This window comes from Bacteroides faecis MAJ27 (genome assembly GCF_900106755.1).
GTDB lineage: Bacteria > Bacteroidota > Bacteroidia > Bacteroidales > Bacteroidaceae > Bacteroides > Bacteroides faecis.
On sequence record NZ_FNNN01000010.1, the window covers coordinates 1 to 57,671 of the forward strand.

A 57,671-nucleotide genomic window follows, 5' to 3' on the forward strand; every position below is an offset into this window, starting at 1 on the left:
GATACAAAAACTTTGGGTAATAACAAAGCCCGGGCTTGTGAAAGTCTGGGCTTTGTGCATAAAAAAAGGTTGTGCCAGCGTTTTGACACAACCTCATTCCTATAAATAGAATTTGTATAAAGTCACTCCCTCTGAAAGTTCTTTTTATTTGAAAATAAAATATCTTTTGTCAGAGTTATATTATGGTAGCTTGTATAAAATGATATCGAAGTATGCAAGCAGATATCCTAAGTTTCCTGCGCTTGACGGAGTAGGTGTACTGAATGCCTCCAACCCAACACCATTAATTTCTTTTCCTACCCAACTGCCGTCATTATAAAATTTAATAGTAAAGGCACCATCAGTAGTTACGTCTGCAGAACCGGAATAAGTGTAGTCAGTACTCCATGAAACACCATTATCTGTAGTAAACATTGCTGTGTAGAGATAATAAGAACCATATCTTCCTTGATCTGTAGCATTTTGAATTTTCATAATTCCATCTGTGTATGTACAATGAAATATCGGATTTAGACCGGGTGCAGGAGAACTGAAATTCAGGTCCAGCATCCCTTCTTCCGGTTTTGTTATTTCAATGATTTCTTGGTAATAGTCTTTACCGTCGGAGTATATTGCCTTCCAAGCACCTATAAGATCGTTTATCTCATATTGAGCAATTGTTATGCTTACATCTTTTGCTCCACTTGTCACAGTTACACAAGCACCACGAAGAGTGCCGGTAGTATTGGCTGTGAAATTAAAAGTCACTTTGCCTTCATCATCTTTAGTGTAGCTTAGCCAAGAGGTTGCATCTTCCGGTATCGTGACTGTAAAAGGTGACGAGCTATCTACATTAATGAATGTTGAGCCTGCACTATTATCGTTTGCAGACTTCAAATGAGATGTATCAATAATGCAAACTAGTCCTTCTTGATAAACTGCTACCAAAGAAGTCAATACGCCGTCACTAACAGTAATGGTGCCTGCACGGCTCTCTATAGCCGGATTTTCAGTAGCTTTGGCGGTAACTACACCTCCGGAAACACTCACTGTACACCAATCGACAGACGATGTCGCCTGTAACTCGCGATTAGTCGTTATCTCAATGCTTCCTGTGCCACCCGGTGATTTAAAGTACAAATCAGCTTTTGTAACATCCAATGTTTCGGGTGCTGTATACGCATAGTCGTCATCACCACACGAAGTGAAGCAAATCAGGCCTATCAACAGCAAGAATAAACTATATAACTTCTTCATAATTTGTTTACTTTTTCATGTTTCTATTAATCTTGTTTTACTAGCACTGGTTTAATAATTCGTTGCAAAGCGGCATACCCGTTTGAACTTGTAGGAGGCTGACCTTCGAAGGCAAATGCAAGGAATGAATCAATCGAGTTATCGCCCCATATTCCATTATCGGTAAATGAAATGGTTAACGGCTCGTCTTTACTATTTACACCATTCATCCCGGTTCCTTCCATCCATGTATAATAACCGGCAACTGTATCCCATCCGCATAAATAAATAAAATATCCTGAATAAGTACCTAAATACTGAAATTTGATAGAAAGTGTTCCCAGTGACCGCATATATTCTGCCTGAATCGTTCCTTGACTATAAAAGCCTGTAATTGTATAAGTTTTATTATCCGGATTATTGATGACCTTAACAGTTGTATTACCCAGCTTATATGTACCAATCAACTGATCGTAAAAACGATATCCTTCTGGATAGAAAGCCTCGAATTTAGCATCTACATTTGCATCTGTACATACGTATGAGACATCTTCTGTATCCGCCTTAAATCTAGACATTGTCACACCGCCTATTGTCAATGGTTCATATAATTCAATGCCGTCTGAAGTATATACGAACGGGATTTCTTTCTTAGCATCCAGTTCACCTGCTCCTGCATAAGTAAGAGTAAATACATTTTTATCTTGCATAACCGAACCTATCTCCTTTCCGTTTACTTTTAAGTGGAATGTTCCCAAGAAAATATCTTCTTGTGTTTTAATGACAGCCTTCAGATAGTCAGACCATGCTTGTTCTTTCGGCATTGGCACAAGTACAATTGTATTTCTTGTCTTTGTACCACTCAATATTACTTTATCGGGGGCAGCACTCATAATGGTAAATTGGAATTCACCTGCATATCCTTTCAAAGGTTCGCTAAAGAGGTGCATGATTTCATTATAACTATCAAATGTTAAGACTGGTCCTGCACTCTGTATGAGCGAATAGAGGCTTGTTACAGATTTATCCGGATCAGCAGATTCACCTGCTATCTTTGCATTTCCGCTCTCATCGAATGATATCAGCAAGTTATATCCACCGAAAGATAGATCATCGGACGGATAATATTTCATGATCCAGCCATTTTCTGGGGCGATAAGTATCTCTTTATATTTTTTCAGTGCTTCACTCATGCGGTTAGCCGAAGAATCATTGAAAAAATCTTCTTCTTCGTGCAACGAGCAGGCGCTTACAATCAAAAGTGCCAGCATGCTTATTACGGTATATATTTTCTGTTTTCTCATAATCATTTTATTAAATGCGTTATACTTAATCAAGTGATTCCAAATCTAATTCTGAAATATCTCCCATTCGTCGCTGAACAATCTTTTCAAGCTCATCAATATCGATAGACCACTTTGTGCTCAAATATTCTTTTACTAAAGCAAATTTTTTAAGTAATTTTGGTGAGCCGGAATCTCCTGCAAGTTCTAGCATCTTTTCCCAATATGGTTTACCATAAACTACATAGAAAGATAGAATTTCAACGAAGTCTTCACCCGGTTCGGAAGATGCGTATGCGCTGATATAACCCATTTTAAGAGCTTCACTACTACCCATGGTTTCATAGTCACCTACGTTTACCCAACTAGGACCTTGATAGTCTGTCGAGATTGTCTTGAAATCTGTTGAATAATCCTTAGTTTGTTGGAGGATATGTCCGAACTCGTGAAACATGGTTTTGATAAAATAATACTTGATGAGACCCAAATCCGGATTTTCTATATCCAGCAGGTTTACCTTATTCAAGAATATTTTCATTCCCCCTTCAGCGGTTCCCAGTACTTCGGACATGTCTTCTTTATACTCTGACGAACCTATAAGTTGAATCATACGTGGCGAATACTGACGAAGGAAATCGCGCCCCAGCAGTTCATTGTATGCGTCCACCCATAAATGTTTCACCAATTTAGCCACTGCAATCGACTTATCATATTCTGCCGGTACTACGTTGTATTCAACATGTGCTTCTTTGTCAGAGTAGCGGTATTCAAACTGTATGTTGTACGGGTAAGTATAATTGTTCAATACCCATCGGTCGAAATCATTTTGCGTAGAAGTATCCACGCCATCAGGAAATATACTTTTAGAATCGAGCTCTCCATCGTTGCCGCAAGAAACGAACGAAACGAGAGTCGTAAAAGCCATTATTAAATAATATATCTTGTTCATATTCATGCTTTTTTAAAATAGTTCGTATTAGTTGCGTGGATTTGCAGGTACTCCTGCAGAAGTAACATCTTGTGGAAGTTGCCATGCGCGGCGTAAGTCGTCCTTAGCTAGCACGATAGGGGTTTCGCCATCGCGATTATGAGAAAACTCTATTCCATAGCGTCTTATATCGAGCCACCGTAAGCCTTCATGTACTGTTTCCACACGGCGAAGATGCAGTACACATTGAATCAGGTTTTCCTGATCGCCATCGGCTACTGTTATACCTACAGGATTCAATTTCTTTTTGATGGTGCGTTGCCCAGTACTCTCAGGTACAGTAGGCATATAGGCTATGTTTGAATAAAAATTTACCAGTTCTGTCCTACTCATTGCTTTATAATTTATAGAGTGTGTTTTCAGCCAGTAGTTGATATCTTGTACGGCGGCATCCAGATTCCCACTTAGTATATAAGCCTCAGCTCGGCAAAGTAACGTTTCATCTGTAGTGAACATCGGAACAACCAAATGTAAGGAACCGATGCCAGCAGCTTTGTCTGAATATTCAAAATAAGCATTCATTTTCGGTACAAAAGCCTTCTGTGTCAATCCGAATAACTTATTTATTGTTCGCAAATTAGTGTAGCTTCCCCAGGGACCGGCTGCTTGTGGTCCTTCTGCTGCAAAAAGTGTATTGGCGTTGCCATATCGATTATTACGACCTGCATAAGGACCATGGGCATATCCCCAAACTGATAGAATGGGACTTAGCATTAAATTAGCACGATCGGATATTGAGATATAAGTGTCGCCGATATATTCCAGATCTGATGGAAGAGAGTTCAAACTTGCCCAGTCGCGCAATACATCCGTCGGGTCATCCGTTCCAAGTACTACATTGGCATATTCAATAGCTTTTGTATAGTTTGACTTGTCGCTATGCGTGTAGTACAAATAGAAGCGAGTTGCAAAAGCATAAGCTGCTTTGCGGTTGAAATGGTATTTAGGCACAGAATAAATATCCTCATCGATTAGTGGGAGTCCTTTCTCAAGGTCTTTGGCTATCTGAGCATAGACTTCTGCTATTGTACCGCGTGAAGGCAATTCCATTGGTTTTGTCTCGGGAACAAGTATATAAGGGATTCCCATATCCGTATCTGCTGTCTGTGCGTTGTAGGGCATACAGAACGTATTGGCCAATACAAAATGCCAATAAGCACGACAAAGTAGCGCTTCACCTTTTTGTGGGTTCAAGCTGACCGGGTCCCCCATTTCTTCAATAGCTTGCAAAGCCATATTGGCTGAGGAAATTGCACTATAACAACCTTGCCAGATGCCATTCGGATCATCGTCATCTACTTCGCTGACGTCTTGCCAAAGATAATATTGAGTAATTGACTTCCAGTAAGGATTATATTTTGCTCCACTATCCATTGTGTTGTCCGAAGATAGCTCGTAGAACATGATTGGATAGGTTTGCGAATAGGCAGATACTAGTATATCTGTTATCTTTTTCTCGTTGTTTACTTCTGTGCGACTGTCTGGCATTGTGTCCAAAAAGTCGTTGCAAGAAGAAAACATAATTGATGCTCCTAAGGCAGCAACATATATTAAATTTCTTTTTTTCATAATCTTCTAATTACTTTAAAGTCCAACACGTAATGTTAAGGTAAATTGTTTAGGCACTGGAGACGCTACACCACCGGTATTAAAGAACTCAGGATCCTGTCCGTTCAGTTTCTTGTCTGCATAGATCAGGAAGAGGTTGGTCGCTTGCAACTTCAATGAAAGGTTGTTAAGTTTCCATGGTTGTATCCACTTTTTAGGAAAATCATATCCGAAAGAGATCTCTTTCATCCGGATAAAATCACCTTTTGCTACACGAGCTGTAGAATAATTATATGCATTATAAGCATAATTGAGCTGTGAATCTTGTTGATTCATAAGCTTATCTGCGATTACAGGAATAGTAGTTACTTGTTCGTCACCCGGCAATGTCCATCTATTCTTAAATTCACGAGGCATTGAGGTCAAGTCAGAATATTTATTCTTGAATACCGGGTCAAGACGTACTACATTCCCAAATGAATAAGTGATGAATAGGTTTAGATTAAAGCCTTTATAACGGAATGTATTGCCAAAACTTCCTGTAATTGTAGGATCTGTAGGACCTTCATAAACCAGATGTTCTTTTTTTATTGTTTCCTGAAAGTTCAGATCGCTGACTGTTAGGTTTCCACTTTCGTTGATGAATGTTGGTTGACCATATTGATTCAATCCTTGGAAATCGATAGAAAAGAGAGAACGGACAGGATAGCCTGCCATTGTGAATCCGGTACCACTGATCATCTCAATGATGCGTGAGTTAGAATGCAGATCAGTTACTTCATTTTTGGCATGTGAGAAAATAAAGTCTGAATTCCAGTCGAAATCTTTTGTCTTTATATTCTTAGTTGATAAAGTGAATTCCACACCATGACTTTTCATGCTTGCCACGTTTGCATATTTGGTGATTTTAACGCCTGTACCTGCTGAGTTGACCAAACCGATCAAATCGAAGTTGTTACGTTTATACCAGTCAAAAGCCAAGTTAATGCGATTCTCTATGAATCCTACTTCGGCACCGATATTCAGCTCATGCTTTTTTTCGTATGTTAAATCACTGTTTTCTGCTTCGATAATTTGCAGTCCACTCTCCTTAACGTTCGTAAAAGGACGCCATGGGTTATAGCTCTGGACAATGGCCAGCGAGTTTGTTACGTTGGCAGGACCACGATCGGCAGTCAGTGAATAAGAAGCTTTTAGTGTGAAATTAGATACGGCAGGCTCCATATATTTCCAGAACTTCTCTTCATGTGCATTCCATGCACCAGAAACGTTCCATGTGGGTAACCATCGTGCAGAACGGCTCTTACCTAATTTATTGGTTCCTTCATAACGTGCTGTACCACTTATAGTATATCGTCCTTGGTAAGAATAGGTAGCTGTGCCGAAAAAAGCAACTGATCGTGAAGCAGTAGGCTGCACTGTATAATATTGTGCGTTTTCTTCACTGCCCTGCTTAAAGTATAAGTAATTGTAAGCACCAAGCATTCCATTGTCATACTGCATCCCGGCTCCGTTGAACCATGTTTGAACACGATCTACCGAATTGGCTTCCATACCACCGAAGAAATTGAATATATGGCTTTCATTATATACATCGTTGTAGCTGGCCGTAGCACGGAAGTCCCAACTATTCATAGAGTATTTGGTTTCTTTATAAAATCCTCCGATTGGTAGTACGCTTACCGGTAATGAGTTTGGTTTGTCGGGATCAGTATAAAGCCACGGATTAGCATCGCGCATGGTGGCGTCATCCATAGCGCGATAAGCCCATGCTTGGTTAGAATAATCTTTGATATAATGCGATTGAGTAGTTGTAGAATATTTGTAAGCTCCTAATACAGCTAATTCCACTCTTGAAATAGGACGATATTTTAACTCTGCCTGGAATTTACTATCAAGAACGTTTAAGTCCATATAGTTGTTTTCCAACTCATTAATAATGTTGAATGGAGCGTAGTTTCTGACATAATATTCATTAGGGTCAAGCGTACGTGAGGTATTTAATGCATAAGAGTAGGGGTTGATGTCGAAATCACGTTTTACTTCTCCACTTACTACGTCAATACTTGATCCCAGTGTTCCAGGCGCCTTTTGCTTGCGATATGCAGCATTCCCAATCAGATTTAAATCTACCTTCTTACCCAAGTGGTACAATGCATTTATGTTAGCTGTGTAACGTTGTACAGAACTTTTTTCAGTCCATCCTGGATCATCCATAAAGCTAAGTGAAGTATAGTAGGATGCTTTTTCAGTTCCAGTGGAAAGGCTTATAGCATGATTGTGCATTACGTTTGTATTGAACAGTTCGTCAAACCAGTCCGTGTTGCGGAATTCTGCTTCACGTAGATAAGCATTTCGTGCAGCTTCAGTATTCAGTAGTCCAAAACCACCTGTTGCTGGGTTATAATCATTAATTAAGTGATACATTTTACCGTATACACCGCTATTATTTGCGCGATAAGTTCCTGCAAGCGTCAAATAACCATTGGCTTCCAATTCTTTATACACACCCATCTGTTCTTGTGAGTTCATTATATTAAAGTCCTTGTATTTGGGCTTCATACGCATAGTAAATTCACCTGTGTAGTTGATACGGCTTGTTCCTGCTTTACCTTTCTTAGTGGTTACTACAATCACACCTGCCATAGCCCGCGCGCCATAAATAGAGGTTGCTGAACCATCTTTCAAAATCTGAAAAGTCTCAATGTCGTCAGAGTTAAGACCTGCGATGGCTGAACTGATTAGTGTTTCTGCATTACCGGATGAGAGATCGTCCGCGCTTACTTCTGTTACATCTTCCATGATAACGCCATCTACTACCCAAAGTGGTTTTGAACTACCATAAATAGAAGTGGCGCCACGAACGCGGATTTTAGGAGCTGTACCAAACGTGCCGGATACATTTTGAACTGATACACCCGCAGAGCGGCCTTCCAATGCACGGCTGATTTCCGGCATGCCGTCAATCTTAACATTAGCTGCTGATAATTGATCCGCAGCTCCTGTAAACAGACGTTTATCCATCTTCTGCATACCAGTTACAACGACTTCTTCTAAGACTTCTGCATCTGGTTGTAATACAACTTTTATCGTTCCTGCTTTGATAGGAACTTCCTGAGTTTTCATTCCGATGTAGCTAATCTTCAAAGTTCTAGAAGAACTTGGTGTTTTATCCTTCTTGATGCAATAAACAAAAATGTACATCTTCGTCAATAAACGATTTTTATACAAATTACCTATAGCTAAGATATTTTTTCTATTATTGACTGTCTTAAACAATCGTAATGCAATGACAATACTGACATAAAGACAATTTATGCAATCCAAAAATTGATAAAATATGATATTTGCTTTCTAAATGATAAAATATAGCAAACAAAGAGCAATTCCTGCTATTAATATGAATATACAAGTATTTTCAAATAAATTTTCATATTTTGTTTTGTATTTATAAATATGTGCTTATATTTGTGAAATCACACTTATAAAATAAGCGGATTATTAATTATTAATAATAAAGCGTGTTTATGAAAAGAAAATTAATGCTGTTATTGGCCTGCCTGCTGGCAAGCATAGGTCTAGTGATTGCCCAAACACCTAAGAAGGTGACAGGTGTCGTCATTTCTGAAGAAGATGATCAACCTGTTGTGGGCGCATCCGTGTTAGTGAAAGGTACAACAATGGGAACAGTCACCGATATCGATGGCAAGTTTACCATAAGCGACGTACCAAGTTCTTCTAGAACTTTGAAGATATCGTTTATCGGTATGCAAACACAAGAGATTGCAATTAAATCCGGTCTGATGAAAATAGTAATGAAAACAGATTCGGAAGTACTTGACGAAGTTGTAGTAACCGGTATGACGAAGGTGGATAAACGACTTTTTACGGGTGCTGCGGCCAGTTTAACCGCCGACAATGTAAAATTGGACGGTCTTCCAGAAATAAGCCGTGGACTTGAAGGACGTGCGGCAGGCGTATCAGTCCAAAATGTATCCGGTACATTTGGTACAGCTCCCAAAATTCGTGTCCGTGGTGCCACATCCATTTACGGTAGCTCTAAACCACTCTGGGTAGTAGATGGCGTTATTATGGAAGACGTAGTAGACGTCAGTGCCGACCAGCTTTCTTCTGGAGATGCTACCACACTGATCAGTTCAGCTATTGCAGGATTAAATTCAGACGACATTGAAAGCTTTCAAATATTGAAAGACGGTTCCGCCACCTCTATCTATGGAGCACGGGCAATGGCAGGAGTTATCGTTGTTACAACTAAAAAGGGTAAAGCCGGAATGAATAAGATTAGCTATACTGGAGAATTCTCTTACCGCATGAAGCCTCATTATACAGAATTCAATATTATGAATTCACAGGACCAAATGGCTGTCTATCAGGAAATGCAACAGAAAGGATGGCTTACTTATGCCGATTTGGCCAATGCTAGTGAAAGTGGCGTATATGGAAAGATGTATCAGAAGATTTCTAACAGTACATTACTAAACACAGAAGCAGCCCGTAACTCTTACCTCCGTGATGCGGAATACCGTAACACAAACTGGTTCGACGAGCTATTTCAGAGTAACGTAATGCAAACACATTCCGTCAGTATTACTTCCGGTAACGAAAAGGCTAGCTATTATGCCTCTCTTAGTGCGTTGATCGATCCGGGATGGTCACGTCAGAGCGAAGTAAATCGTTATACTGCCAATCTGAATACTACTTACAACATTCTTAAAAATCTCTCTATGAACCTTATTTCCAGTGCCTCTTATCGCAAGCAACGGGCACCAGGAACATTATCGTCAGAGATTGACGCTGTGAATGGAGAAGTAAAACGCGACTTCGATATCAATCCGTATTCTTATGCATTGAACACCTCACGTGCGTTGGACCCCACAGAAATTTACACACGTAACTATGCTGATTTCAACATTTTCAACGAATTGGAAAACAACTATCTCGACATCAACGTAGTTGACCTGAAATTTCAAGGTGAAATGAAGTGGAAACCCGTTAGAGGACTAGAACTTACAGCTTTGGGAGCAGTAAAATATCAGGTTACCTCACAGGAGCATACCATTACAGACTATTCCAATCAAGCAATGGCATACCGTTCAATGCCTACCACACATATACGTGATAATAATCCTTTCTTATATACAGACCCGGATAATCCCTATGCAGTACCTATCACCGTACTACCACAAGGAGGTATTTATGAACGCACAGACTATCGTATGCTAGCTTATGATTTCCGTGCATCGGCTGCTTACAATACGGTTTTCAACGAGATTCACATCATGAATCTCTATGGAGGTATGGAAGTCAATTCTATCGACCGCCGCAAAACATGGAATCGTGGTTGGGGTATGCAGTATACTATGGGAGAGATCCCTTTCTATGCTTACGAAGTGTTCAAAAAGAGCAAAGAAGAAAACTCCGATTATTTTACAATGGCTAATACGCATGCACGTGATGTCGCATTCTTTGCAAACGGTACCTACTCTTATAAAGGACGTTATACATTTAATGGAACAGTCCGTTACGAAGGTTCCAACAAATTGGGACGAAGCACATCTTCCCGTTGGCTGCCTACATGGAACGTGTCCGGCGCATGGAATGCTCATGAAGAAAGTTTCTTCAAATCATTACAACCAGCCATGTCACACCTTACATTAAAAGCATCATACAGCCTTACAGCGGACCGTGGACCAAGTAATGTTACTAACTCACGCGTAGTTATCAGCTCACGAAACCCTTGGCGTCCGTCAAGTAGTGTCACTGAATCTGCTCTTTACATCAAGAACCTTGAAAACAGTGCATTGACCTACGAAAAGAAACACGAGCTTAACATCGGTGCCGATCTCGGCTTCCTGGACAATCGCATCAACGTAACAGCTGACTGGTACAAACGCAACAACTACGATCTGATAGGAATCATCACAACACAAGGACTAGGTGGAGAAATTGAAAAGTACGGTAATGTAGCTTCTATGAAGTCTAGCGGATTTGAACTCTCCATCTCTACCCGAAACATTGTGACCAAAGACTTTACATGGTCTACGGATTTCATCTATTCGCATAACAAAAATGAAGTAACTGAATTGCAAGGTGGAAAGAAACGCGTTATCGACCTCGTTTCTGGTAACGGATTTGCTGTCGAAGGCTATCCAGTACGCTCTATCTTCTCCATACCTTTCATGGGATTGAACGAAGAAGGTCTGCCGACTTTCCGCGACCAAGACGGTAACATCAGTGTATCCGACGTATACTTTCAAGAACGTGATCATACAGATTTTCTTGAATATTCCGGTTCAGCCGATCCTACGGATATTGGTAGTTTAGGTAATACCTTCAGCTATAAAAACTTCCGTCTGAATTTGTTTGTTACTTACTCATTCGGTAACGTAATCCGCCTGGACCCGGTATTCAAGAAAAAATATACTGATCTCAGCGCTATGCCAAAAGAATACCGCAATCGCTGGGTAGTACCAGGCGATGAAAAGTATACAGATATACCAGTAATAGCCAGTGTACGTCAAGAGAAAAATGACCGCAATCTGTCTGTGGCATACAACTCTTACAATTATTCTACAGCCCGTATCGCAAAAGGCGACTTTATCCGCATGAAGGAAATCTCACTGACATATGACTTCCCGAAAGATATGATAAGCAAATGGAACTTAGCCAACCTTTCATTGAAATTACAGGCTACCAATCTCTTCCTGCTCTATGCCGATAAAAAGCTGAATGGACAAGATCCGGAATTCTTCAATACCGGTGGTGTGGCCGCTCCTGTACCTAAACAGTTCACACTGACTCTGAGAATTGGACTTTAATAAATGGATTGAAAACAAAGAAAGTTATGAAAAAAAGAAATATATTATTGACATTGCTGGCTGTGGCGGGTATGCTGACTGCTACTTCGTGCAAAGATTATTTGGACGAAATGCCCGACAACCGCGCCGAACTGGACAGCGAATCAAAGATCATTAGCTTACTGGTATCTGCCTATCCGGAAAACGACTATATCTTCTGTACAGAACTGGGAACAGACAACGTAGATGATTTCGGAGAATCAAATCCGTATGGCGACCGCTTTATGGAACAGATTTATAATTGGCAGGTGATTTCTGAAGCCGACAATGAAGATCCTTCTCGCATCTGGGAAGCCTGTTATAATGCCATTGCTGTAGCTAATCAGGCTTTGGCATCTATTGCCGAGATGGAAGAAACTTCAGCCATGAAAGCAGCTAAAGGTGAAGCATTAGTCTGTCGTGCCTATTCACACTTCATTCTTGTTAATGTTTTTGCTCAACATTACACCAAAGCAAATGCCGGAACAGATTTAGGAATCACCTATATGGAAGTATCCGAGACAGAACTTGACCCGAAATATGAGCGCAACACAGTGGCCGAAGTGTATGAGAAAATAGAAAAAGACCTGAAAGAAGGATTACCGCTTATCAGTGATGAAATCTACACAGTACCTAAGTATCATTTCAATATGAAAGCCGCCTACGCTTTCGCTGCCCGTTTCTATCTTTACTATCAGAAGTGGCAAGAAGCAATAGATTGTGCAACAAAAGCACTCGGCTCCTCACCTGCCGGACAGCTCCGTGACTATGCCGCATTGGATGCACTTCCCAAAGACCCATTCAGCAAAGTATGCGAACAATACGTAAGCGCTACCGTAAAAGCTAACTATTTGCTGCAAACCGCATATTCAAGACTGGGTTTGGTATTCACTTCTTATTACGAAGGTTCTCGTTATGCGCATGGTGCATATCTGGCACAAACTGAAACCCTGATGAGCCGTGCCCCATGGGGAACATATGCCAACAAAGTGTATAAATTCAATCTATGGGCATCTACCGGAACCAACTTTGACAAAACGCTGGTGCCTCGTTTTCCATATCTAATAGAATATACCGATCCTGTAGCACAAACCGGATATGCGAGAACTGTCTATGCAGCTCTTACCGCTGAAGAAACTTTACTGATACGTGCTGAAGCATATATCCTGCAGAAAGAATATGACAAAGCACTGGCAGATCTCCAAGTGTGGGTAAACAATACAATCAATGGTCCCTACACGCTTACAAAAGAAGCGATAGAGAACTGGGTAGACAGCTATCAGTATTACACGCCCAATGCACCTACCCCAAAGAAAAAGCTAAATCCGGAATTTGCCATTGAAGAGGGGCAACAAGAGGCATATCTACAATTCCTGCTATATGCACGCCGATATGAAACAATGTTCTCCGGATTACGCTGGTTTGACATCAAACGCTACGGCATCGAAATCTATCGCCGAACTATGCAAAGCGGACAACCTGTCTCTATTGGAGACATGTTGAAAGTACGCGACAACCGTTGCGCTCTACAGATTCCGCCTGACGTTATCTCTGCCGGTATCACTCCGAACCCAAGATAAAATACTGAGTATAGAAATGATGTATTACATTAAAAAAGAAGTAAAGACAATGAAGAAGAATAAAATTTATATTTTTATAGCTGTGTTGTTTGCTGCATTCTTTTCGGCTTGTTCGGAAGATGATTTGAGCAGTGAAAGCGTCATAACCGAGGCACAGCGTGTAGAAAACGACTTCGATCGTTGGATTGTGAAAAACTATGTGACGCCTTATAATATCGATTTCAAATATCGTATGGAGGATATTGAGTCCGATCGTAACTATAACTTAATTCCTGCTGATTATACAAAGTCCGTACAACTAGCCAAACTAGTCGAATTTCTTTGTCTTCAAGTATATGATGAAGTTACGGGAGGAAAACAGTTTATCCGTGACTATTTTCCCAAAATGATACATTTGGTTGGTTCGCCGGCCTATGAAAACAATGGAACAATGGTATTAGGTACAGCCGAAGGCGGACTAAAAATTACACTTTACAATGTGAATAATGTAGATGTACTCAACGTATCCGCCTTGAACTATTTCTATTTTAAGACAATTCACCATGAGTTTGCGCATATTCTCCATCAGACTCGTCCATATCCTACCGCTTTCAAAGAAATCAGCGGAAGTGAATATGTAAAAGACAGTTGGAGTTCTGCATGGGGAAGTGGTACCGCCGCCGAGACCGCAGCTTTGAAAGCCGGATTTATCACTCCATATGCTTCAAGTGCCGTGGATGAAGATTTTGTGGAATTGATTGCCGTGTACGTGACAAATACGGAAGCATACTGGCAGTCTCGCATCAAAACGGCAGGAACAACCGGGGCACCTATTATCAACTCCAAATTCGAAATTGTATATAACTACATGCTTGATACATGGAACATTGATCTTGATATACTGCGCAATACAGTGCTCGACCATCAAAATAGAATAGGAGAATTGGACTTAGACGAACTTTAATCCGAACAAATTATGAAGAAAATATACTATCTTTTATTACTTGCGTTGCCCTTGGTACTTCAATCTTGCTTTAAGGACGACGATGATATCTTTGATAAGTCGGCTTCCCAACGTATGGAAGAACGACTAGTACACGATCAACAGGTGTTGATGGGAGCAACCAATGGCTGGATAATGGAATATTTCCCAGAGAAGAAACAATCGTATGGAGGATATACGATGTTTGTGAAATTCGGTGATAACAATGCTGTTACAGTTGCTTCGGAAAAGGGCAAAGCTGACCAGACTGAAACGAGTATGTATGAGCTGATTGCCGATAGTGGCCCAGTACTGACCTTCAACACACACAACTCTTTGTTCCACTATTTCTCCGATCCTAATAATCCGGATGAAATCGGCCCGATTGATAGTGGTATGGGAGGCGACTATGAATTTATGGTTATAGAAGCTACCCCCGAAAAGGTACATCTGAAAGGAAAAAAGACTGGCAACACAATTATCATGACTCCAATTGCCACAGATACAAGCTGGCCTGATCTGATGCAAAAGTATATTGATATGGCAGACATCATGAATTCTGCAGCAAGTTCTTTCAATTTTACAATGGGGGATCTCAAAGCAACCGCTACAATGAATTATCGTACGCTGTTGTTTTCTTACCCAGGTACGGAGGGTTATGAATCTGCTACAGCTTCATTCCGTGTGACGACAGATGGAATCGTATTCTATACCCCTTTGCACATCGGAGGAAAAGAGATCACAGGCATGAAGTATATAGGCGAGGATGAAAATATGGTTATCACTTTGGCTGACGAAACTACAGGTGCAACAATGCAAGACACATGGCCTGCATTAAGTGAAATATTCTTCAGTGGCAAGTGGTACTTTGCAAAAAGCCTGATGAGTAGCTACGGTCAGAACCTGTGGACGTCGGCCATCAAAAAACTTTATGCAGATCCTAGTGGTTATTATGATATTTACTGGGCTCATATGGGAGTTTACTCTGGCTTGTACGGATTCTGTTTCGCACCGCTTGATACTCCTTCCACATTTGCAAGATCCATTATTTCTTATAAATATGGTACTGTAGACGACAATCAGATTTGGCTACAATTGGAAGGTAGAACAGATCAGATTGGAATTACTTATGTTAATGCCGGCGTAAGCGAAATCTTAAAAATGATTGGTTCATTAGGTGGAGAAAAGAAAACATTCACACTGACAGCGGATAATCCGAAGAACCCAACTGTAATACAATTGCAGGATAATGATATATCTGCAAATAGTTTTATGCTGGTTCCATTCGAGGTTCGTTGGCCATACGAGCAATAATTTTATAGAAAGCAAGCGAGCTTGTTCTTTTACTAAATTCTGATATTCCTCTATTATAATAGAAATCAGGATTTACTTTACATTAATTATTTTTAAACGAGGATGCGTCAATTGACACACCCTCGTTTTTTATTAGTAAAAACTGTCTTATGGTTATTGCTCATGGTGTTGTATGCTAGAAACTTATCATACTTATTTTTCTATTTATTTCGGGATATCTCTCATTATATTTGATCTATCTTTCACTATTGTCACCTTATATTAAACACTTGAATTGAGAGCGTAAAGTTCAATTAAGCGTAGATTCGTATCTTAAATTGCTGTAGTTGATATGCTTATCTACCTACATTTGTGTGTTAACCTACTGACATACTCATCGTTCCACCCAGGTGAACAGGCTAGCGCACTTGGGTAAACAGATCGTGCTATCTTTGTGAAACGATCGGTTCGCAAGGGTGGCACGATGAGGATGATAGTAAGATGTGGCATCAATGTGTTATGGATAATGGCTTAAGTTAAGGGACTTAACATGAGAAGTAACGGTAGATAACTTCTGATGTATGGTTCATTAGGATGAAAATGCAAGTGTTCGTGAAAACAATGAGAGATACAAGTGATGGTAGGTATCTCTCATTCACTAAAACGCTGATTATCTATTGCTTGATTCAAAAGAGTGAGACCGTGAGACTAAAATATTTTTTTTCTTTTCTCTGAAGTCTGAGATCTTAAACTTTTAAATTAAGGGTGTAATCTTGCGGAGTCAACAGCGTGAGTTGGGTACGTTAAACCAAGGGCAGTTTTATGAATGGTTTCAATGAGATGAATTAATCTCGAAAAGACTACTAGTAGAAAATGGGTATATCATATATGGCGGATAAATTTAATTCTTTGGTGCTTGGAAAATATGATTAGTACAATTGGATCTTAGCATTAAACGATCAGCAGATAATACTACTTATATTAGTGGATCGGACAGTTAAATTTCGGTAGCAAAAGCGGTTGCTAAAGGCTGTTTGAGGGATCATATTCGGTTATTGATTGGTGTGGTATTCTTGCTAAGTAGCATCTTTCCTATAATCGAGATGACGATATGAATCAGCTGTTATTCCAGGATTTTAGTTTTCGAAAGGAGAAGTATGCTTTGTGAGACTTCTGGAGCATATATAAGCAATGTACTATGATCTCACTGTTGAATTCGCGATACGCTAAGAAAGAAGTAAATGTTGATAAAAATTTGCTTTTACTTATTAGTTCTTGCAGAACTTGGTACATTGTTTATCGTGAACTTTCCGTCGATGTCGGTGACCGTTCCCATTGTTGTACCCTTCACTAATACAGATGCTCCCACAACAGGCTCATTGTCTTCTTCCGAAGTAACAATACCCGTTACCTTTCTAGGTGTTTGAGCAATCACTAAGCCTATTCCTGTTAACAGGCAGACTAATAACAGCGCTAGTTTTCTTTTCATAAATATGCTCTCATTCTAAAATTAAACGACCAAAGAATAGTTGTTTTTTTTCTATAACATTTTGCAAAATTAAGCATATATTTATGAAATCAAAATAAAATCAGAAAATAATTGAAAAAAGTATTGTTTTAATAAAAATATTATTTCTTCCTGTTTTATTGTATTATATTGATGCTAAAATGCTATGATAAGCTTTTGATAGGATGGTTTAGATCGGCTTTGTGTAAAATGATGTCTCTGCTTGTGACTAGATTAAAGCTAATAATATGTTAAATACATATTCACAATGAGAAACACTTTTGCTCGTTCTGTTTTACCGTTTCACTAGCGGTTGTCAAGTCACTTTTCGAGAATGATAAACAACTGAAATCTGTTTTTTATTCCTTTTATGTATGAAATATCTTCATTTGTGTATACTCAACTTCCATTCGGGTATCATTTACTTCCGTTTATGTATATATATTTATACTTTTTAATTTTGATATTTTTATTCATTTCGCAGTATGAGAGTAGTAGGGAAGAATTTCGTAATACCAAGTTCTGCAAGAACTCTGCAAATCAGCTATATTGGTATGCGGACGCAAGAGGTTACTATTAAAACGACTCTTTTGAAAGTGGTCTTGAAACCGGATGCGGAAGTTCTACAGGAAGTTGTTGTAACAGGTATGCAGAGAATGGACAAACGTCTGTTTACGGGAGCGGCCAGTAAACTTACTGCCGAGAGTGTGAAGCTTGATGGTTTAGCTGATATTAGTCGTGGTTTGGAAGGGCGTGCGGCCGGTGTCTCGGTTCAGAATGTATCCGGTACATTTGGTACAGCTCCTAAAATTCGTGTTCGTGGTGCTACTTCTATTTATGGTAGTTCCAAGCCTTTATGGGTGGTAGACGGGGTAATTATGGAAGATGCTGTAGAGGTTAGTGCAGACCAGTTATCTTCCGGTGATGCTGAAACCTTGATCAGCTCTGCAATTGCAGGATTGAATGCTGACGATATCGAGAGTTTTCAAATACTGAAGGACGGTTCGGCTACTTCTATTTATGGTGCACGTGCTATGGCAGGTGTAATTGTTGTTACTACCAAAAAGGGTAGGGCAGGTGTTAGCAAGATTAGCTATACTGGCGAATTTACGACCCGATTAATTCCTAGTTATAATGATTTTAATATCATGAACTCGCAGGAACAGATGGGCGCCTATAAAGAAATGATGGAAAAGGGATGGCTCAATTTTTCTGAGACATCGCGTAATGCCGAGAGCGGTGTATATGGAAAGATGTATCAATTGCTTAATACATATGATCCGCTTACCGGACGTTATATGCTGGACAATACGGATGCGGCTAAAAACGGTTATTTGCGCGCTGCTGAGATGAGAAATACAAATTGGTTCTCGCAACTTTTCTCTAACTCTCTTAGTCAGAACCATTCGGTTAGTATTAGTACCGGTACAGATAAATCTTCATTTTATGCTTCTTTGAGTGCAATGCACGATCCGGGGTGGTATAAACAAAGTTCTGTAGATCGTTATACTGCTAATCTGAATACAACGTATAATATACTGAAAAATCTGAATATCAACTTAATTTCCAGTGCTTCTTATCGTAAACAGAAAGCTCCGGGGACATTGGGACAGGATATAGACGTTGTAAGCGGGCAGGTGAAACGTGATTTTGATATCAACCCGTATTCATATGCTCTTAATACTTCGCGCACATTGGACCCTAATGAATATTATACAAGTAATTATTCTCCTTTCAACATCTTGAATGAATTGGAGAATAACTATATGGACTTGAATATCGCAGACGTGAAGTTCCAGGGAGAGTTGAAGTGGAAAGTGATTCCAAGTCTGGAGCTGAGTGTATTAGGAGCTGTGAAATATCAGGGAACATCGCAAGAACATAATATTAAGGACGATTCTAATCAGGCAGGAGCTTATCGTGCAGGTCTGGATGATAAAACAATCATGGATCGGAATCCTTTCCTGTATACTAATCCTGATAATCCGTATGCATTGCCTGTTTCTATTCTACCCGAAGGTGGTATTTATCAACACCGGGATTATAAGATGCTGGGATATGACTTCCGGGCTACCGCAAGTTGGAATCATGTATTTAAAGAGACTCATATCACGAACTTCTTTGCCGGTATGGAAACTAATTCTACCGATCGTTCCAGAAGTTATTTCCAAGGTTGGGGAATGCAGTATAGCATGGGTGAAATACCTTACTATGTTTATGAATTCTTTAAAAAAGGGATCGAAGACGGTAGTAATTACTATTCTCTGAATCGTACGCGTAGCCGGAGTGCAGCTTTCTTTGCCAATGCAACTTATTCTTATAAGGGAAAATATACGCTGAATGCTACTGGACGTTATGAGGGTACCAACCGTATGGGTAGAAGTCGTTCTTCCCGATGGTTGCCTACATGGAATGTATCCGGGGCTTGGAATGCACACGAAGAGGCTTTCTTGGAATCATTAAAGCCTGCGCTTTCTCACTTCACGTTGAAAGCTTCTTATTCGTTGACTGCCGACCGTGGTCCGGCAGATGTGACCAATTCACAGGCAATCATCACAAGTTATTCTCCCTATCGTCCGTTTACTGATATTCAAGAAGCAGGATTGTATCTGAAGGAGTTGGAAAATAGTGAGTTGACTTATGAGAAGAAGCATGAATTGAATATCGGCGCTGATATGGGATTCCTTGATAACCGAATAAATTTTGCTGTTGACTGGTATACGCGTAACAACTACGACCTGATCGGTATTGTCAATACTCAAGGCGTAGGCGGACAGATTCTGAAGTTTGCCAATATTGCTACGATGAAATCTCATGGTATTGAATTCACTGTTTCCAGCCGGAATATCCAGAATAAGGACTTCCGTTGGAATACTGACTTTATTTTCTCGTACACAAAGAATGAAGTGACTGATTTGCAGCAAAATTCTAACGTGATGGATCTTATTTCCGGTAATGGTTTTGCCAAACAGGGATATCCGGTACGCGGTCTGTTCTCCATACCTTTCAAAGGACTGGACGAGAATGGTGTTCCTATGGTACTCAATGAGAAGGGAGTGGTAACAAGCACGGACATCAACTTCCAGGAACGCCAAAATACAGATTACCTGGTATATGAGGGACCTACTGATCCTACTTTTACGGGCAGTTTGGGTAATATGTTTACTTACAAGGGTTTCCGTCTGAATGTATTCGTAACTTATTCATTCGGCAATGTAATTCGCTTGAATCCGGTGTTCAGTGCAAGATATTCGGATTTGTCCTCTATGACTCGTGAGTTTAAGAATCGTTGGACTTTACCTGGTGATGAGAATAAAACCAATATCCCGGCTATCCTGAATAAACGCGATTATGACAGCAATACCAATTTGCGTTATGCTTATAATGCATATAATTATTCAACAGAGCGCATTGCTAAAGGTGATTTTATCCGTATGAAAGAGATTTCGCTTTCTTATGACTTCCCGAAATCGTGGATCTCGAACCTGAAACTCTCGGATTTGTCCCTTAAGCTACAGGCTACCAATCTGTTCTTGATTTATGCAGATAAAAAGCTGAATGGTCAGGACCCTGAGTTCTTTAATGCCGGTGGTGTAGCTTCTCCGGTTCCCCGTCAGTTTACATTGACTTTGAGATTAGGACTTTAACTAAAAAACAAGAATGAAAATGAAGAAATATATTATATTGGCAAGTATAGCCACAGCATTCATATTCGGTCTGTCATCTTGTTCGGACTTTCTGGATGAACTACCTGATAACCGTACGGAGCTGACACCGGACAATGTAAGTAAGATATTGTTGGCAGCATATCCGACTACAGCGATTTGTGAGATGGCCGAAATGGCATCTGATAATACGGATGCTTATCCGAATAACTTTTCTGCATTCAACCGCTTGCAGGAAGATCTTTATAAGTGGGAAGATTCTTCCGAACGGGAAGATGACTCTCCAAGTGCATTGTGGGAGTCGTGTTACATTGCGATAGCGGCGTGTAATCAAGCTTTGAAAGTAGTGGAAGATGCAGGGAGTCCGGCTTCTTTGGACCCTGTGAAAGGAGAGGCACTGGTATGCCGGGCTTATGCTCATTTCCAGTTGGCGAATATCTTCTGTAAAGCATATAGTAGTGCTACAGCAAAAACAGATTTGGGTATCCCTTACATGAAAGACGTTGAAACTACGGTGCTTCCGAGCTATGACCGTGGCACTTTGGAAGATGTCTATAAAAATATTGAAGCGGATTTATTGGCTGGCATGGATTTGATCAGGGATGATGTATATTCAGTGCCTAAATATCACTTTACCAGAAAAGCTGCTTATGCATTTGCTGCCCGTTTTTATCTGTATTATGTTCAGCCGGATCTTTCAAATTATGATGAGGTGATTAGATTTGCTGATAGAGTGCTTGGAAATAACGCTTCAGCCGTGGTACGTGACTGGGAATCGTTGGGAGCACTTGATTTGAATGGAGATGTGGCGCCTAATGCTTATGTGGATGCTAGTAACAGTGCTAATCTGTTGCTTGTAAGCGCACACTCTTATTGGGGATATGTGCATGCTCCTTATGGATTGGGCGAACGTTATGCGCATGGCCCGTTGGCTGCTATGGAAACTTGCCGCTCCAGCGGTCTTTGGGGAGATTATTCTTCAAATAAGGCTGCAAGTGTTTATTATCTGTATCCGTGGAGTAACTCCAGTGCATTGCCTACTAAAGTAATATTGCAGAAGGTTGCTCAGTATAAGGAAATGGTGGACCCTGTTGCGGGAACGATTAACGGGCATATTATTAATGCTGCTTTTACTACGGACGAGACGCTGCTTTGCCGTGCGGAAGCGTACATAATGAAAGGTTCCGGATTTTATCAGCAGGCTATTGCTGACCTGAATGTTTGGCAATCAGCTTTTACTCGTAGCACTACTCCCCTTACTGTAGAGGCTATTGATACTTATTATGGGAATATGCCATACTATACCCTTCCAGCGCCGACTGTGAAAAAAGAACTGCACCCTGCTTTCACTATTGCAGACAGAACACAGGAAAATCTCATTCACTGTTTGCTCCATGCACGACGCGTAATGACTTTGCACGAAGGCTTACGGTGGCTGGATATCAAGCGTTTTGGTATTGTTATATACCGTCGCTATATTACTAGCTCAGGTATGTTTGGGGCATCAGATGTGTTGGCGACTGATGATCCGCGGCGTGCCATACAAATTCCGAGTGATGTAATTTCTGCGGGAATGAAACCTAATCCAAGAAACAAATAAAAACGAAAGAAGTTATGAAGAAGTATTTTATTTATGCATGCTTGCTGCTTGTTGCCGGATGCTTCGTTTCGTGCAACAATGATGAAGATATTGATACGAAAAACAGTATTTTCGGCTCTACGGAAGAAGGCGTTACCGGATTTGACGAATGGCTTCTCAGCAATTATATATATCCTTATAATGTCCAGGTGAAGTATCGTCTGGATGATACGGAAACAGAAGTGACGTACGACCTTGTTCCTGCCGATTATGACAGATCGGTAGCGTTGATGAAGATTGTGAAACATGTGTGGATGGAGGCCTATGACGAAATATGGGGGATTGATATGACCAGAACCTATGTTCCGAAGCTTATCCAGCTAATTGGTAACGTTGCATATACGGAGTCCGGAATGATTTTGGGACAAGCCGAAGGCGGATTGAAAGTAACTCTTTTCCGAGTGAATGAAATCAATGTGGGTAGTATCAGTGCTGCCCAGTTGAATGAGTTTTATTTTAAGACGATGCACCACGAGTTTACGCATATCCTGAATCAGAAAAAGGCGTATGATCCCGCTTATGACCGAATCAGTGAGTCGGATTATGTAGGGTCCAGCTGGTATCAGGTGAGGCTGAATGACGCTTTGGCAAAAGGTTGTATTTCCCCTTATGCGATGGATCGCGCTACGGAAGACTTTGCAGAAATGATGTCGATTTATGTGACAAATACGGCTGCCGCCTGGGAGAGCCGGTTGGCTACCGCAGGAGCGACAGGACGCCCTATTCTGGAAAAGAAGTTTGAAATCGTATATAACTATATGCTGGATTCTTGGGGAGTTGATCTGGATAAACTTCGTGAGATAGTTCAACGACGTCAGAATGAGATATCGAAATTAGATTTGAGTACACTTTAAATAATGAAGGTATATGAAGAATATAAAAATATATAGCCTACTGGCATGTTTATGCCTGCTGACGCAATCTTGTTTGTTTAGCGAAGATGATGTGTTTGATGACTCTTCGGCACAGCGGGCAATGGCTTCTGTAGATGAATGCCATGCAGCACTGCAAAGTGCATCCAATGGCTGGCTGATGGAGTATTATCCCGGTGACGGACCGGAGTTCGGGGGATATAATCTGATTGCGAAGTTTGGTGATGATTATGTGGAATTAGCTTCGGAGATGACTACCGATAATTATGCGGCAGGTGAAGTATGTACTACTTTGTATAAAGTGGTATCTTTCCAGGGAACGGAGTTGAGTTTTGACTCCCACAACGAACTGATTCACATGTTTTGTGAGCCTAATGGTTATAATGATCCGGGATATGCGGGTGATTATGAGTTTATTTTCAGAAGTGTGTCAAAAGAAAAAATCGTATTGACGGGAAAGAAGCGGGGTAATACGCTGGTGATGACTCCTTTGTCGGCAGATACTGACTGGAAAGATTTTCTGAATGGCATTAACCGGATTAAGGATGACGCTCCTTACGCTACTTATAAGCTGAAGATTGGCGGGACAGAGGTGGTTAACATGTTCCGTTCGGAGCATGCACTGACTGTGACTAGCGTTGATGATAGAGGGCAGGCAACCACGGTGCGCTATCCGTATATTTACACAGAAGAAGGTATCAAGATGTTTGAACCGATGGAAATAAATGGGACGGTCATGACGCAATTTGTCTGGGATAGTGCGAAGCGTACTTTTGTATGTACGGATGAGGGAGTGAGTGCTTCTGTCGAGTTTTATTGTCCTGCAAACTATCCGAACTATGTGGGCACCTATCGGATGAGATATGGCAGTTCACAATCTACTGTTACTATTTCTCAAAAGATCGAGGGAGTAAGTTATACGCTTCGCGGACTTCCACAGTTCGATATTGAGGTAAGCTTTAATTTTGATACGGAGTGTATTGACCTGCTTTACCAATATCTGGGGAAATATGGTAGTTATCAAGTTTATCTCTGTCCTTGGGATGCCGCTGCAGGATATCTGACTTGGTCGGAGGGAACAGGACTATCCGGATATATCACTTCACAAGGGACTGATCCGATGACTATCGAATTTGAAGATAATGGAGTATATGGGTCGGCCAGTTCGCTTTTATATTATGCCTTTACTGGTTCCCCAAGTAGCGATACCGCTGCTGGAAGTTTATTGCAGATACCTTATCCGACTCTGCAGAAAATAAGTAATTAATAGCTTAAAAAATACGATTATGAAGAAGTTTATAAATATATTTATGCTATTGTTATGTGTATGCATCGTCTCTTGCGACGATTCTAATGACAATGATGCAGGACTTGAAATAGTGAAACGGGATGCAACTGCTACAGCTACCGGAGGAGATTTAACTGTAACTCTGTCTGCAGAAGGAGATAAAGCGGTTTCAGATCAGGCCTGGTGTACTGTCAGCCTCTCCGGAAAGGTAGTAAAAGCAACTCTTGAAGCTAATACGACTTTAGAGGGACGTACCGCACTGATAACAGTGATAAAGGGTGCGAACAGTCTCTCATTTCCTATTACACAGCCGGGAAACCTGATACCGGCTGCCGAGGATAATAATATAGCATTCGATGCTCATGGAGGAACTCAGCGAATCCATGTAAGTAATTCTTTGCCTTTTACTGCTACGCCTGCGAATTCCTGGCTTTCCGCTCAGGTAGACGGGAATACTTTGGTGCTTACGGCTCAGACAAACTATACTAACAATAATCTTACAACGAAGGTTAAACTGGTCAGTGGCAGTCTGGAATCAGAAATAACGGTGACGCAATCGGGGATTCAGCTTATTCCTGAAAAGACTACTCAGGTTATGTATTACACCGGTGATGAGGTCAATATTAAAGTAAACAGTACACTGCCTTTCACGGCTGAGTCTGATGAAGATTGGCTGACGGTGGCATACGATGAAAGTTCTCTCACTCTAACAGCTACGGATAACAGCGGACAGCCCAATCGAACTGCAACTGTTACTCTTACTTCTGAAACCTTGACTGCCACTATAGCCGTCACGCAAAGACTCCCTGTTTACACTGATTATTTGGGAAGCTGGACACTAGCAGGAATGAACAATGGTGCTCAATTTACTTATGATCTTACCATTGAACAGGCTACAGCCAATTCAACTTATAATCTGGCGGGTTGGGGAAAATCTGTTTTGGGTGCTAGTGCTGAATATGCGATACGAGCTAACTTTGATGTGACTAGCGGATTGATTTATATTACTGCCCAAGAGGATATAGCTGTATATATTGATACTGACGACATACCATATAATGTGATGTTCTACGGACAAATAGAAATAGGTGGTAGTGTTTATTACGTTGGTGGTAGCGGATACATTTGTTATATAGGTATGCTTCAGCGCGACGGTAGTGTACAGTGGATGAATGGCCTGGTGACGCTTCAAGGGGGAGCTCAATATGAAGTGGTCGGAGGTAAATACTACATTGAGTCTCAGGAAGATGGTAGTATGCTCAGCTTTAATGCAGATACGCCATTCATGAGAGAGCCTGTTATGACGAAGGTGGGTACTTCTGCCAGAACCAGGAGTTTTATGCAAGTTGGGAAAGGAATGACGATTGAAACAAGTAAATTGCATGCCCGATAATCACAAAAGAATGTAGCTCATCGTTTTACAGGACAAAAGCTGGTGGTTGACTGGCGGCTGTAAGTGGATGAAGTTGAAATAAGGATGGTATAAGTCTATACGGTAAGTTGATTTATACCATCTTGATTTGTTCTAAATGCTTGATTTTAATGTTATATGGCTATTTCGATAATAGTTATTCAAATTTAATAGTTTGGAGAGCATTTCTTTGGAAGTGCAATAGCTAATATGAAAAAGATGAATGAATCGCCTGAATATTACGTATCAGTCCATTATACTTGGCTCTTTTCACCGCACTACCCTTGAAAACGTTTTTATATTGCTCTTCGCTCAGCGAATGCCAATCGTCCTTTCTCATACTCAACAAAGAAGGGGATGGTTGAAATTCCACCGTCCTGCAAGGACGGGCGAAACGATTCCAAGGACAAGCTTTCAGGCACTCGTCGCAGCCATATATCTTATTCCCCATTTTTTTGCCCGTTTCGGGCTTTAAATCCCCGCGGTATTCGATGGTAAGATACGAAAGACATCTTTCGGAATTGAGTCTGAAAGGTCCTTCTAATGCTTTTGTCGGGCAAGCATCCAGACAACGTGTACACGAGCCGCATTGGTTGCGCTGTGGAGAGTCATAGCTGTCAGCTTCCAGATCAATGATAATTTCTCCCAAAAAGAAGAAGGAACCGGAGCGGGGGATGATGAGCTGGGTATTCTTTCCTATCCAGCCTAAGCCGGAGCGCCATGCCCAATAACGTTCCAGTATAGGAGCTGTATCGCAGAATATACGACCTTGAACCGGTGGTGTGGTAATCTCAGCTTCGGAGGATGAAACTTCTTTCTGTATAAACTCGAAAAGTTCCTTCAGTTTAACCTTCATGACATCGTGATAATCTTTTCCATATGCGTACCATGCTATCTGATACTCGCCTTCGGGAATCTTCGTTGCCGGATAATAATTAAGCGCAACGCTGATAACCGTACGTGCCCCTTCCACCAACAAGCGCGGATCGAGCCGTTTATCCTCATAATTCTGCATATACGCCATCTCTGCCTGGCAGCCGTCCGCCAGCCATTGGCGGAAGGCGGTAGCCACAGTTTCATCCACAGCTTCGGCAGGCGCCAGTCCACAGGCGGAAAAGCCGAGACGTAGTGCTTCGGCTTTAATTCGGTCTGAGGAGAGGAGCTTTTTCATAATGGATATGAACGAAAACCTTATCGGTAATTAAAATACTTTGAACGTATACCCTTCCGCTTTCAGAAACTCGATGGCACGGGGGAGGGCATATTGCAGGTTCCCGTTGTTCCATGATTTCAAGGAGTCGTGGAAAGTGATGATAGAGCCGTTGCGTACGTAACGTTTTACGTTGTTCAGTACCTGTTCCGGGCGCATTCGCTTACTGTAATCACGGGTTACGAGATCCCACATGATGATACGGTAATGGTGGCGAAGGGTGTAATATTGCCGGAATCCCATGTGCCCGTGTGGTGGACGGAACAGGTCTGAGTGGATCATTTCGTCTACTTTTCTGGTGTTTGCCAGATAATCCGGATTCGAGTATTCAAAGCCGCGGATGTGGTTGAAGGTATGGTTGCCGATGCGGTGTCCGTGTTCTACCACCATCCGGTATTCGTCCGGGTGTTTGCGGATATTGTCACCTACCATAAAGAAAGTAGCTTTAATATCGTGTTTCTTCAGTAGCTCCAGTACCCAAGGGGTAACTTCCGGTATAGGGCCGTCGTCAAAAGTCAGGTAGACTGCCCGTTCGTTCGGGTCCATCCGGAAGATGGCTTGTGGATACAGCGCTCGGAAGAACCAAGGTGGTTGTTCTATAAACATGCTGTTGATAGATAGTTAATTATAAAAATGTTGAGAACTTTTTAAATACGGATGACGCGGATAACGCGGACTTTTTCTGATGTAGAATCCGTGTTATCCGCGTCATTCGCGATTAAGAGATGGGCATAGACTTCTGATACATGCTTATCCTCAACGTTAGTTATTTCCCTTTCATTCTCGCAACGTACTCGCTGTATAGCTGGTCGAGTTGTTCCGAGTAATGTTTTGCCAGATCTTCTGATTTGTATTTCTCCATCAGGCGTACTTCCGCGTCGAGCAGTCCTGCATTGTACATGAAGTTTTCGCTGGCGATGGAAAGCTGATAATCAGTCAGGCTGAGATACCAGACCATGTATTCGAGAGACTTGTTGGCAAGCTCGTCGATGATCTTGTTCGCTTTCTCGTTTTGTCCTAGCTGGTAGTAGGCTTCCGCCATTTGGAAAGCACCGTTTGCCCAGTCGTATGGTACGTTGTATGACGGAATCATCTTCTCGGCGTAGTCGAGGGCGGCGAGTGCCTTGTCCTTCTTGCCTTCCTTGATGAGTTGTCCTACAAGTTGTGTGAAGATGCGGCGGTGTGTGTAGCACATACGCATCACGTTTTCGTCGATATAGATGCCCGGTTTCTCGATGCCGCCAAACTTGAACTTGTTCATCAGGTTGTCGTACATCTTTTCGCTGTCGATCTTGCTGTTCAGCTTATCCGTATCGAACGGAGTGAAGCGGTATGCCAGTCCTTCCTGCATGAAGTGGTTGTCCATGCCGAGATGGTTTTCGCTGCCTACGGTGATGGCCATGTAGATAGGACGTTCCCAGTTGGCATTGGCAAGCATTTCGAGCATCATCAGTTCGCTCTTGTAGAGGGCGCGTTTCGGGCTGCCGTTGGCGTCTCTCAGCAAGATAGTCATGTATTCGGGGATGGAGTCGCCCAGTGCTTCCGGTATTTTCATGCCGGAACGGCGGACAGCTTCCTTGTCGATCTTCATTACGATGCTGTCGGTAGGGATGACACGCAATCCTTCCTTATCCGAGCGTACCCAGTATTTGAGGATATTCTTCAGTTCGTACGGGTTTTCTCCGAACTGTTCTTTCAGTTCGTTCATTACTTCCGGATTTCCGTTTTCGAGCGCGCTGTCTGCTTGCGCATACATCTGGTCGATGTTCTTTTTTACTTCCGGACGGATGGGGATGTATTCGTTCTGTCCCTCCACGTATTCCACACGATCCCAGGTGATCGGGAGCGAAGGAGAGTCGTAGGCCGGACGTTTCATCTGGTCGATGTACCAGTCGGTCTGCAAGTAACTGAGGTTACAGGTACGTGCGTCGGTACGGAAACCTTCTGTTTCCTGATTGTACCACAACGGGAAAGTATCGTTGTCACCGTTGGTGAAGATGATCGGATTCCCTTCTTCCTGCAATGTCATCAGGTAGTTCTGACCGAAGTCACGGGCTACGAAGCGACCGCTGCGGTCGTGATCGTCCCACGTTTGTCCTGCCATCTGAATGGGAACAAGCAGGCAGAGTACTGATGCGAGTGCGGCAGCCGGAACCTCTTTCATCTTGCAGTAATCCTGCAGAAGACGGATGATACCCGCGACTCCCATACCGACCCAGATGGCGAAGGCATAGAACGAGCCGGCATATGCGTAGTCACGTTCGCGCGGCTGTGCAGGTGTCTGGTTGAGGTAGAGCACGATGGCGATGCCTGTCATAAAGAACAGGAAGAATACGACCCAGAACTGCTGGATACCCCGTTGGCTGTGGTAGGCTTGCCAGAAGAGTCCGATCAAGCCGAGCAGCAGAGGCAGGCAGTAGAATACGTTGTGTCCTTTGTTGTTTTTGAGATCCTGCGGAAGCAGTTCCTGATTGCCCACCAGCAGGTTGTCGATAAACGGGATTCCGGTGATCCAGTTGCCGTGTTCTATTTCTCCGCTGCTCTGGATATCGTTTTGTCGTCCGGCAAAGTTCCACATGAAGTAGCGCCAGTACATGAAGTTGAGCTGGTAGGAGAAGAAGAATTTGATGTTTTCCCATTGGTTTGGTACGTTGACCATTACCATTTCACCGCATTGGTCGTAGGGTACGTCATGCCCTTTGATGTCTACCCACTGCTTGTAGAGGGAAGAGTGTGCCGAGCTGTACATACGTGGGAAAAGCATATTCTGAGCGTATTCGTATTCGATACGTCCCGGAAGTTCGATGTATGAGTCTTTTTCGTCCGGTGAAGTCTTTTCTTTGCGGACGTATTTGCTTCCCGTCTGTGATTGGCGGGGAACGCAGTATCCGTCTTTCACGTCAAGCGCTACCTTCGAAGAGAAAGCGGGACCGTAGAAAAGGGGACGGGTTCCGTATTGTTCACGGCCCAGATATTCGCCCAGCGTGAAGATATCTTCTGGAGAGTTCTGGTCCATCGGAGTATTGGCGGTAGAACGGATCACGATCAGTGCATAAGAAGAGTAACCGATCACGATCATCATCGTACACAGCAGTGCTGTATTCATGGTACGGGCAGAAATGCGCCATTTCTCTTTGATCTTTTCCTGTACCTGCGGTGCAAGGTAAATGCCTAATAAGGCGATAACTACAATACCGATCAGAATACTGCTCACTCCATGACCGTAGAACGGAATACCCAGCAGGGCAATGGTCAGGATGAAGGAGATCGCCATACGGAGTCTGCTCTTTTCGGTGTAGCTTTCGTACACACTCCAGATAAGGATTGCGGCAAGCAGAATGATATATACCACTACGCCTGAGTTGAACGACATACCCAGTCCGTTGACGAATAGCAGTTCGAACCAGCCGCCCACTTTTACGATACCCGGCACGATGCCATAAAGCACGGCAGCAACGAGTACACCCGATCCGAGGAGGGCGAGCAAGGAGCCTTTAGCGGTGGCGTTCGGCGTTTTCTTGTAGTAGTAAACCAGTACGATTGCCGGCAGGCAGAGGAGGTTCAGCAGGTGGACACCGATACTCAATCCGGTCAGATATGCGATCAGAATCAGCCAACGGTCGCTGTGGGGCTGATTGGCTACGTCTTCCCATTTCAGAATCAGCCAGAATACAACGGCTGTGAACAGGGAGGAGAAAGCATATACTTCGCCTTCTACGGCAGAGAACCAGAAGGTATCGCTGAATGTATAGACCAATGCGCCGACCAGTCCGCTACCCATCACTGTGATAAGCTGGCCTGTCGTGATATTGTTTTCGTCGGTGATCACCAGTTTGCGAACCAGATGGGTGATGCTCCAGAAAAGGAACAGGATACAGGCACCGCTCATGAGGGCACTCATGTAGTTTACCATCTTCGCTACGGTGGTTACATCGGAGGCGAATTGAGAAAAGAGATTCGCTACCAACATAAAGAAGGGTGCGCCGGGCGGGTGTCCTACTTCCAGTTTATAACCGGTAGTTATAAACTCGGGACAATCCCAAAAACTGGCAGTAGGTTCTATCGTCAGGCAGTAGACCGTTGCCGCAATAATGAAGGTAATCCAACCTACAAGGTTGTTTATAGTTCTGTACTGTTTCATTAGCACTATCGTCGATTTTTCGTTAAAAACAGATTACGTGGGCGCAAAGATAGTGATTTGTAAGGATAATGAGGCAGAAAGTAAGAAATATTAAGTAACAGAAAGGTGATTTACTTTATCTTATGTCCTTTTAGTGAAATTGGAGAATCAACAAGAGGATGTCCTGCCTATGGGGTATTAAGGGTGACATCCTCTTTGGGAGGTGGGTCGGCAGGGCAACTTTCACAAGCCATCCTGCAGTCTGATGCCTCCATATTTAGTCTGGTTCGGATTATAGAATTGTTCTTTTGATGAAGTGATATTCTTCATTTCTGTACAAATTTGGCTCCAACTAGCATCAGGAATGGCTGTTTGTTGGGGATATCGTTCCAACGTGCAGGACATATAGATCCAGCGTGCAGCATGTATAGATCCAATATGCAGGCCATATATAGCCTGTATATTGGATGTTATACTTCTCTCGGTGACTTATTGTGCATTCATTCCTGATTTGTTTTGATCTTTTTCTTAGCATTATCAGAAAAATCGTAGCTTTGCAATAACTTAAAAAAGAGACTGATATGGAACAACAGGACAGATATATACGTTTTGATTGGGCAGTGAAAGTAATCAGCAGACCATTGATGATAAGTTCAACCGTGTGGACATCAAAGCCAGAAATAGTAAAGATGAAATAATCATTGTAGAGATTCAGAATACCCGTGAGTTATATTATCTGGAACGCATCCTTTACGGAGTGGCGAAAGTGATTATGGAACATATTTCTTTGGGTGAACGCTACTACGAGGTGAAAAAGATTTATTCTATAAGTATCCTCTACTTCGATATCGGCAAAGGGGACGATTATTTGTATCATGGTCAGAATAACTTTACGGGAGTACACACCGGAGATCGGCTCGAAATAACCACTAAAGAAAAGGATGCCCTCGTCCGTAAACTTCCCGCAGAAGTTTTTCCGGAGTATTTCCTGATTCGTGTGAATGAATTCAATAAAGTAGCCGTTACTTCACTGGAAGAATGGATTGAGTACCTGAAGAAATTCAGAGATTGTAAGAAGTCATTATTTTATATGATATTGTTTCGTCCCATTTCTTTTCTGTTTTGGAAGGAAGTGGGACGAAATGTTTGTATATGTTCCCTTTTCAATATAGTACAGTAGTTCCTGGACGTACATTTTACAGTGAATGTTTAGTGATGATGGTGATGTTCACCGAGAACGCGGTGTGGCAACGTGCCGTGTCCTAACAGTTCGATGGGGCAGTTGAAGTTCTTTTCCAGCCATTCTGTAGAGACGCCCGTATCGGGGTGGTAGTCCAGTGTTTCGTTGACGCAGGCGATGGACTTTACTTGTTGCAGTACGGTGCCGATGTCATGGCTGACGAGGATGATGGCGCATTCCTTGTTTATTTCAGCCAACAGTTCGTAGAGGCGGGCTTCAAAACGTTTGTCGATGTACGTGCTGGGTTCGTCGAGAATCAGTACCGAAGGATCGGAGATAATGGCGCGTCCGAGCAGTGCACGCTGTAGTTGTCCGCCGCTAAGCTGGCCGATGGAACGGTGCTCGAGTCCTTCGAGTCCCATGCGGACGATGATTTGTTTGCCTTTCTCCTTCTGTTCGGGAGTGAAGCGGGAAGTCAGTGATTTCTGGATACTTAGTCCGGAGAGAATCACTTCCTCCACCGAAATCGGAAACTTCCGGTCGATGGTGCTGTACTGTGGCAGATAGCCGAGGGAAGTCTGAGCACCGGAAGTGACGGTTTGGGGCGTGCCGGATGGTTCTGTAGGAGTGTGGAAGATGATTTCTCCGGCAGTCGGTTTCAGCAGACCGAGGATGCACTTGATCAGTGTCGTCTTGCCGCCTCCGTTCGGACCGATGATGCCCAGAAAGTCCCGTTCGTAAACGTTCAGGTCTACGTCGTGGAGTACAGTACGACCGTCGTATCCGGCAGCAAGGTTCTTTATTTCGATAATCGGTTTCATATTTGGAGAGTTACTTCGTTTATGTATGATTCGGTCGTTCATTCTATAGAGTCCCGTTTTTATTCGGGGTCCATAGGGGTGAGTGCTTTGGCTACGTTCAGCATTTCTGTCTCCCAGTCATAACTTAACGGGTTGATGGGGACTACCTTTGTGCCGGTTTGCTGCGCGATGGTCTCTGCGTTGCGCTTGTCGAACTCCGGTTGTACGAAGATGACACCTACTTTTTCCGATTTGCACAAGTCTATCAGTTCTTTCAGATGGGCAGGTGAAGGTTCTTTACCGCCTTCCTCGATTGAAATCTGATGCAGTCCGTAGTCGCGGGCGAAGTAGGAGAGAGCCGGATGGTAAATCATAAAGGATTTGGCCGATTTCGGGGCGGAAAGTTGCCGGCGGATGAGGCTGTCGGTATGTTGGATACGACGGCAGAGGGAGTCGTAGCGTGCCAGATAATAGGCCTCGTTGGGCTTGTCGAGCATGCAAAGTGCCTTAAAGGTGTTTCCGGCAAGTATCAGGGCGTTGGTGGTAGAGTTCCATATATGTGGTTCTACGGCATGATTGTGCCCGTCGTGGTCATGATGTCCGGCTGTGTGTTCCTGTTCGTTGTTGTTCAGAATTAGGTCTACACCTTTTGAGGTGTCGAATACTTGGATGTGCGGAGTGTTATTCATCAGCCGGTCCATCCAGGTCTGCTCAAAGCCGATGTAGCCGATGCGGAGGTATGCTTTGCTGTCTCCCAGGGATACCAGTTGTTGAGGAATCGGGTCGTATGTCTCCGGACTGGAACCTTTCGGGACCATGCTCACTACCGTAAACTTGTCACCGGCAATCGCTTCCGTGAAGTAGCGTTGCGGTTCAATGGTGACGGTAATGACCGGTTTTGCTTCTTCGTTGCCGCTTGCTTTGGACGTTCGGCCCGTGCAGGCTGCCAACAGGAGGCAGGAGCCAAGAAGAAGGAGTGTTTTCAGATCTTTTAGTTGTTGTTTCATGACTATTGTATTAATATCGGGGGTTGCTACTTTTTCCTTGTATCTCTGTATTTCTATATTTCAGCTTCTTGCTTTTCTTTCGGCTTCAGGGCACGTAGTATTTCCCGCTTTCCTCCCGGAGGACCGGGAAGGCGCTCTACGGTAAAGCCTGCTGCCTGCAACATGCGCCGGATGACTCCTTTGGCGCAATAAGTGGTGAGGATGCCTCCTTCATTTAATAAAACATATAAACGGTTAAATAGTTCCTGCGACCACATTTCCGGTTGCTTTTCTGGAGCGAAGGCATCGAAATAGATAACGTCAAATGATAATGGAGAATGGATAATGGACAATGGAGAATGGCTGTGCTGTGTAATGGTACGGTTTATTGCCCATTGTTCATTATTCATTATCCATTTATTAACGTCGGCTTGTATTTTACAGAGAGTGAAGTGTGGGGTAAAGGATATTTCTTCTTCCCACGGTGATGTATGAATGCCTCTGAATAGATCGATGGCTGCTTGTTGTCCGCTATTGATCGCTGAATGCTCATCATTCTCTTTCCCTATATATCCCAGTTGCTCCACCATCTGCCATTCCAACGGGTAGAGTTCGAGGCCTGTATAGTGTACGTTGCGTCCGCTTCTTTCTGCTTCTTCAAGGGTAAGCCAGGCATTCAGTCCTGTTCCGAAACCGATCTCCAAGATATGTGGGGAGGGGGAATCGGATGCTTTCAGTCCCATATTGATGAAAATATGCTGCGACTCCGTACGTGCTCCTTTGGTCGAATGATAATGTTCATTCAATTCCGGAACAAATAGGGTAGCACTCCCGTCGTCAGTCTTTTCAATTACTCTTTTCATCCTGCAACAACATTCCATGCGCTTTCCAGCACGTATAAAAGTAAGATGTAGCGTATCAGTTTCCCGGCAAACATGGAAGCGGTGGTAAGCCATACATTGCTTCGCATAAATCCCAGTGCGATGGAGATTACTTCTCCGACAGCTGGCAGGAAGGCGAAAAATGCCATCAATGCTCCCTTTCCTTGCAGGAACTTCATCATTTTGTCTACTTTCTCTTTCTTTACTTTGAAGTATTTTTCAATCCAGCTTATTTTGCCCAGACGCCCCATATAATAACAGGTCATTCCGCCTGCGGTGTTGCCGAGCGCGGCAGCTAATATACAGGCGGTAGGGTTCAGACCGAGTTTCACCAGTGCTACCAGCACCAGTTCGGAACTGAACGGTATGATACTCCCTGCAAGTAGAGCCGAGATAAACAATCCCGGAAGTCCCCATTCGATGAGGAGTTGTATTGTTGAGTCTATAAAAGCGTCCATACGTTAAAACCGAATAAGAGGATGAGGCAGACCACAGAAACAATGAAAAATACATTCGATGTTTTGCTGTTGGTCAGCACGAAAAGGTGTCCGATCAGTATGCTGCTGCTTATCATAAGCAACGGCAGAAGGTTGCTGCATTGCGACGGCTGCAGCGCAATCAGTACGAAGAGGAAGAGCGTCAGGTCTATGAGAAATTGTAAATAGGCACGTGTACGTATCTTGTCTTCGAATCCGGCAACGACGCAATGGGCGGCGCTGACGATGAATAGCACAAACAGGTAACCGAGTGTTGCCAGTTCCCAAGACTGGAGTACCTGCAGGTTGAGTAAATCTCCAAAAGTAGCCAGTTCCCTGAATGGGTGATAGAACAGCTCCATCTGATCGTAGAAGAAAGCATGTCCGAACAGCATCCAGTAGGGCATCGTCCATCCTATTAATGCGCCGCAGAAACTGCGGAACGTAAGCGACTGGAAACGGTATGCTTCAAACAGCCAGAGCACCGAAAAGAAGGTGAGCTGGGGAAAGAAAATGCTTCCTGCACCGATAAAGAGGAAGGAATAGAACAAATATCCTGCCGCCTGCGACTGTTGATAACTCTTGAACAGAAAATAGATGGAGAATAAAAAGGCAATGGCAGCCACGTCTCCTGCGTACAGCAGGTGCATTTCCGGGCAGACTGTGACCAGCAGAAAATAAATGGCCGTTTGTACGGAAGCCCGCATACGAATGATGCCGAACCGGTTGTTCAGCTCAATCAGGAAATAGCCGGCAGCTGCGTAGATAAGAAAACTGACAAGGTGTTCTGCCCATGTGGGAAGCAACAGCGTGCGGGCGGACTGCCAGAGGACGGAACCGCCTTCTTTGCCCGCCGGCATGGTGAGTCCCGGCAATAGGACAGAGGTCAGCACCCAACAAAGGGTGCAGATGAAAATGGCAGCAGGGAGTGTCCACCGCCCTGCTGTGACCTGACCTTGTAGTCTCTTGTTTCTCATTATAAGTCGAATCCGATATCGTGACGGAAATACTTCTTGTCAAAGTTGATCATGTCTGCCACTTTATAGCTCTGTGCCAGTGCTTCTTCCTTCGTGGCTCCGTAAGAGCAGACAGCGATCACGCGTCCTCCGTTCGTTACGATTTGTCCGTCCTTCATGGCTGTTCCGGCATGGAAGATGATGCTTTCGGTAGCGGCAGCCTGTTCCAGACCGCTGATAGGGAAGCCTTTTTCGTATGCTTCGGGGTAACCGCCGCTCACGAGGATAACACAGCCTGCCGAACGCGGGTCTATCACCAGCGTCTTTTCGTCGAGGTTGCCTGCGGCTGTGCCTTCCAGCAATTCCACAAAGTCGCTTTGGATGCGGAGCATGACGCTTTCTGTCTCCGGATCGCCCATGCGGACGTTATATTCGATTACCATCGGTTCGCCTTTCACTCGGATCAGTCCGAGGAAGATGAAGCCTTTGTAGACGATGTTTTCTTCTTTCAGCCCGTTGATGGTCGGTTCGATGATGCGGGTGCGTACTTTCTCCATGTATTCTTCGTCGGCAAACGGAACCGGAGTCACACTGCCCATACCGCCTGTGTTGAGCCCTTTGTCTCCTTCGCCGATGCGCTTGTAGTCTTTCGCTACGGGGAGTACTTTGTAGTGTTCGCCGTCGGTAAGCACGAATACGGAACATTCGATGCCGCTCAGAAACTCTTCAATAACGACTGTTGCCGATGCGGAGCCGAACATGCCGCCAAGCATTTCCTTCAGTTCTTTCTTGGCTTCGTCCAGTGTAGGGAGAATCAGAACGCCTTTTCCGGCACAGAGTCCGTCTGCTTTCAGTACGTAAGGAGCTTCCAGCGTTTCGAGGAAAGCCAGCCCTTCTTCAAGGTTTTCGGCTGTGATACTTTTATATCGGGCTGTCGGGATTTGGTGACGCATCATGAAGCCTTTGGCAAACTCCTTGCTGCCCTCCAGCTGTGCTCCGTTGGCGGACGGACCGATAACGGCAATATGCTTCAGTTCGGGACGATTCTGGAAATAGTCGTAGATGCCTTCTACCAATGGATCTTCGGGACCTACTACCACCATTTCGATGTTCTCTTTCAGAGCGAAAGCGCTGATCGCTTCAAAGTCGGTAGCTTTGATGTTGACATTCTCGCCTACGGCGGTTGTTCCGGCGTTTCCCGGAGCGATGTACAGCTTTTCAACTTTCGGACTTTGGGCAATTTTCCATGCCAGTGCATGTTCGCGGCCACCCGAGCCTAGTAATAATATTTTCATAATGAGTATTGGGTTATGAGTTTTTAGTTATGGGCTTTTCGGTATGGTACTGTGAGCTGTCGGTCTTTATAGGTTCTGCTCAAAGTACCGGGTGATTTTCTCGTGCAGATGTACGCGGTCGCGGCCTGATACGTTGTGCTTGTGGCACGGGTAAATAAACAGGTCGGGATAAGTGCGGGCGTCTACACAGGCTTTCATAAACGAAAGTGTGTGTTGCGGTACGCAGGTGTCGTCGTGGTCGTCATGGATAATGAGCAGATGACCTTTTAACTGTCCGGCAAGGTTCTTCAGGTCACATTCTTTGTAGCCTTCCGGGTTGCTTTCCGGAGTATCCATGTAGCGTTCGCCGTACATCACTTCGTAGTATCCCCAGTCGATGACAGGTCCGCCGGCCACGCCTACCTTGAATATTTCCGGGTAGCGGAGCAGCAGGGCAGTGGTCATGTGACCTCCGAAACTCCATCCGTGCACGCCGATGCGGTTTCCGTCTATGTAGGGGAGAGATTTCAGAAATTCAATTCCCTTCACCTGGTCTTTGCCTTCTTCAATGCCGAGCCGGCGGAAGGTGGCGTTTTCAAATTCCAGTCCCCGGTTGGCACTGCCCCGGTTGTCGAGGGTGAACATGATATAGCCTTTGTTGGCCATGTAGATGTCCCATCCGCGGGAACCGTTCAGCCAGCCGCCGGTGACGAGTTGCGCGTGTGGCCCGCCGTATACGTAGACGATGACCGGATACTTCTTGTTCGGGTCGAAGTCTGAGGGTTTGGTGAGGCGGTAATATAGGTCGGTGGTTCCGTCTGCAGCTTTAATGGTGCCGGTTTCGATGGTGGGCATCTGATACCCCTCATACGGGTTTGGGGCGGTCAGCAGGTTGACTGTTTTCAGACTTTTGGTATCCACGATGTCAATGCAGCGCGGAAGGGTAGGAGTCGAATAACGGTCGATGAGATAGGTTCCCGATGCGCTGAGCGTTCCGTTGTGTTCTCCTTCGGTGGTAGAACGGAAACTGAACGGGAGACTTCGTTTTCCTGTGTTTACATTCACCGCAAAGTTATTGCAGCCTTTGCCGTCTACTGCCTGGAAGATGACTTCCTTCCGCTTTGCGTTGAAGCCCAGAATGTCGCCTACCAGCCATTTACCTTCGGTCAGTTGTTTCACCGGGATGTATTCGATATGCTTGCCGCCTGCGGCTTCGCTTTTCCAGTCGCCTTTGAGGCTGGTGGTGATGTCGCATAGGTATAGGTGATTGTATCCGTCGCGCTGGCTTTGGTAGATGAATTTACTGTTATCCCACGGTAAGAATACGATGGGGTGCTGAGGCTCTACATATTTAGGGTGCGTTTCTTCCAGCAGTTTGCCCGTCAGTTTGCCTGTCGTTGCATCATATTGGCAAAGTACGGCGTGGTTCTGGTCGCGGTTCAGCTCGATAAGGTAGAGGTTTTTTTCGTCCGGCGACCAGCTGATATTGGTGAAATAACGGTCGGTCGGATCGCCTGCATCCAGATAGATCGTCTTTCCGGTAGCAGGGTTGTAGATGCCTACTTTTACTTGGTGGCTGGTCATTCCCGCCATTGGATAACGGATGTTGTTCACTTCTCCTACGCGTGCGGTGATGTCTACAAGCGGATATTGCGTGACCATGCTTTCGTCCATGCGGTAGAAAGCGAGCAAGTTTCCTTTCGGGCTCCAGAAAGTGCCTTTGTTGATGCCGAACTCATTGCGGTGTACGGACTGACCGCAGACAATGCCTTCGGGCTCGTTAGTGATGGCCTGTTCGTTCACATACAGGTTATTGTTTACTGTGTAGGCTACGTTTCCGTTGGCTGCGCAATAGTCCTCGTTAGCTGCTTTCTCCTTCAGTTTCAGTGTGCTGACAATCCGGTTGTTCTTGAAATCGTATACGATGAACTTGCCGGATACTTTCAGTAGCATTTGCGGCTTGTCTGCCCATGGGTAAAGAATAGAATACGGGGTCGACAGTTTCCCTGCTTTATGGTCTGCAAGTACTTTGTTGATTTGTTCAAGGGTAGTGAGTACCGCCTCTTTCCCCGTTTGGGGCTGGACGGTGTAGATGGTGTCGGTACTTGGTTTGATACACACATCTCCCCACCATTGCAGGCCGTACAGGTTTTCTGCATAGCGGTAGGTTTCGCCACCCGGAATCAAATCTTCCAGTGTCAGCTTTTTAGTTTCCTGTGCCATAACATTGATTACGATTGGTAGTGCCAGCAATATCAAGATGGCTCTTTTTCCAATTTTACTCATTGCTTTTTACTTTATTTGTTTTTAAATCCTTCTATTTTTACCCTGTCCAAGGAGGTTGTCTTTACTTGAATGGCAGACCTTTTCCTGTCGGATGATAGGTCTTTTCCAAATATTGATAAGGTCGCATTTTGCGACCTTATATTGATAGTCAATGAAGGAATGAAATTACTCTTCTTCCTTCTTCGGAATTCTGGGCTCCCGATTTCCTCTGAACTCTCTCGGAGCTCTCGAATCTCTTTCTCCCCGGAACTCGCCTCTCGGCTTTCTGTCCCTGTCATCCCGTGTAAAGCTTCCTTCTTCTCGTTTCGGTTTGAAGTCACCCTCCCGACGTGGTTTGTACTCTCCTTCGCGGCGTGGTTTATATTCACCTTCTCTGCGTGGCTTGAATTCCCCTTCGCGACGCGGTTTGAACTCACCTTCCCGTCTGGGTCTGAATTCTCCTTCCCCACGTGGCTTGAATTCTTTTCTTTCCCGGGGTTTCGAAGCATCATAGCCTCCTTCTGTCTCTTTTTTCTCTTCTCCTTCTCCCTCCTGACTCTTGAACTCTTTATATTTTCCGTCGAAAATCTCATATTTGCGGAACTCGCATTCCAGTGCACCATTGAATAACGGTACTTTCTGACTTGCTTTCAGGCCAATCTGATCGAAACATTCTTCGCGGTAAGAGAGTACCCAGGCTTCGTTTCCTACAAACGCATGCTTCAGACGCTCACCAATCATCTGGTACAATCCGAGCAAGTCATTGGTGGAGATACGTTCACCATAAGGGGGATTCATGACGATAATGGACTTTTCCTGCGGTTGCTCAAACTGCTGGAACGGTTGCAGTTTCAGTGTCACATCCTTGGATACGCCTGCCGCTTTTATATTATGTGTTGCTATTTCATTCGCTTTCGGACTGTTGTCATATCCATAAATCTTATGCGTAAACTCGCGCTCCTGGCTATCATCATTGTAAATCTCGTCGAACATTTCCGAATCGAAATCCACCCATTTCTCAAATGCGAATCCTTTGCGGAATACTCCCGGAGCGATGTTTCTTGCTATCAGTGCTGCTTCCACAGGAATCGTTCCCGAACCGCACATCGGGTCAATCAGGTCACATTCGCCGCGCCATCCTGTCATCAGAACCATACCAGCAGCCAATACTTCGTTCAGCGGAGCTTCTACCTGTTCCTGACGGTATCCGCGACGATGAAGCGATTCTCCGGAAGAGTCCAGCGACAACGTACAAGTGGTATGTGCAATGTGAATATTGAGCAGTACATCTGGATTATTGATGCGTACCGACGGACGTTTGCCTGTCTTTTCGCGGAAATAATCCACAATAGCATCCTTCACCTTATACGATACAAACTTGGAATGACGGAATTCCTCGCTGAATACAACTGCATCTATCGCAAACGTCTTGTTTACATCAAGATACTCTTCCCATGGAATAGCCTGTATCTGGTTGTAAACTTCATCAGCATCCTTTGCCGTAAAATTCTTGATCGGTTTTAGAATGCGGATAGCAGTACGGAGGCAGAAATTTGCCTTGTACATCATACGCTTGTCTCCTGTAAATGAAACCATGCGGCGTCCTATCTGGATATCGTTGGCTCCCAGTGTTGTAAGTTCTTCAGCAAGGATCTCTTCCAGTCCCTGGAAGGTCTTGGCTATCATCTCGAATTGTTCGCTCATATATAGTTAATTGATTTTATTTCTTTGCTTTTGTTTGTACTATTTTCGCTCCGGCGGGGATGTTCTCTGTTACCCAGATATTACCTCCTACGGTGGCGTCTCTTCCGATAGTAATTCTTCCTAAGATAGTAGCATTGGAGTAGACAATGACATTGTCCTCCAGAATCGGGTGGCGGGGAATGCCCTTGATCGGTTTTCCGTCGGCATCCAGCGGGAAGCTTTTCGCTCCCAGGGTGACACCCTGATATAATTTGACATTATTTCCGATGATGCTTGTTGCACCGATCACGACACCCGTTCCGTGGTCTATGGTAAAGTGACTGCCTATTTTCGCTCCCGGATGAATGTCGATTCCCGTTTCGCTATGTGCCATTTCCGTAATCATGCGCGGAATTAGGGGAACACCCAGTTCCAGCAGTTCGTGTGCAATACGATAATTGCTGATCGCTTTGATAGCGGGATAACAGAAAATAACTTCACCGTAGCTCTTGGCAGCAGGGTCGCCGTTGTAGGCGGCTTCTACATCCGTTGCCAGTATTCTTCTCATAGCGGGTAGTTTACTGATAAACTTCGCGGCTAGTCGGGCAGCTTCTTCTCTTCTCGACTCCGAGCAGACGTTGCATTTTCCTTCTGTCGTTCCGAAACATAATCCGGCAAGGATTTGCTCTGTGAGCAAGTCAAATAACTTTTCGATATTTACACCGATGTGATAATTGATTGTCCGGCTGTTGATGGTGGAATTTCCGTAGTATCCGGGGAAGAGAATGGCACGTGAAAGCTCGATAATTTCATACAAAACTTTAGCAGAGGGCAATGGTTCGCCATCTTTATGTTGATGAAACAGCCCTTTGTAAGATTCGCTTTCCGATAGCTCATCGACTGCCTGTGTCAGAATGTGGGTAAAGTTCAATGGACTCATTAGGTCAGTTACTCATGTTTATATGGGCGCAAAGGTATTAAAAAAATAATAAATTTCGTTGAGATTCAATATAATTAATGTATTTTTGTGGCATTCAAAATTAGACACGGACGAGGGGACGAAATAAAGCGAAATCTGCTATGAAGCTATTTGGGTTGATAGGGTTGGTGATATGGTTGAGCTGCAGTTGTGTGGATAAGCATCGCAGTCACTCTTTGTGTGAGCAATCATTTATTGATTCTTTGGAAGTCCGTGCACAGGATTCTCTGTTCTCTAACTTGCCTTATTCGCGTTCTTTATTGCGTAATGCACTCCATCAGACGCAGGATTCGATGACATATTACCGCTTGATGGCATTGTATGGAAAGACTTTTTTCGTATCGTCTGATTTTGATTCTATCCTCTATTATAACCGCCCTGTGAAAGAGTATGACAAGCGTGCAACTGCCTGCCCGCGCTGGAATGATGTGCTTTCGGATGTATATAACATCGAGGGAAATGTCTGGATGCAACTCAGTCAGCCCGATTCGGCAGTTGCCTATTATGAGAAATCCTACGCTTATCGTCTGAAAGGAGACAAGGCGCATCTTCTATCGGATATTTGTATGAATCTGGCTGATGCTCATCTGCATCGTGGGGAACTGGCACATACCGCTTCTTATTATCGGAAGGCATTGTTTATCTGCGACTCCCTGCATCTGTCGGAACATGCCAAGTTTCCGGTTTATTGCGGATTAGGACAGACTTACATGGATTTGCGCGACTTTGATTTGTCAAATCATTATTACGAGCTGGCAGGGCAGTTTTTTGATGAAATGACTGTCAGTGAGAAGTGGGTGTATCTCAATAATCGGGGAAATCATTACTATTACAAGAAAGATTATCAGGAAGCACTGGTTTATATGCGGCAGGCGGCTGATATGATAGCGAATTATCCGCAAATGGTATTTGAAAGTAATCTCTCGAAAGTCAATCTGGGCGATCTTTATCTGCTGACTAACCGTTTGGATTCTGCTGAAAACAATCTGAATGAAGGTTATCGTTATTTTTCGGAGATAAAGAATAACTCCGCCATGCACTATATTGAGACACTGATGATTGAGCTTTCCTTGAAAAAAGGAAATATCGCACGTGCCAGGGAGATGATTGCACGGACTGCTTCTACCGGCCATGTGGATGCCAATATGCTCACTATACGCAACCAATATCTGCAGCATTATTATGAAAAGGCCGGCGACTACCGCAATGCATATAAATATCTGAAGCGTGATTACCAACTGAATGACTCTATCCGTAGCGAGCGGATTCGTACTCGTGTGGCCGAACTGGATATGCGTTACCGTCAGGATACGATCGTATTGCGCAAAGAAATGCAGATTCAACGGCAGGCTGGTGAGGTACGGGTTTTGAGGCTGAGCATGTATATCTGGGTGCTTGTCTGCCTGTTGCTCGCAGCCGGAACGGTAGTGATCATCTGGTATATGAGGAAAAAGAGAGAGTTTCTCCGCGAACGTTTCTTTCAGCAGATCAATCGTGTCCGTATGGAGAACTTGCGGAGCCGGATTTCTCCTCATTTCACTTTCAATGTGCTGGGACGGGAGATTAATCAGTTCAATGGGTCGGAGGAAGTGAAGAATAATTTGATGGAACTGGTCAAATATCTCCGTCGGAGCCTTGAACTGACTGAAAAGTTAAGCGTATCTTTGCAGGACGAACTGGATTTCGTGCAGTCGTATATCAGCCTCGAAAGCGGTCGTATCGGCGAAGGCTTTACAGCGTCGGTGATAGTAGAGGAGGGACTGGATGCAAAACGTATCATGATTCCTTCCATGATTGTTCAGATTCCGGTAGAGAATGCGATTAAGCACGGACTGGCTGGAAAAGATGGAGAAAAGGAGTTGTCTGTCCGTGTTTCCCGTGAAGGAAAAGGAATCCGTATCTTGGTTTGTGACAATGGACGAGGGTATCTTCCGCAAGTTGTTTCTTCGACTAAAGGGACGGGAACCGGACTGAAAGTGCTCTATCAAACGGTCCAGCTGCTTAATACAAAGAATAAAAACGAGAAAATGCGTTTTGACATAACCAACCGAAACGATGGTCAGACCGGTACACAAGTGTCTGTGTATATACCGTTTCATTTTTCTTATGAATTATGATGAATGTAGAAGATAAATATAAAGTTGTTATTGTGGATGATGAGCGTACTGCGATTGATGCTTTGCGCAGGGAGCTGGGCGCTTATCAGGAGTTTGAAATAAAAGGAACAGCAAGCAATGGAGCAAAAGGGAAAAAGATGATAATGGAACTGCGTCCGGACCTGTTGTTCTTGGATGTGGAGCTTCCGGATGTGCTGGGGCTTAACCTGTTGAGTGAGATACGCGATGAAGTGCTGTGGGATATGAAAGTTGTTTTTTATACTTCATATGATAAATATCTGCTTCAGGCTCTGCGTGAGTCCGCTTTTGATTTCTTGTTGAAACCTTTTGAGACGGAAGATCTGAAGATCGTTATAGAACGCTACCGGAAAGATGTCGCTTCGATACCGGTGGCTCCTTCGTCCTCTTTTGCTTCTTCTGTCAGTGCCCTGATGCCGCAACAGGGAATGTTTATGATCAGTACGGTGACCGGTTTCAAGCTTTTGCGGCTGGAAGAGATCGGGTATTTCGAATATCTGAAAGACAAGCGCCAGTGGCAGGTAGCTCTGTTCAATCAGACCCGGTTGAACTTGAAGCGAAATACAAAAGCCGAAGATATCATTGGTTACTCACAAGCTTTTATTCAGATTAGCCAGTCAGCTATTGTCAATGTTAATTATCTTGCAATGATTGATGGGAAATGTTGCCAGCTCTATCCGCCTTTTCATGATAAAAGCGATCTGATAATCTCCCGAAGTTTTCTGAAAGGTCTGCAGGATCGGTTCTTTGTGCTATAAATCTACACTTTTGCGAATATACGCGAAAACGCCGTTTCTTCATCAGGAACGGCGCTTTCTTTTTGTTAGAATATTAGAATGAGAGAGTATATTGTTAAAAAAATGCTGTTACAAATTAGTATTGTCCATGGTTACTGTCATCTCCGGAACTAATACGTAAGCACGTTTCTTGGTGTTCCATTTATAGTAATTGGTCGTTACAGTTTTTCCCTTATAAGCATATTGGATACGGAGATCTTTTTCCCATTCTTCTTTAGTACTGTTCCATTTCAAGGTCTCGCTTTCAATCATGCGCTTATTGTCGTCGTACTTATAGTTGTATTTCATATAGTTGGCAAGTGTGTTTCCGTTCATCTTGTAAACAGTCTGACCTACCATTACTCCATTTTCTTCTACCGGATTATAAACCAGCTGACCATCATAACTACGTGCAGAAGCAACAAAAGAGGTTATCAGAAGAACTACAGATAGAACATACATTTTTAAAGATACTTTTGTTTTCATGGCTATTTGATTTTAGAATTATACTTTCATTTGTCTATTAATACTCTTGTATTATGCTGCAAAGTTATATATTTATCCGGTATTTATGCAAATATAAAGCTGAAATAATATCAAAATGTCAGATGTCGACTGGAAAACTATCTTGCTTTTTGCCAAGATTGGTGACAAAAAAATATCCGGCAGTCAACCTGCCGGATATAGAACGGAGCACTTCGTTGAGGAAGTGAACCTTTTTCTTGCTTTCTGGATAATGGGTTAAATAATGTTATAACTCATTCTTTCCTTTATTTGGCTGTTCAGCCCTGCTTTGCTATAGTAGGATAAACATTGTTTTAGTGTGCTTCGAGCCAGTTTTTGCCCCATCCGCAATCTGCTTTCAGGGGGACATGCATGCGGTATGCATTTTCCATTTCCTCAATGACGATCTCTTCTACCCGTTCTTTTTCGTTCACCGGTACACTGAAGTTCAATTCATCATGCACTTGGAGTATCATTTTGGCCTGTATGCCTTCTGTCTGGAAACGCTGATAAATACGTGCCATTGCTACTTTTATGATATCTGCGGCACTTCCCTGAATTGGTGCGTTGATGGCATTTCGTTCTGCATAGCCGCGTACAACTGCATTTCGTGAGTTGATATCGGGCAAGAAGCGTTTCCGGTGGAAAATCGTTTCTACATACCCTTTTTCCTGAGCTACCTGGATGCTTTTATCCATATAAGCCTTGACGCTTGGATAAGTTTCGAAGTAACCGTCGATCAGTTCCTTGGCTTCTTTCCGGTCTACGTTCATACGTTCGGCAAGTCCGAATACGGAGATGCCGTAGATGATACCGAAGTTGGCGGTTTTCGCCTTGCGGCGCATGTCAGAGTCGACGTCTTTCAGGTCTATCTTATATATTTTGGCAGCTGTTGCCGCATGGATATCATGATTGCTGAGGAAGGCATCGATCATATTTTTGTCTTCGCTGAGATGTGCCATGATACGGAGTTCTATCTGCGAATAGTCGGCAGAGAAGAAAAGACAGCCTTCGTCCGGAATGAATGCCTTGCGGATTTCTTTGCCGTTCTCGTCGCGGATAGGAATATTCTGCAGGTTCGGGTTGCTCGAACTGAGGCGTCCGGTAGAGGTTACAGTCTGGTTGAAGGATGTGTGTACCCGTCCCGTACGTGGGTTAATCAGTTGGGGAAGTGCATCTATATACGTTCCCAGCAGTTTTTTCAATCCGCGATGTTCCAGTATTTTTTCTACTACGGGATGTTTGTGCCGGAGACTTTCGAGCACTTCTTCCGAGGTGACGTACTGACCGGTTTTGGTCTTCTTTGCTTTTTCTATGATCTTCAGTTTGTCAAACAGTACCTCGCCGACTTGTTTGGGCGAAGCGATATTGAAGGTTTCGCCCGCCAGTTCGTAAATCTCTTGTTCGATGCGCTGCATCTGGGCGGTGAAATGGACAGACGATTGTTTGAGCGCATCTGTATCCAGCAACACTCCGTTTCGTTCTATGTTGACCAATACCGGTACGAGCGGCATTTCGATATCGTAAAACAAACGTTCGGCATCGTTCTCTTTCAGTTCCTTCTCCAGCACATTTTTAAGTTTCAGCGTTACGTCTGCATCTTCGCATGCGTAACGGTAGACATCCTTCGGGTCGAGATCGCGCATGTTTTTCTGATTCTTTCCTTTCGGACCTATCAGTTCGTCGATGTGAATAGTCTGATAGTGAAGATAGATTTCTGCCAGATAGTCCATTCCGTGACGAAGTTCCGGTTGAAGAACATAGTGGGCGATCATCGTATCGAAGAGTGCACCTTTCACCTGCACTCCGTAATTTTCAAGAACGATCATGTCGTACTTGATATTTTGTCCGACTTTCAGGGAATTCTCATTTTCGAAGACCGGTCGAAACTCATTGACTATTTTTAACGCTTCATCACGATTGTCGGGGACCGGAACATAAAAGGCCTGATTTTCGGTTATAGAGAAACTCATTCCGACCAGTTCGGCATCCATTGGTTCTGTTCCTGTGGTCTCCGTGTCTAACGAGAGAATTTTCGATGTAAGTAACTTTTGAATAATTTCGCTTCTTTTCTTCTCTGTATCAATGAGTTGGTAATTGCAGTTAAGTGTTTCTAACGTCTCTAGATTCGATTTTTTCGCTTCGCCTGCCTCGTTGCCCGTAAAATTCGCAAATAAATCGCCTTGGATGGCTCCTCCTTCTTCGGGAAAAAGAGGAAGAGGAGAGGGGGCACTTTGAGGGGTTACCGTTTTGTTTCCGGTGGGCATAGTTACTCCACCTTTTGAACTTTCCTTTTTCAGTACCCGGTCGATAAGTGTCCGGAATTCCAGTTCTTCAAAAATCCGGCGGAGTGAATCCTCGTCTGCTTGTTCGCGGACGAGCTTGTCCATTTCTAGTTGGATGGGAACATCGATCTTGATCGTGGCGAGGAATTTGGAAAAAGTGATCAGTTCCTTGTTTGTTTCCACTTTGGTTTTCAACGCTCCTTTCAGTTGGTCGGTATGTTCCAGCAGATTCTCGATGCTTCCGAATTCGGCGATTAGTTTTTGAGCGGTCTTTTCACCGACACCGGGGCAGCCCGGGATATTGTCGGAAGAGTCGCCCATCAGTCCGAGCATATCGATCACTTGTGCGGGTGACTGGATATCGAATTTCGCTTTCACTTCTTCGATGCCCATCACTTCAAAGCCTCCCGTATGTTTGGGGCGGTACATGAATACATTGTCTGTCACCAGCTGACCGTAGTCCTTGTCAGGGGTCATCATATAAGTAGTGATGCCTTGGCGCCCGGCTTCTGTGGCGAGGGTCCCGATCACGTCATCGGCCTCGTAGCCTGCCACTTCCAGAATCGGGATGCGGTAAGCGTGTATGATCTCCTTTATAATAGGTACGGAGAGGCGGATGGCTTCCGGTGTTTCTTCGCGCTGGGCTTTATATTGTTCGAAAGCTTCGTGGCGGAAAGTAGGGCCGGAGGGGTCGAAGGCTACTCCTATATGTGACGGGTTCTCTTTTTTCAGCACCTCTTCGAGGGTATTGACAAAGCCGAGAATGGCTGAAGTATTGAACCCTTTGGAGTTGATTCTGGGATTCTTGATAAAGGCGTAATAAGCCCGATATATCAGTGCATAAGCGTCTAAAAGAAATAATTTATTGTCTGACTCCATAGATTTAATTAATTTTTCATGGTAAAAGTACAAAAAAATACCGTATTAAGCGTTTTATTATTACTTTTGTGCTCAAATAGTGTTATGAATGGATAGTATCTCACTTATCAAAACCCCGATTGAAGCGGAGCTGGAGGATTTTAAGGATCTTTTTGATAGCCCTCTTTCTGATTCGAACGCATTGCTCGATAGCGTAATAACTCATATACGCAAGAGGAATGGTAAGATGATGCGTCCTATTCTTGTCCTATTGGTGGCACGTCTTTATAGTGCTGTTTCTCCTGCTACTCTTCATGCGGCAGTCTCTTTGGAGTTGCTTCATACGGCCAGTCTGGTGCACGACGACGTAGTCGACGAGAGCACCGAACGTCGCGGCCAGCTTTCGGTGAATGCTGTTTTCAATAATAAGGTATCTGTACTGGCGGGTGATTATCTTTTGGCTACCAGTCTGGTGCATGCCGAGCAGACCAATAATTATAAGATTATCCGTCTGGTATCCTCGCTGGGGCAGAAGCTTGCTGAAGGAGAGTTGCTTCAACTTTCGAATGTAAGTAATCATAGCTTCTCGGAGGAAGTTTATTTTGATGTAATACGTAAAAAAACGGCGGCACTTTTCGCTGCTTGTGCCGAGGCGGCTGCCCTGTCGGTAGAGGTGGGGGAAGAAGAAGTTGCTTTTGCCCGTCTGCTGGGTGAATATATCGGCATCTGCTTCCAGATTAAAGATGATATTTTCGACTACTTTGATAGCAAGAAAATCGGTAAGCCGACCGGTAATGACATGCTTGAAGGTAAGCTGACGCTGCCTGTCCTGTATGCATTGAATACTACGAAAGATGAATGGGCGGAGCAAACAGCGTTGAAGGTGAAGGAAGGTACGGCTACTCCCGATGAAATTGTTCGTCTGATTCAATTTACCAAGGAGAATGGCGGTATTGAATATGCCTGTCGGATCATAGAACAATATAAAAAGAAAGCATTTGATTTGCTGGCTTCTCTGCCTGAATCCAATATCTGTGTGGCCCTCCGGACTTATCTGGACTATGTGGTCGACCGTGAGAAATAACTACTCTCTGCTGTTTCTGAGAAGAGAGTAGCATAGGATTAATTCCTCCCAATCTTCTATTTTATTCGATTTCATCGCTCCTCCGATGAGGAAACTCTTGTCTATTTCTTCCGGTGTGCGGAGGATTTCGGCACACGCTGCGCTTGCTTGTTCGATGTATTCCCAAGCTTGTTCTCTGGAGATGTAACCGCAGTCTTTGGCAGCCCGTGCCAGCCCGACTACTTGTGCCATATCCCATCCGATAACCCCTCTCTCCAAGTCATTAATCCATACAATCGGATCTCCTCTTTCTTCTATATACTCTTTGAAATTGTATAGATTTCTGCCTTGCTGAATGAAGCGGTCTATTCCATAGAAGCGTTCGCGGATGGTGTTTTCAAACTGCTGTAAGTTCTCTGTAGAGAGCAAATAGGGGAGCATGATAGCGTATGAAGACCTGTTTCCTTCGTTGATGAGAAACAGAAATAACTGGCTGGAAGAAATGGTGTCTATACAATGGAATTTCTCCGATAGCAGTTGGGCTAGTTGCTGCGGATGTACTCCGGTTTTTATGCAGTTGAGATAGAAGCCGTTTAATGCAGCTTCCATATAGCCGATGCGCAGTCCTTGTTTTCTTCTGGCACCGAGTATCAGGTTTAAGGGGTTATGGTTAAAACGTAAACTCTTTGTGTGTAACTTCATTTTATACTCTTTATCACTTATGGTTAACTAAAAAAAGCGTGAGAACTGCTGCAATATGTCTTTTCCTGGGGTTTCGGCAAACCGTTATGACGACATATAAGCAACAGTCTCACGCTCCGTTCGATATATAACAAAAGTATATACATGAAGGTGCGTGAGACCCGTTTGCTTATTACCATTCATAACTTTGAATTTTGCCGAATTCCAGGAATCAGGTAATAAAAGAAACGTTCTCTAATACAGTAGGTTAGCTATATTACTATAGCTACCTTTATGACAAAGGTAATGAAAATAATGATTTTTCCCTATAAGTATCTTTAGTTTTTATTAGATAAAAAATACCGCACTTCTTCCCGTATGAACGGAAAATGAAGCGCGGTAAGGCATATTTGATTGCTAATGTAATTCCTTAGAAGAACTTGATCTCTTCGCCCTTGATGTCAGAAAGGAGAAGATTTGCCAGGCGGCTGGTTCCCAGACGGAACAGTCGGTTGTTCAGCCATTCTTCGCCTAATATTTCTTTCACGATAGTGTAATAAATAATGGCATCATTGACTGTATTGATTCCTCCTGCCGGTTTGAAACCGATCTTGTTATTTATTTTCTGATAGTATTCCTTGATTGCTTCGCACATTACATAAGCGGCTTCCGGAGTGGCGGCAGGCTGCTGCTTTCCGGTCGATGTCTTGATGAAATCCGCGCCTGAATACATGGATAGGATAGAGGCTTTCTTGATGTTGGAAGCTGTTTTCAAAGCTCCTGTTTCGAGGATAACTTTGAGGTGGCGTTCCTTGCAGACTTCCTTTAATTCCTGGATTTCTTCGCACATTGTTTCGTAGTCACCGCTCAGGAATTTGCCTATCGAGATCACGATATCTATTTCGTCTGCACCGTCGGCGATAGCCAGTGCTGTTTCCGCTACTTTCACCTCAATGAAAGTCTGCGAGGAAGGGAATCCGCCCGAAACGCAAGCGATGTTGATGCCGTCTACTTGCAGCGTATTTTTTACAATATCCGCAAAATTGGGATATACGCAGATAGCGGCAACGTTCTTCATATCGGGAAATTCATTGTCGAACTCATTCACTTTTTCAGTGAAATGCATCACGCTTTCATCGCTGTCCGTGCTGTTCAGTGTAGTCAGGTCGATACAGTTGAACAGGAGTTTTTTGACTTCTTCCGTATTGTTCTCCGGCACTTTCTTTTCAATCAGGTCAGCCACCCGAGCCTGTATGTCTGCATCGCTCAGATTGGTGTTATACTTTGCCAATGCGGCATCATACTTGTTGGATTGTGAGCTATTCTCTTCCATGATCGTTCAGTTTTGGGTTATTGATATGTCTTTTATTATCTCGTTTCGTTTTCTTTTCCAGACTTTCCCGGAAGGCTTTGGTGACGTCTACCCCTGTCTGGTTGGCGATGCATAGGAGCACCCATAAGATGTCAGCTATTTCTTCGTCAAGGTTGTCTTTTTCGCCTGCTTTGAAGGACTGGTCGCCGTATTTGCGGGCCATGACGCGGGCCAGTTCTCCGACTTCTTCGGTCAGTACAGCCATATTGGTCAATTCGCTGAAGTAGCGGACGCCGTATGTCTTTATCCATTTGTCTACCTCTTTTTGAGCTTCTTCCAGAGTCATAATTGCTGTTGATTTATGATTATTTGTTTGATAATTGAGTAAGGTTTCACTCTTTATTCTTGGTATCCATGCATATAGTAACAGGGCCATCATTTAAAAGTTCAACTTTCATGTCGGCTCCGAACGTTCCTGTGCCTATTTCTTTGCCCAATGCCCCGCTCAGGTCTTTGCAGAACTGTTCGTAGAGTGGGATAGAGATCTCCGGTTTGGCAGCTTTGATGTATGACGGACGGTTACCTTTCTTGGTAGAGGCATGCAATGTGAACTGGCTGATCACCAGAATTTCGCCTCCATCTTCCAGAATGGATTTATTCATTACTCCGTTTTCATCGTCAAAAATGCGCAGATTTACTATCTTTTTGCAGAGCCAGTCTATATCTTCCTGCCCGTCGGATTCTTCAATTCCGACCAATATCAGCATTCCTTTCCCAATGGAGGACTTGCAGTGTCCTTCGATGGTTACTGATGCGTGACTTACTCTTTGTACAACTATTCTCATTGATATTTTCTCTATTTTATTGAATGTTACGAAAGGCAAATTTACGAAATTAAGAAGAGAAAACGATGGATTGAAGGGAAATATTATAGGATAAGTATTAGGTATTAACCGTAGTTGTCATTCAGCGTGTCTATTTGTTGTGCAGAAGCATGTCTATCTGTCATTCAGACGATCTGTGGGAGGAAGAATCTCCTCTTTGTGCGCACAGGAGAAGAAGTATAACATCCAATGCACACACTATATATGCCCTGTACATTGGATCTATATACGCTGTACATTGGATCTATATGTCCTGCACGTTGGAACTATATCCCCAACAACCAGTCATTCCTGATGCTTGTCACGGTGACTTATTGTGCATTCATTCTTGTACAGTGATGAGGACTCAGAATGACAGCTACGGTTAATACCTAATACTTATTACAGCCCTTCTTTTACGGTCTGAGCCTTCGCCTCTCCTATGACCTTTGCGATCTCCTCAAGGGATGCCTCTTTGATTCGTTTTACGCTCTTAAACTCCTTTAATAGGGCTGTTTTGGTCTTTTCTCCAATGCCTTTTATCGTGTCCAGAGCCGATGCAACCTGCCGTTTACTGCGCTTATCACGGTGGAAAGTAATCGCAAAGCGGTGTACTTCATCTTGAATCTGCGTCAGCAGACGGAATAAAGAACTTTGCTGCTTAATTCCAATCGTCTGTGCGGGAAATCCGAAAAGCAGTTCTGACGTGCGATGCTTATTATCCTTAGCCAAACCTGCAATTGGAATATTCAGATGCAATTCATCCTCGATCACCTCTCTGACGACCTCCATTTGTCCTTTACCACCATCGGTAATAATCAGGTCGGGGAGAGGAGAACTCTCTTCGATAGCGCGCTGATAACGGCGCCTGACCACCTCTTTCATCGAAGCATAATCATCGGGTCCTACAACCGTCTTGATATTGTATTTGCGGTAATCTTTCTTCGATGGCTTCGCCTTTTTGAATACCACGCAGGCCGCTACGGCATCTGATCCCTGTATATTCGAGTTATCGAAACACTCGATCTGCAAAGGCGGCTTGTCCAAATGCAGTTCACTCTGTATCTCCTTCAGCAGACGCATGCTGCGCTGTTCGGGATTCAGTTTCTCAGCCTGTTTCAATCGGTCGGCCTTATATTGCTTCACGTTTAAGATAGAAAGATCGAGCAATTTCTTCTTGTCTCCCCGTTGAGGAACGGTGAAAACGACATTATTCAACTCCAGATCGAGCTCAAAAGGAACAATAATCTCTCGTGAATGACTCTTATAACGTTCCCGCATCTCAATAATGCCCAACGTCAGCAACTCTTCTTTCGATTCATTCAGCTTCTTCTTATACTCAAAAGTGAATGCCTGATTGATGGCACCATTCGTAATATGCAGATAGTTGACGAACGCCGAATTTGAATCGTCCTCTTCGATGGAGAAAACGTCGATATTGTGTAGCACCGAACTTACCACCTCGGACTTAGCCCGATAATTTTCTATCAACAGATACTTCTCCTTAATCTTCTGGGCCTCCTCAAATTTCATCTCACCAGCCAGTTCCTGCATCTTCTCCAGCAGCATACGGCTGATATCCTGAGTATTTCCCTTTAAAATCTCCTTGATTTCATCGATGTTTTTAAGATAATCGTCTTGGGACTGTAGTCCGACGCATGGACCTGCGCACTTCTTGATATGATATTCCAGGCAAACCTTGAACTTTCCCGCCCGTATATTCTCCGGAGAGAGATTCAGAGTGCAGGTACGCAGCGGATATAGATGCTTAATCAGATCGAGCAGTGCGTACATGGAGGGAATGTGACTGTATGGACCATAATAAGAAGAACCGTTTCTGATGATCTTCCGGGTTCTGAAAACCCGGGGAAAGTACTCGTTCTGCACACAAATGGAGGGGTAGGTCTTGTCATCCTTCAGCAGTACGTTGTAGCGGGGTTTGTATTTCTTGATCAGGTTGTTTTCCAGCAATAACGCATCTTCCTCGGTGTTGACTACGATGTAGCGGATATCGGCAATCTTGCTGACCAATACCCGTGTCTTTCCGGGTTCATGCTCTTTGCTGAAGTACGAATAAACCCTTTTCTTCAGGTTTTTAGCCTTTCCAACGTATATAATCGTGCCTTCGGTGTTCAGATACTGATAGACTCCCGGCTTTTCAGGCAGGTTGCTTACAATACCTTTCAGATATTCATTCGTCTTGGTCTCCGGTTTTGTATTCATAATCGTTATAGATGAAATAGCGGGAAATAAAAAGGGCGTAGTTTTTCTACGCCCTGCAAATATAAGCAATTTGTTTATAAAGTCAATACGGATTCTACTTCTACGTCATCTCCGAACATGGATTTACCGTTTAAGTCTTTTAGCTCGATGATGAAGTTTACATATACCTTTTTAGGCTTCAATTTTTTCACGAGTTCGCAGGCTGCTTTCATTGTTCCTCCTGTTGCCAGCAGATCGTCGTGTAGTAAAACAACGTCGTTTTCATCGAGTGCATCCTTGTGTATCTGCACCGTGTCCTTACCGTATTCTTTGTCGTAACTTTCCTCGATTACCTCTGCGGGAAGTTTGCCCGGTTTACGGATGGGGATAAAACCCGCGTTCAGTCGGGTAGCCAGGATAGGGCCCATGATGAATCCCCTTGACTCTATACCTACTACTTTGGTGATACCTTTATCCTTGTACATCTCAAACATAATGTTTGATAATTCTTGCAAGCACCAAGGGTCTTTAAACAGAGTGGTGACATCGTAGAAAAGGATTCCGGGAATCGGAAAATCCGGAATTTCCCGGATGCTTTTAATTAGCGTTTCTTTGCTCATAATCATTGATTTATCTCGTTTCTTTAAATGCTTTGTTTCACGTGAAACGTTGCCGCTTATCGTCCGCAAAGTACCAGTAACACGTTGATGTCGCTAGGCGATACTCCCGGAATCCGGCTCGCTTGCGCGATGGTTTCCGGATCAATCTTCACTAGCTTTTGACGAGCTTCCGTGGATAGCGACTGAATGGAAGCATAATCAAATTTGCCTTTGATCTTGATGCTTTCGAGGCGTGCCAGCTTTTCTGCTATCATTCGTTCTCTGTCAATATAGCCTTGATATTTGATCAGTATTTCTGCCGCTTCCAGAATCTCTTCTTTGCGGTCGGAATCTGCAGCGGTTGCTTTTTCTAATTCTCGTTGGAAGGCGGGGACATGTTCTGCGATATTCTCAATCGTAATTTGCGGACGGTTGAGGACTTCGATCAATTTGCATCCTTGGCGTAGGGGAGTCGTTCCTAACTTTTCGAGTGCATCATTAATTAATGCCGGTTTCATCGAATAGTTTTTTGCGAAATCTACAATCTGATCCAATGCCTCCTTTTTGCTTTTCATCAGCTGGTAACGATCCTCCTTAGCCAGTCCGAGGCGGTAAGCCCTTTCGGTCAGTCTCATGTCAGCGTCATCCATGCGGAGAAGAATGCGGTATTCGGCACGCGAGGTGAACATACGGTAAGGTTCGTCTACTCCTTTTGTTACCAGGTCGTCAATTAATACACCGATATATGCTTCATCACGTGCCAGCGTGAAGGCTTCTCCGCCGTGGCAGTTGATGTGGGCATTGATTCCGGCAATCAGTCCTTGGCCTCCGGCTTCTTCGTAACCGGTCGTTCCGTTCACTTGTCCGGCAAAGAACAGATTTCTGATAATCTTCGATTCCAGCGAATGTTTTAATTGCGTAGGGTCGAAGTAGTCATATTCAATTGCATATCCGGGGCGATAGATGACGATGTCCCTGAATGCCGGAATCTTTTTCAATGCGGCTATCTGAATATCCATCGGAAGAGAAGAAGAGAATCCGTTCAGGTATAATTCCTGTGTTGTTTCTCCTTCGGGTTCGAGGAATAGCTGATGTTGTTCTTTATCGGGGAAGGTGACAATCTTGGTTTCGATGCTGGGGCAATAGCGGGGGCCGATGCTTTGAATTTGTCCGTTGAACAGGGGTGAATCCGGAAGTCCTTCGCGCAGAATCCGGTGTACCTCTTCGTTGGTATAGCAGGTCCAGCATTGCAGTTGCTTCAGATGACGCGTACTGGTATTCATGAATGAGAACTTATGGAAGTCACATTCTCCGTCCTGCGTATCCATCAGATCGAAATGGACGCTGCGGGCGTCGATTCGTACCGGTGTACCGGTTTTCATTCTTCCGTAGGCAATGCCATGTCGGGCGATGGATTCTGTCAGTTGGTAAGAGGCGGGTTCTGCCATTCTGCCGCCCGGTAGTTGGTGACGACCT

General features: G+C 43.8%; 39 protein-coding genes and 1 pseudogene (1 of these 40 running past the window's edge). 13 read left to right on the forward strand and 27 right to left on the reverse strand.

Annotated features, from left to right (window positions below; genetic code table 11):
• Positions 1-180: 180 nt before the first annotated feature.
• The 5 genes from BLW31_RS10290 to BLW31_RS10310 are packed head-to-tail and all read right to left on the reverse strand — an operon-like array spanning position 181 to position 8,238.
• Positions 181-1,236, reverse strand: a complete 1,056-nt coding sequence (locus BLW31_RS10290; protein WP_010535982.1) for a BACON domain-containing protein — start codon at positions 1,234-1,236, stop codon at positions 181-183.
• A 26-nt stretch (positions 1,237-1,262) separates the two neighbouring features.
• A complete protein-coding gene (locus BLW31_RS10295; RefSeq protein WP_157998585.1) occupies positions 1,263-2,519 on the reverse strand; it encodes a DUF4302 domain-containing protein in 1,257 nt (418 codons plus the stop codon).
• A 25-nt stretch (positions 2,520-2,544) separates the two neighbouring features.
• Entirely contained in the window at positions 2,545-3,447 is a 903-nt protein-coding gene (locus BLW31_RS10300; protein WP_074759550.1) for a zinc-binding metallopeptidase, read from the reverse strand.
• A gap of 27 nt (positions 3,448-3,474) precedes the next feature.
• Entirely contained in the window at positions 3,475-5,055 is a 1,581-nt protein-coding gene (locus BLW31_RS10305; RefSeq protein ID WP_010535985.1) for a RagB/SusD family nutrient uptake outer membrane protein, read from the reverse strand.
• Positions 5,056-5,070: 15 nt separating this feature from the next.
• Positions 5,071-8,238, reverse strand: a complete 3,168-nt coding sequence (locus tag BLW31_RS10310; RefSeq protein ID WP_074759546.1) for a SusC/RagA family TonB-linked outer membrane protein — start codon at positions 8,236-8,238, stop codon at positions 5,071-5,073.
• A gap of 323 nt (positions 8,239-8,561) precedes the next feature.
• On the opposite strand from BLW31_RS10310, the gene BLW31_RS10315 reads away from it, so the two are divergent.
• From BLW31_RS10315 to BLW31_RS10330, 4 genes are read left to right on the forward strand one after another with little or no spacing between them, the layout of a single operon-like run.
• Entirely contained in the window at positions 8,562-11,873 is a 3,312-nt protein-coding gene (locus BLW31_RS10315) for a SusC/RagA family TonB-linked outer membrane protein (protein ID WP_083377998.1), read from the forward strand.
• 26 nt (positions 11,874-11,899) lie between these two features.
• On the forward strand, positions 11,900-13,471 hold the full coding sequence (locus tag BLW31_RS10320; RefSeq protein WP_010535682.1) for a RagB/SusD family nutrient uptake outer membrane protein: 1,572 nt from the start codon (positions 11,900-11,902) through the stop codon (positions 13,469-13,471).
• A 49-nt stretch (positions 13,472-13,520) separates the two neighbouring features.
• Positions 13,521-14,414, forward strand: coding sequence for a zinc-binding metallopeptidase (locus BLW31_RS10325; RefSeq protein WP_029425088.1), 894 nt, complete (start codon positions 13,521-13,523; stop codon positions 14,412-14,414).
• A 12-nt stretch (positions 14,415-14,426) separates the two neighbouring features.
• Complete coding sequence (locus BLW31_RS10330; RefSeq protein WP_010535684.1) at positions 14,427-15,746, forward strand: DUF4302 domain-containing protein; 1,320 nt, start codon at positions 14,427-14,429, stop codon at positions 15,744-15,746.
• Between the two features lie 1,240 nt (positions 15,747-16,986).
• Here the strand turns inward: BLW31_RS10330 and BLW31_RS10335 are convergent.
• Positions 16,987-17,214, reverse strand: a complete 228-nt coding sequence (locus tag BLW31_RS10335; RefSeq protein WP_010535685.1) for a carboxypeptidase-like regulatory domain-containing protein — start codon at positions 17,212-17,214, stop codon at positions 16,987-16,989.
• Between the two features lie 503 nt (positions 17,215-17,717).
• Here BLW31_RS10335 and BLW31_RS10340 point away from each other — a divergent pair.
• The 5 genes from BLW31_RS10340 to BLW31_RS10360 are packed head-to-tail and all read left to right on the forward strand — an operon-like array spanning position 17,718 to position 26,089.
• The gene (locus BLW31_RS10340; RefSeq protein ID WP_022301032.1) at positions 17,718-20,879 is read left to right on the forward strand and encodes a SusC/RagA family TonB-linked outer membrane protein; all 3,162 of its coding nucleotides are present in this window, start codon (positions 17,718-17,720) and stop codon (positions 20,877-20,879) included.
• 19 nt (positions 20,880-20,898) lie between these two features.
• Positions 20,899-22,497, forward strand: coding sequence for a RagB/SusD family nutrient uptake outer membrane protein (locus BLW31_RS10345; RefSeq protein WP_016269211.1), 1,599 nt, complete (start codon positions 20,899-20,901; stop codon positions 22,495-22,497).
• 14 nt (positions 22,498-22,511) lie between these two features.
• A complete protein-coding gene (locus BLW31_RS10350; RefSeq protein ID WP_010535688.1) occupies positions 22,512-23,390 on the forward strand; it encodes a zinc-binding metallopeptidase in 879 nt (292 codons plus the stop codon).
• Positions 23,391-23,403: 13 nt separating this feature from the next.
• Entirely contained in the window at positions 23,404-24,675 is a 1,272-nt protein-coding gene (locus BLW31_RS10355) for a DUF4302 domain-containing protein (protein ID WP_010535689.1), read from the forward strand.
• Between the two features lie 19 nt (positions 24,676-24,694).
• A complete protein-coding gene (locus tag BLW31_RS10360) occupies positions 24,695-26,089 on the forward strand; it encodes a BACON domain-containing protein (protein ID WP_010535690.1) in 1,395 nt (464 codons plus the stop codon).
• Between the two features lie 223 nt (positions 26,090-26,312).
• On the opposite strand, the gene queG is transcribed toward BLW31_RS10360, so the two are convergent.
• From queG to BLW31_RS10375, 3 genes are all read right to left on the reverse strand, one after another.
• A complete protein-coding gene (queG, locus tag BLW31_RS10365) occupies positions 26,313-27,278 on the reverse strand; it encodes a tRNA epoxyqueuosine(34) reductase QueG (protein ID WP_010535691.1) in 966 nt (321 codons plus the stop codon).
• Positions 27,279-27,308: 30 nt separating this feature from the next.
• Positions 27,309-27,923, reverse strand: coding sequence for a polysaccharide deacetylase family protein (locus BLW31_RS10370; RefSeq protein ID WP_010535692.1), 615 nt, complete (start codon positions 27,921-27,923; stop codon positions 27,309-27,311).
• Positions 27,924-28,083: 160 nt separating this feature from the next.
• Positions 28,084-31,458, reverse strand: coding sequence for a protein O-mannosyl-transferase family (locus BLW31_RS10375; RefSeq protein ID WP_010535693.1), 3,375 nt, complete (start codon positions 31,456-31,458; stop codon positions 28,084-28,086).
• A gap of 592 nt (positions 31,459-32,050) precedes the next feature.
• Here BLW31_RS10375 and BLW31_RS10380 point away from each other — a divergent pair.
• Positions 32,051-32,494: pseudogene (locus BLW31_RS10380) on the forward strand (PD-(D/E)XK nuclease family transposase); the annotation flags it as partial.
• Between the two features lie 152 nt (positions 32,495-32,646).
• Here the strand turns inward: BLW31_RS10380 and BLW31_RS10385 are convergent.
• The 9 genes from BLW31_RS10385 to epsC all read right to left on the reverse strand — a co-directional run bounded on the left by BLW31_RS10385 (position 32,647) and on the right by epsC (position 42,878).
• Positions 32,647-33,438, reverse strand: coding sequence for a metal ABC transporter ATP-binding protein (locus tag BLW31_RS10385; RefSeq protein WP_010535989.1), 792 nt, complete (start codon positions 33,436-33,438; stop codon positions 32,647-32,649).
• Between the two features lie 59 nt (positions 33,439-33,497).
• Entirely contained in the window at positions 33,498-34,424 is a 927-nt protein-coding gene (locus BLW31_RS10390) for a metal ABC transporter solute-binding protein, Zn/Mn family (RefSeq protein WP_010535990.1), read from the reverse strand.
• A 53-nt stretch (positions 34,425-34,477) separates the two neighbouring features.
• On the reverse strand, positions 34,478-35,266 hold the full coding sequence (mnmC2, locus tag BLW31_RS10395; protein ID WP_010535991.1) for a tRNA (5-methylaminomethyl-2-thiouridine)(34)-methyltransferase MnmC2: 789 nt from the start codon (positions 35,264-35,266) through the stop codon (positions 34,478-34,480).
• On the reverse strand, positions 35,263-35,742 hold the full coding sequence (locus tag BLW31_RS10400) for a YqaA family protein (protein ID WP_010535992.1): 480 nt from the start codon (positions 35,740-35,742) through the stop codon (positions 35,263-35,265). The genes mnmC2 and BLW31_RS10400 overlap by 4 nt, the downstream gene beginning before the upstream one ends.
• A complete protein-coding gene (locus tag BLW31_RS10405) occupies positions 35,727-36,737 on the reverse strand; it encodes a hypothetical protein (RefSeq protein WP_029425172.1) in 1,011 nt (336 codons plus the stop codon). Before BLW31_RS10405 ends, BLW31_RS10400 begins: the two co-directional genes overlap by 16 nt.
• Positions 36,737-38,011 carry a phosphoribosylamine--glycine ligase gene (gene purD, locus BLW31_RS10410; RefSeq protein WP_010535994.1) on the reverse strand — a complete coding sequence of 425 codons (1,275 nt, stop codon included), beginning with the start codon at positions 38,009-38,011 and terminating at the stop codon, positions 36,737-36,739. The genes BLW31_RS10405 and purD overlap by 1 nt, the downstream gene beginning before the upstream one ends.
• Before the next feature lie 66 nt (positions 38,012-38,077).
• On the reverse strand, positions 38,078-40,276 hold the full coding sequence (locus tag BLW31_RS10415) for a S9 family peptidase (RefSeq protein WP_010535995.1): 2,199 nt from the start codon (positions 40,274-40,276) through the stop codon (positions 38,078-38,080).
• 165 nt (positions 40,277-40,441) lie between these two features.
• Complete coding sequence (locus tag BLW31_RS10420; RefSeq protein WP_010535996.1) at positions 40,442-41,959, reverse strand: THUMP domain-containing class I SAM-dependent RNA methyltransferase; 1,518 nt, start codon at positions 41,957-41,959, stop codon at positions 40,442-40,444.
• A 16-nt stretch (positions 41,960-41,975) separates the two neighbouring features.
• Positions 41,976-42,878 carry a serine O-acetyltransferase EpsC gene (epsC, locus tag BLW31_RS10425; protein WP_010535997.1) on the reverse strand — a complete coding sequence of 301 codons (903 nt, stop codon included), beginning with the start codon at positions 42,876-42,878 and terminating at the stop codon, positions 41,976-41,978.
• Between the two features lie 140 nt (positions 42,879-43,018).
• Here epsC and BLW31_RS10430 point away from each other — a divergent pair, with 140 nt between their 5' ends.
• Together BLW31_RS10430 and BLW31_RS10435 are read left to right on the forward strand one after the other, a co-directional pair.
• Positions 43,019-45,034: a tetratricopeptide repeat-containing sensor histidine kinase gene (locus BLW31_RS10430; RefSeq protein WP_029425174.1), complete on the forward strand. Its 2,016-nt coding sequence runs from the start codon at positions 43,019-43,021 to the stop codon at positions 45,032-45,034.
• Complete coding sequence (locus BLW31_RS10435) at positions 45,031-45,810, forward strand: LytR/AlgR family response regulator transcription factor (RefSeq protein WP_010535999.1); 780 nt, start codon at positions 45,031-45,033, stop codon at positions 45,808-45,810. The genes BLW31_RS10430 and BLW31_RS10435 overlap by 4 nt, the downstream gene beginning before the upstream one ends.
• Positions 45,811-45,918: 108 nt before the next feature.
• Here the strand turns inward: BLW31_RS10435 and BLW31_RS10440 are convergent, their stop codons facing one another.
• Both BLW31_RS10440 and polA read right to left on the reverse strand, forming a co-directional pair.
• The gene (locus BLW31_RS10440) at positions 45,919-46,314 is read right to left on the reverse strand and encodes a DUF3836 domain-containing protein (RefSeq protein ID WP_022301779.1); all 396 of its coding nucleotides are present in this window, start codon (positions 46,312-46,314) and stop codon (positions 45,919-45,921) included.
• A gap of 332 nt (positions 46,315-46,646) precedes the next feature.
• Positions 46,647-49,496, reverse strand: a complete 2,850-nt coding sequence (polA, locus tag BLW31_RS10450) for a DNA polymerase I (RefSeq protein ID WP_010536001.1) — start codon at positions 49,494-49,496, stop codon at positions 46,647-46,649.
• Between the two features lie 88 nt (positions 49,497-49,584).
• Between polA and BLW31_RS10455 the strand changes: the two genes are divergently transcribed.
• Positions 49,585-50,559, forward strand: coding sequence for a polyprenyl synthetase family protein (locus tag BLW31_RS10455; RefSeq protein ID WP_010536002.1), 975 nt, complete (start codon positions 49,585-49,587; stop codon positions 50,557-50,559).
• Here the strand turns inward: BLW31_RS10455 and BLW31_RS10460 are convergent, their stop codons facing one another.
• The 7 genes from BLW31_RS10460 to mnmG all read right to left on the reverse strand — a co-directional run.
• Positions 50,560-51,240, reverse strand: coding sequence for a DUF1266 domain-containing protein (locus tag BLW31_RS10460; RefSeq protein WP_010536003.1), 681 nt, complete (start codon positions 51,238-51,240; stop codon positions 50,560-50,562).
• A gap of 409 nt (positions 51,241-51,649) precedes the next feature.
• Positions 51,650-52,552, reverse strand: coding sequence for a deoxyribose-phosphate aldolase (deoC, locus tag BLW31_RS10465; RefSeq protein WP_010536004.1), 903 nt, complete (start codon positions 52,550-52,552; stop codon positions 51,650-51,652).
• Positions 52,539-52,877, reverse strand: coding sequence for a nucleotide pyrophosphohydrolase (locus tag BLW31_RS10470; RefSeq protein ID WP_010536005.1), 339 nt, complete (start codon positions 52,875-52,877; stop codon positions 52,539-52,541). The genes deoC and BLW31_RS10470 overlap by 14 nt, the downstream gene beginning before the upstream one ends.
• A gap of 46 nt (positions 52,878-52,923) precedes the next feature.
• Positions 52,924-53,376, reverse strand: a complete 453-nt coding sequence (gene dtd, locus BLW31_RS10475) for a D-aminoacyl-tRNA deacylase (RefSeq protein WP_010536006.1) — start codon at positions 53,374-53,376, stop codon at positions 52,924-52,926.
• Between the two features lie 420 nt (positions 53,377-53,796).
• Positions 53,797-55,617, reverse strand: coding sequence for an excinuclease ABC subunit UvrC (gene uvrC, locus BLW31_RS10480; protein ID WP_010536007.1), 1,821 nt, complete (start codon positions 55,615-55,617; stop codon positions 53,797-53,799).
• A gap of 74 nt (positions 55,618-55,691) precedes the next feature.
• Positions 55,692-56,222, reverse strand: coding sequence for an adenine phosphoribosyltransferase (locus BLW31_RS10485; RefSeq protein WP_010536008.1), 531 nt, complete (start codon positions 56,220-56,222; stop codon positions 55,692-55,694).
• A 50-nt stretch (positions 56,223-56,272) separates the two neighbouring features.
• A protein-coding gene (gene mnmG, locus BLW31_RS10490) for a tRNA uridine-5-carboxymethylaminomethyl(34) synthesis enzyme MnmG (RefSeq protein WP_010536009.1) crosses the window boundary here: on the reverse strand, positions 56,273-57,671 show its 3' portion. Its footprint extends 488 nt past the window's final position; only the last 1,399 of its 1,887 coding nucleotides appear in the window; the start codon falls outside the window, past its right edge; its stop codon occupies positions 56,273-56,275.

What these genes read in the sequence shown, in the direction of transcription:
- BLW31_RS10290 (WP_010535982.1), bottom strand. Translation starts at nt 1,236, where the DNA reads ATGAAGAAGTTATATAGTTTATTCTTGCTGTTGATAGGCCTGATTTGC.
- BLW31_RS10295 (WP_157998585.1), bottom strand. Translation starts at nt 2,519, where the DNA reads ATGAGAAAACAGAAAATATATACCGTAATAAGCATGCTGGCACTTTTG.
- BLW31_RS10300 (WP_074759550.1), bottom strand. Translation starts at nt 3,447, where the DNA reads ATGAACAAGATATATTATTTAATAATGGCTTTTACGACTCTCGTTTCG.
- BLW31_RS10305 (WP_010535985.1), bottom strand. Translation starts at nt 5,055, where the DNA reads ATGAAAAAAAGAAATTTAATATATGTTGCTGCCTTAGGAGCATCAATT.
- BLW31_RS10310 (WP_074759546.1), bottom strand. Translation starts at nt 8,238, where the DNA reads ATGTACATTTTTGTTTATTGCATCAAGAAGGATAAAACACCAAGTTCT.
- BLW31_RS10315 (WP_083377998.1), top strand. Translation starts at nt 8,562, where the DNA reads ATGAAAAGAAAATTAATGCTGTTATTGGCCTGCCTGCTGGCAAGCATA.
- BLW31_RS10320 (WP_010535682.1), top strand. Translation starts at nt 11,900, where the DNA reads ATGAAAAAAAGAAATATATTATTGACATTGCTGGCTGTGGCGGGTATG.
- BLW31_RS10325 (WP_029425088.1), top strand. Translation starts at nt 13,521, where the DNA reads ATGAAGAAGAATAAAATTTATATTTTTATAGCTGTGTTGTTTGCTGCA.
- BLW31_RS10330 (WP_010535684.1), top strand. Translation starts at nt 14,427, where the DNA reads ATGAAGAAAATATACTATCTTTTATTACTTGCGTTGCCCTTGGTACTT.
- BLW31_RS10335 (WP_010535685.1), bottom strand. Translation starts at nt 17,214, where the DNA reads ATGAAAAGAAAACTAGCGCTGTTATTAGTCTGCCTGTTAACAGGAATA.
- BLW31_RS10340 (WP_022301032.1), top strand. Translation starts at nt 17,718, where the DNA reads ATGAGAGTAGTAGGGAAGAATTTCGTAATACCAAGTTCTGCAAGAACT.
- BLW31_RS10345 (WP_016269211.1), top strand. Translation starts at nt 20,899, where the DNA reads ATGAAGAAATATATTATATTGGCAAGTATAGCCACAGCATTCATATTC.
- BLW31_RS10350 (WP_010535688.1), top strand. Translation starts at nt 22,512, where the DNA reads ATGAAGAAGTATTTTATTTATGCATGCTTGCTGCTTGTTGCCGGATGC.
- BLW31_RS10355 (WP_010535689.1), top strand. Translation starts at nt 23,404, where the DNA reads ATGAAGAATATAAAAATATATAGCCTACTGGCATGTTTATGCCTGCTG.
- BLW31_RS10360 (WP_010535690.1), top strand. Translation starts at nt 24,695, where the DNA reads ATGAAGAAGTTTATAAATATATTTATGCTATTGTTATGTGTATGCATC.
- queG (WP_010535691.1), bottom strand. Translation starts at nt 27,278, where the DNA reads ATGAAAAAGCTCCTCTCCTCAGACCGAATTAAAGCCGAAGCACTACGT.
- BLW31_RS10370 (WP_010535692.1), bottom strand. Translation starts at nt 27,923, where the DNA reads ATGTTTATAGAACAACCACCTTGGTTCTTCCGAGCGCTGTATCCACAA.
- BLW31_RS10375 (WP_010535693.1), bottom strand. Translation starts at nt 31,458, where the DNA reads ATGAAACAGTACAGAACTATAAACAACCTTGTAGGTTGGATTACCTTC.
- BLW31_RS10385 (WP_010535989.1), bottom strand. Translation starts at nt 33,438, where the DNA reads ATGAAACCGATTATCGAAATAAAGAACCTTGCTGCCGGATACGACGGT.
- BLW31_RS10390 (WP_010535990.1), bottom strand. Translation starts at nt 34,424, where the DNA reads ATGAAACAACAACTAAAAGATCTGAAAACACTCCTTCTTCTTGGCTCC.
- mnmC2 (WP_010535991.1), bottom strand. Translation starts at nt 35,266, where the DNA reads ATGAAAAGAGTAATTGAAAAGACTGACGACGGGAGTGCTACCCTATTT.
- BLW31_RS10400 (WP_010535992.1), bottom strand. Translation starts at nt 35,742, where the DNA reads ATGGACGCTTTTATAGACTCAACAATACAACTCCTCATCGAATGGGGA.
- BLW31_RS10405 (WP_029425172.1), bottom strand. Translation starts at nt 36,737, where the DNA reads ATGAGAAACAAGAGACTACAAGGTCAGGTCACAGCAGGGCGGTGGACA.
- purD (WP_010535994.1), bottom strand. Translation starts at nt 38,011, where the DNA reads ATGAAAATATTATTACTAGGCTCGGGTGGCCGCGAACATGCACTGGCA.
- BLW31_RS10415 (WP_010535995.1), bottom strand. Translation starts at nt 40,276, where the DNA reads ATGAGTAAAATTGGAAAAAGAGCCATCTTGATATTGCTGGCACTACCA.
- BLW31_RS10420 (WP_010535996.1), bottom strand. Translation starts at nt 41,959, where the DNA reads ATGAGCGAACAATTCGAGATGATAGCCAAGACCTTCCAGGGACTGGAA.
- epsC (WP_010535997.1), bottom strand. Translation starts at nt 42,878, where the DNA reads ATGAGTCCATTGAACTTTACCCACATTCTGACACAGGCAGTCGATGAG.
- BLW31_RS10430 (WP_029425174.1), top strand. Translation starts at nt 43,019, where the DNA reads ATGAAGCTATTTGGGTTGATAGGGTTGGTGATATGGTTGAGCTGCAGT.
- BLW31_RS10435 (WP_010535999.1), top strand. Translation starts at nt 45,031, where the DNA reads ATGATGAATGTAGAAGATAAATATAAAGTTGTTATTGTGGATGATGAG.
- BLW31_RS10440 (WP_022301779.1), bottom strand. Translation starts at nt 46,314, where the DNA reads ATGAAAACAAAAGTATCTTTAAAAATGTATGTTCTATCTGTAGTTCTT.
- polA (WP_010536001.1), bottom strand. Translation starts at nt 49,496, where the DNA reads ATGGAGTCAGACAATAAATTATTTCTTTTAGACGCTTATGCACTGATA.
- BLW31_RS10455 (WP_010536002.1), top strand. Translation starts at nt 49,585, where the DNA reads ATGGATAGTATCTCACTTATCAAAACCCCGATTGAAGCGGAGCTGGAG.
- BLW31_RS10460 (WP_010536003.1), bottom strand. Translation starts at nt 51,240, where the DNA reads ATGAAGTTACACACAAAGAGTTTACGTTTTAACCATAACCCCTTAAAC.
- deoC (WP_010536004.1), bottom strand. Translation starts at nt 52,552, where the DNA reads ATGGAAGAGAATAGCTCACAATCCAACAAGTATGATGCCGCATTGGCA.
- BLW31_RS10470 (WP_010536005.1), bottom strand. Translation starts at nt 52,877, where the DNA reads ATGACTCTGGAAGAAGCTCAAAAAGAGGTAGACAAATGGATAAAGACA.
- dtd (WP_010536006.1), bottom strand. Translation starts at nt 53,376, where the DNA reads ATGAGAATAGTTGTACAAAGAGTAAGTCACGCATCAGTAACCATCGAA.
- uvrC (WP_010536007.1), bottom strand. Translation starts at nt 55,617, where the DNA reads ATGAATACAAAACCGGAGACCAAGACGAATGAATATCTGAAAGGTATT.
- BLW31_RS10485 (WP_010536008.1), bottom strand. Translation starts at nt 56,222, where the DNA reads ATGATTATGAGCAAAGAAACGCTAATTAAAAGCATCCGGGAAATTCCG.